Origin of the sequence: Pseudomonas sp. C5pp (assembly GCF_000814065.1) — a bacterium.
Classification (GTDB): Bacteria; Pseudomonadota; Gammaproteobacteria; order Pseudomonadales; family Pseudomonadaceae; genus Aquipseudomonas; species Aquipseudomonas asiatica.
Genome location: NZ_JWLN01000005.1, coordinates 1 through 54,511, shown reverse-complemented (window position 1 = coordinate 54,511; position 54,511 = coordinate 1). Strand labels below are relative to the sequence as shown.

The following is a 54,511-nucleotide window of genomic DNA, read 5'->3' as shown; positions in this document are numbered from 1 at the left end:
CTTCGAGAGCCAGGCGAACGGATGGGTGGGTCTGTATGTTGGCCAGTTGCGCGATCACGTTCTCGCGCACCATGGAGGCGACTTTGCTGCGGTTATCCACGTGATGACGGGCCTCATTAACTACCTTGGCCGAGTCGGCGTACCGCAACCAGCCGGCCACAGCGGGCATGTGATCCAGACATTTGCAGGTGGCGATGGCGGTCATCGCGCCGCAGTCGGAGTGGCCGCAGATCACGATGTCTGCAACGTTGAGTCCGGCGACCGCGTATTCGACCGAAGCCGAAACGCCACCCGGCTCTGGCCCATAAGACGGCACGATATTGCCGGCGTTGCGGATTACAAACAGATCGCCTGGCTCGCGTTGGGTGACCAATTCAGGCACCAGCCGGCTATCAGAGCAGGAGATGAAGAGAGCCTTCGGCGCCTGCTGATTGGCAAGGTCCTTGAACAGTTTGACCCGCTCAGGAAAAGCGTTTTTTTGAAACTTCAGAAATCCGTCAATGATCGCTTTCATGGTTGCTGTCTCAATGTCGCTGGGTGTGAGACAAAGATTAAGCAGTGCATGACATAAGGTAAAAGTCTCATTTATTATAAGTAGGATTCGATTATCTTATGGGCTTAGACATGCTCGCTCGACATATCCAGTACTTTCTAGCCGTTGCGGAGCACCTCAGTTTCACGAAAGCTGCAGCGGCGCTGCATGTCTCTCAGCCGGCCCTTTCGCAGCAAGTAAGGCACTTGGAAGAGAGCCTGGGAGCCCAGTTGTTTGACCGATCAGGCCGCACGACGCGTTTGACTGACGCGGGGGATGTCTATCTTCTCTATGCGCGCCGTGCGCATCAGGAATTGCAGGAAGCCAAAAGGGCTATACATGATGTCAGCGACCTCAGCCGTGGCTCATTGCGTGTTGCCGTAACGCCGACGTTTACGAGCTATCTGGTGGGGCCACTCATCGAGGCATTTCACCTCAGATACCCCAAGATCACCGTCAACCTGAAAGAGATCTCCCAGGAACGGATCGAGGAGCTGCTGTTGGCGGGAGAGTTGGACGTAGGGATCGCATTCGATGAAATACATTCATCGGACATCGAAGCCATCCCCTTGCTGAACGAAACGCTCGCTTTGGTTATGAACCGCAGACACCGCCTGGCCGAGGAACGCTCCATTACCTCGCACGGCCTGAGTGCTGAGTCTTTAGTCTTGCTCAGCACAGAGTTTGCCACTCGCGAGCAAATCGACCGCTACTGCCGCAAATATGAGATTAACCCTAAGGTGCAGATGGAGGCCAATGCCCTAGGCGCAGTGATCGAGATCGTTCGCCGAACGAATCTTTCGACCTTATTGCCTGCCAGAATTGCGTTGGCCCATGACGACCTGGTGGCCATCACGTTGGAGCCGGAGCGCTTGGAGCGACGAGCCGTTCTAATGCGACGCAAAGACGCCTTTCTGAGCGCGGCGGTGCGCGTCTTCCTCGAGCTGGCTAAAGAAGTATCCAGCGATCTTGATCAGTGAGGTTTTGCGTGACCGCAGGATGCGCGTGTGCAACAGGGCCCAAGGTAGAGGAAAAGTGCAACGATGACGCTTTGCCTGACCGACGAAGCGGAGACTGGAAGGATAGGAAAGCCCTCTATTGGCTTTCTAGCCGCCGACGGCGCACTGATGTGTATCACAAACCGCAATAGGGATGACGAATCGCTTCTGAACGAAAAAAACCTGATCCTTTAAGACAAAAGGATCAGGTTGACGGTGACTTACAGGCCGAGCTCGGTCAGACCTGGGTGGTCATCCGGACGGCGACCCAGTGGCCAGTGAAACTTACGCTCGCTTTCCTTGATAGGCATGTCGTTTATGCAGGCGAAGCGACGATGCATCAGGCCATCAGCTTCAAATTCCCAGTTCTCGTTGCCGTAGGAGCGGAACCAGTTACCGGAATCATCATGCCATTCGTATGCGTAACGAACGGCGATACGGTTATCGGTAAAGGCCCAGAGCTCTTTGATCAGGCGATAATCCAGCTCTTTTTTCCACTTGCGGGTAAGGAACCCTTTAGCTTCTTCGCGGTTGGTAGCAAACTCAGCGCGGTTACGCCATTTGGTATCCAGCGTATAGGCGAGCGAAACTTTCTCCGCGTCGCGGCTGTTCCAACCATCTTCTGCCAGTCGGACTTTTTCAATCGCCGTTTCGCGAGTGAAAGGAGGAAGTGGTGGGCGAGTGTGGATATTGGACATGGTGGTGCCTCCAGATTAATTGGATAATTGAGTAAACCAGTGCCAGTGGATCGCGGGCCTATAGCAAGGCCGCTTGAATTATCAATTTGTGAAAGTTGAATCGCGTTGCTAACGACAGCATTAAATTAAACTCTATTGCCGCGCCTTGATGGAGGCGATTGCAATTAATAGAGATGCTATAGGTGCAGGCGCACGCATCCTCGAAACTATGTTTCCGTGGAATATCATAAGAACTATGCTTATGCTAAAAGCGTTCGTACTCTACCTGCAGTGTAGGCAATCGAATTTAAATTTCGTTCTGCCTAGCCGAGCACCCTGAGTTTGAAAGAACTTACAGTGGTGCCGGAGTTACAGCCCCAACTCAGTCAGCCCGGGATGATCATCTGGGCGGCGGCCCAGCGGCCAGTGGAACTTGCGCTCGCTTTCCTTGATAGGCATGTCGTTTATGCAGGCGAAGCGACGGTGCATCAGACCATCAGCTTCAAATTCCCAGTTCTCGTTACCGTAGGAGCGGAACCAGTTACCGGAATCATCATGCCACTCGTAAGCGTAACGGACAGCGATGCGATTATCGGTGAACGCCCAGAGCTCTTTGATCAGGCGATAATCCAGCTCTTTTTTCCACTTGCGGGTAAGGAACCCTTTAGCTTCTTCGCGGTTGGTAGCAAACTCAGCGCGGTTACGCCATTTGGTATCCAGCGTGTAGGCAAGTGAGACTTTTTCCGCGTCGCGGCTGTTCCAGCCATCTTCAGCAAGTCGAACTTTTTCAATCGCTGTTTCGCGAGTGAAAGGAGGAAGTGGCGGGCGAGTTTGGGCATTGGACATGGTAGTGACTCCAGCCTAGTTGGATAGATAAGTGTGAGTAGCGTCTCTGACGCTCAAGCTTTAGGATACAAGCTCTTTCAGCAACATCTGCGCAACTTCCTTTGCATTATCAGCAGCGTGATAATCACCCATAACACGAGCCGTGGTGATTGCGCCTTCCATCAAAATAAATAACTGCCTGGCTAAGACCAACGGTTGCTCGGTGTTCAATTGTTCAGTCAGTTCAAGCGTATAGTCCAAGAGCTTTTGCTTGTGCAGTTTTGCGATCTGGCGGATGGGGTCATCGGGATCCCCTACCTCGCCTGCCGTGTTAATGAACGCACAGCCGCGGAAACCATCCGTCTCGAACCAGCCCTTCAAAACAGTAAACATGCTCAGTATTCGATCGTACGGTGTAGCCGCTTTGTCGCATTCGGTCCTGAACCATTGCATCCAGCGTACGTCGCGAGCGCTCAAGGCCGCAGCTGCGACATCATCTTTGGTAGCGAAATGGTTGTAGATACCCTTCCTTGACACGCCAGAGGTCTTCACCAGTAGGTCCATGCCCGTGGCATGAATCCCGTTTTCGTAGATGAGTTTCTCGGCGGTGGCCAGGATTTGGGCTCTGTGATCTATCGTTGGTCTGCTCATGGATTCAATGTAGAACGATCGTTCTCTCCGGTCAAGCACCATCAGGTGAATTCTTCGATTAAAGGCGCGCGCCCCAGTGGTACCTGGAATGAGCGCGACCAGGCGGACAGCGAGAGCTCTCTGATGGCGCTACCAGGACAAAGCACGGCGCCCATCATTGGCTGTCGGAGCCTGCGGTTATCCGACGCTGATGCACTGACTCAATCGTGACCATAGCGGAAATATACTTTGCGCACTAACTATTATCGCGCAAAGTTAACCCCAAGTACGAAGCAACCGCTCACACCTACGAGACACCGGAGAACGATCATGACCATTACCAAAGCATTCGCCATCGTCACCCTTACGCTCGGCGCCAATGTTGGTGCTTTTGCGCAGACCGCAACTCCGTATCACTACGGAATGGATCTGGATATCGACAAAATCGTCTCTGTGGAGGCCACACCCAGCAACGGCGGCCCAAACAGCATTGCAACTCTGACCTACCGTGACAGCCACGGCGAGGAGCAGAAGGTGAGCTACATCCGTCCGGACTTTGCAGCCAACCAGAACTGAACACCTGCCCACACCTAGGAGCACAATCATGAAACTGCCCCGTACCCTCACCGCCGGCCTGCTGGCTCTGGCTGTCAACAGTGCCTTCGCCGCTGGTAGCCCGGGCGTGGAACACACCACCCAAGGCTTCCTTCAGGCTCTGGCTGCAGGCGGCGGCAAGCCGCTTGAGACCTTGTCGCCGAAAGACGCCCGGTCAGTGCTGACAGGCGCCCAGGCAAGCGTGAAGGTCGACTTGTCCGGTATTCAGGTCGAGCGCCGTACCATCCAGGCCGATGGCCAGCCGCTGGAAATCCGGGTAGTGCGGCCGGAGGGCGCTAAGGGTGACCTGCCGGTGTTCATGTTCTTCCATGGTGGTGGATGGGTGTTGGGCGATTATCCGACCCACGAGCGACTGATCCACGATCTGGTAGTGGGCTCTCGTGCGGCAGCGGTCTACGTCGATTACACGCCATCGCCCGAGGCCAAGTTCCCCACAGCGATCAATCAGGCTTACGCCGCCACCCGCTGGGTCGCCGAGCATGGCAAGGAGATTGGTGTCGACGGCAGCCGCCTCGCTGTGGCTGGCAACAGCGTCGGCGGCAACATGGCTGCCGTAGTAGCCATCAAAGCGAAGGAAGCCGGAACTCCGAAGCTGCGCTTCCAGGCACTGCTGTGGCCCGTGACTGATGCCAACTTCAACAACAGTTCCTACAACCAATTCGCCGAAGGGCACTTCCTGACACGCAACATGATGCAGTGGTTCTGGGACAACTACACCACTGATTCGAAGCAGCGCGACGACATTCACGCATCGCCGCTACGTGCCAGCCTGGATCAGCTGAAAGGTTTACCGCCGGCACTGGTACAAACTGCTGAAATGGACGTGCTGCGTGATGAAGGTGAAGCCTATGCCCGCAAGTTGAATGCCGCCGGTGTTCCGGTAACCGCCGTGCGCTACAACGGGATGATTCACGACTTCGGCCTACTAAATGTCCTCGGCGAAATCCCTGGCACCCGAAGTGCGATGGACCAGGCTGCACAGGCGATCAGGCTACACCTCCAGTAACAGCGGCAATCAGGACCGGGGCGTTGTCTCCCTGGTCCTGCTCGGATAAGACCCTCATGGTGGATGGAAATCTTGGCGATGCGGCTGCATTCGGGCCGCCTTTTCTCGATCAGGCTGGGTACGTCCTCGGGTGATGCCGCTCGAACTGTACCCTCTCGACTCAGCATGCACAGGAAACGCCGTTACCCTGTGCAGCGACGTCCGCACCAACCAACGAAAACCCCTCGTCAAGCCAGCCGGTAACCCCGCCAATCATTTCTTTCACCGGAAAACCCAGCTCAGCCAAACGAACCGCCGCCCGATGTACGCCATTGCAATGCGGCCCCGCGCAATAAACAACGAAAAGCGTCTGGCGCGCAAAGTCAGCCATGCGGTCTGCGCTGATGGTGCGGCCAGGAATATTGATCGCGCCCGGCACATGGCCCTGCGCAAACGCCTCGCTGCTCCTTACATCTACCAGCACATAGTCGACATCACCCGACCGCTGGCTACGTTCAACATCCGAACAATCCGTCTCGAACGCCAGATGGCGGCTGAAATGAAGCAGGGCATCGGATGGGCTTGCGGCAGGATATTCGCTGACCAGGCTTGGCATGGATTTCACTCCTCGGTTGAAAGTGCGCCCATTGTAGGAAGCCCGCCTGTATCGCTACAGTGGCGCACTCGACAGTCACCGGTAGTTTTCCGCCAATGCTCACGAACCCTGGTTTGGTCGCCGTGCTGGCCTATGACGGGCTGTGCACCTTCGAGTTCGGCATTGCCGTGGAGATCTTCGGGCTGCCACGCCCGGAGTTCGAATTCGCCTGGTACACGCATCGCATCGTCGCCGTCGATCCCGCACCAATGCACGCGGCAGGTGGCATGCAGGTCATTGCCGAGTTCGGCTTGGAGTCGCTCGTTGATGCCCATACCATTATCATTCCGGGCTGGCGTAGCCGCGATGAGCGCCCGCCGCAGGTGCTGCTGGACGCCTTGCGCGCCGCGTATCAACGCGGGGCGCGGCTGCTTTCCATCTGTTCGGGGGTGTTCGTGCTCGCGGCTGCGGGCCTTCTGGACGGCAAGCGTGCCACCACCCATTGGCGCTATACGGACGAACTCGCGGCACGCTATCCACTCATTGAAGTTGACCCTGGCGTGCTTTACGTAGACTGCGGCCAGCTGATTACCTCGGCAGGCAGCGCTGCCGGTATAGATGCCTGCCTGCACCTGGTGAGTCGAGACTTTGGTACCCAGGTTGCCAACACCGTTGCCCGCCGCCTGGTTATGGCACCCCAGCGTTCCGGAGGGCAAACACAGTTCTTCCCCGCACCCGTTGCCCAGAAGCCTCGCGATGATCTTGCCGCGGTGCTGGAGTGGGCGACCTTGCATGTGGGCAGGCCGCTTACGGTCAAGCAGCTGGCAGCGAAGGCACTGATGAGCGAACGTACCTTCCTGCGACGCTTCATCGAAGCGACAGGCATCACGCCGAAAACCTGGCTGCTTCAGGTGCGCATGAACGTGGCGCGTGAGTTGCTGGAAAGCAGCCCATTGAGCAATGAGCAAATCGCCGAACGCTGCGGGTTCGCCTCGGCGGAAAGTTTCCGGGCAGCATTTCGCAAGACCGTGGGGTTGGCGCCCATGAGGTATCGTGCGCAGTTTGGCAACCACTGACCGTTCAGCGGTACCTTCGATACATCGTTTTTGCCAAGGAAGCAGAAACACGTGCATGTCGATTCTGTCGCGCCCTGGTACGCGTCAGCTGCTATCCGGACTCAGGGCGACTGACCGTTGTGGCGTCAGAAGCGCTCATCCCCGATCGCGGGCAAGATCAACTCCCGTACGAATGAAGCCCCTGACAGGCGCAACAACGCATCGACCATGGTGACCACATCATGTACCGGTACCCAACGCCGCTCACCTCGCGCAGCAGCCTGCACCAATGGCGTGGACAGGGCGTCATCGGTATTCAGGTAACCCAGCTGAAGCACGGTCACCGCCAGGTTGTCATCCCTGAAGCCTTCGCGTAGCGCATCAGCCATGCCGTTGAGGGCGAACTTGGAGGCACCGAACGCTACCTCCGGGCGCCCGCTCTGGCGAAGAGCCGAAGTCGAACCGGTGAGGATCAACTGCGGCCGGGGAGCACCGAGCAATCTGGGTATCAGGCGTTTGAGAAGAAGCAGCGTGGCGGTGACGTTCACCTCGACCAGCCGGGTGATCGATTCATCGCTGTCTTCGGAGAATGCATAGTGCTCGCTGAAGGCATGCTCTTCCCAGATGCCGACGTTGTATATCAGTACGTCCAGATCGACAGGTGTTCGGTCCGCGATCCGTGCTACAGCCGCCACTGGCTCGGAAAGGTCGGCATCGATCCAGTACAGGTCGATGCCCGGCGCAAGGGCCAGATCTTTCGGCTGTTTGCGTGATACGCCAATCAGCGTGTCCCCGGGCTTGCCAAGGCCTTCGAGCAAAGCCCGCCCCAGCCCTCTGCTGGCGCCTATGATCATCGTCTTCACATGCTGTTCCTCTTTCCCTGATCTGCTCCAGGCCTCACTGGATCGGTCATCGCCTTCGACAGGCCCAAGGCGATGAAGCCGATAAACTGGAAAACCAGCTGTGAAGTCGGAGTGTCCATTTCTGGTGCTTGCGAGTTCGTTTGCGCAAGCAGCGAGTGTGCCGCCACGCCACTCTAAAACCTTGAGTCAACTCGAGGTCAATAGCGGTTCAGGGTTACAACGCTGGCATTTCACCTTTTCCGCCGTGGCCGCAGCAGCATTGGTCACCACACCGCCGAGCAGCGCCAGCCAGTATCCCTCAAGCCGTGGCGACCGTGCTTTTCACTGTATCGAGCAGCCCCAGGCGCGTGGCCCGGCAGACAGCACTCACCACAGCCTTGAGTGATGCCTGGAGTGTGCTGCCGTCCCTGCCCACGCCAAACAGCAACTGGTTCTTGACACGTATTTCGATATAGGCAATGGCTTCGGCCTCAGCACCATCACGCACGGCGTGCTCGTGGTAATCGGCAATATCGAAGACCAGCCCCTGCTGGGCGAACGCATGGACCAGTGCGGCCACTGGGCCATTACCCTTGCCAACGAACGCCAGGCGTTCACCCTCGACCAGCAGTTGAGCGTCAAGGTAAGTGCAGGCTTCGTCAGTGGTGACCATGGGGTGCAGCAAGGCGTAGGGATTACCCTGCTCCAGGTAGTTTCTGGTGAAGCACGACAAGATCATTTCGCTGGTGATCTCCCTCCCTTCACTATCGGCGACCTGCTGCACCAGGCCGCTGAACTCCATCTGTAACCGGCGCGGCAGGACGATACCCTGCTGCTCCAGGAGATAGGCCACACCACCCTTGCCCGACTGGCTGTTGACCCGGATGACTGCCTCATAGCTGCGCCCCATGTCGGCCGGGTCGATCGGCAGGTACGGCACCTCCCAGAAACCGTCGGGGTTTTTCCGCCGTTGGGCGAAGCCCTTCTTGATTGCGTCCTGGTGAGAGCCGGAAAATGCCGTGAACACCAGCTCTCCCGCATAGGGATGGCGAGGATGGGTCGGCAACTGGTTGCAGAACTCGACCTCACGCTGGACATGGATGATGTCAGAGAAATCCAGCTCCGGGCTGATGCCACTGGTGTAGAGGTTCATGGCCAAGGTCAGGATATCGACATTACCGGTGCGCTCACCATTGCCGAACAAGGTGCCCTCGACCCGCTCGGCGCCCGCCAGGCAGGCCTGCTCGGCGGTAGACACACCTGTGCCACGGTCATTGTGCGGGTGGATACTGATGATCACGCTGTCGCGCTTGCGTACGTGGCGGCAGAACCATTCGATCTGGTCGGCGAACACGTTGGCGGTCGAAACTTCCACGGTGGTAGGCAGGTTCAGGATCATCTTGTTGGTGGGAGACGGTTCGAATACGTCGATCACCGCTTCGCAAATTTCCAGGCCAAAATCGAGCTCGGTGAAGCAGAAGGTTTCTGGTGAATACTGGTAAGTCCACTGCGTCTGCGGATTGGCCTGCATCAGCGCCTTGATCTCCCGGGTAGCCTGCGTGGCGATGCCGATGCAACCTGCGCGATCCACGCCGAACACCACATCACGAAATACGGGAGCCGTTGCGTTGTACACATGAACGATGGCCCGTGGCGCCCCCTTGAGCGCTTCGAAGGTACGCTCGATCAAGTGTGTACGGGCCTGTGTCATGACCTGGATAGTCACATCTTCGGGGATCCGACCGCTCTCGATCAATTCACGCACATAGTCGAAATCGGTTTGCGATGCTGCCGGGAAGCCAACCTCGATCTGCTTGAAACCGACCTTCACCAAAAGGTCGAAGAATCGACGCTTGCGTTCGGCGTTCATCGGCTCGATCAGTGCCTGGTTACCGTCCCGCATGTCGACGCTGCACCAGGTGGGAGCGACCTTCTGGACCTGATTGGGCCACTGGCGGTCTGGCAGGTCGACTGTGGCGAAGTGGCGATATTTGATTGATGGATCCTTGAGCATCATGGCGGCTTTCTCCTGGGCCTGTGTAACACCTTGTACTTGCCCGTGATGGACAAGCCAAAATATTGGATCCAATTTACACAGAACCTGGCTTACCTCGATTGCGTTATTGAGCACCAATTCGGCAACTGGCGAACATTTATTGCTATAAATAATGAAAAAATGGAATTTTATATCGATAAATTAAAATAGTCAGCCACATCCAAAATCTGGCAAAGACAAATGCGGCTCCAGGACAAAGGGCTTATTGGCTTGCCTCCACCACCTGCTCCTGCTTGAAAATACGGAACCCTCGCGCCTGATAATTTAGAAGCGCGGCAGGATGGTCGAAGGTGCAGGTATGTACCCACACCCGCTCTGTACCGCTCCACTCCCACGCTGCTCGAACAGCGTGACTCAGAAGCGCTCCGCCGAAGCCACACCCCAGGAATTGAGGTGCCAGCCCGAAGTAGCGTATCTCTGCGTTACTGCCATCGGGGCGATAGAGCTCGTAATAGCCGGCTATCGCACCACGGTAATAGGCAACCCAGGTACGGTGGCAATCCTGTTCGACGAGTGCCTGCCAGTCAGAAATCCCCCAGGTGTCAAGATCGCCCCACTCCCAAGGTGTGCCTACCAGCTTGTACAGAAACCGATTGAATTCCGCCTGAGGCACTTCACATTCAATGATCTGGAGTTCGTGAGGCTGTGGTTTTTCCTTCAGCTCGGATGCCGAGACCATTTCCAGATAATAAGTGGTGCAAGACCGTTCCATCGTAGACTCCCTACCCTACAGGCCAGCTATTGGTGTGAAACATGACAATGACCACCGGGGCCGACATCGAGCCCGGTGGTTTTTCACTACCTTACCAATTGTGCGTGTAACTGGCAGTCAATACCGTGCCGGGGGCCGGCAAGTGGCTGGTGTTGTTGTTATTGCGCAGCAACTGGCTGTAGAGCGGGTAGTAGTCGCGGTTGAACAGGTTCTGGATGCCGACGCTCACCTTGTCGTCTGCGGAGATCTGGTACTGGCTGACCAGGTCGACTGTCGTATAACTGCTAACCTGATGTCGACCAAAGCTGTCCACCCCATCGAGCCTGTAGTCCTTGGCATCGAAGAACGTGGCTTGCAAGCGGTTGCTCCAATCCAGGGTCGGCTTGTATTGCACGTAGGCGGTCAGCTTCAGCGGCGGAACGCGATAGCCGGTCATGTCTTGCCAGTCTTTACCGTCCGGTTTTTCTCGTCCGCGCATCCAGGTTGCACTCCCCCCTGCGCCCCACACAGCATCGTCCGACAGCCAATCGGCACTGGCTTCAGCACCGTAGATACGCTCCTTGGTGCGGGTCAGAATCAGGCCATTGTTGAAACTTTGCACATCCCCCAGTTTGGAGGTGGTGTAGAACAGCGCCAGGGTGCCGAGGGTGTTGCTGCCCAGGTCTCCTCGCCAGCCAAGCTCATAGTTGTTGGTCTTGACCGGCTCCAGGTTCGATGCGCCGATATCGAAGCCACGGCGCGCATTGCGCAGCTGGATGCCCACGTCGGGCAACTGGAAGCCCTGGCTGAAGGAGGCGTAGATTTCCTGGCCGAGTACCGGCGAGTAGACGATGCCCAGGTTCGACAGCACCGCATCGTAATGAATGTCGCCACCCTTCACCGCCACCGGGGAGGCAGACGTGGATTCGGACAACGGAACGAAGTCATCGAATTCGGCGGTGGAGTATTCGTAGCGCAGGCCGCCGTCGACCGACCAATGCTCATCGAAGCGATGCTGCAACTGGGCGAAGGCACCGGCGCTTCGCGTCCTCAGCGGGGGCATGTAGGTGAGCTTGCCAGTCTTGTCGAAAACCAGGCCGCCACTGGCGTCATAAGCCGCCGGGTCGAAGACATCGAGCGGCATGTCGCTGCGCTCCTGGTTATAGTCACCACCCCACACCAGTTCGGTACTGCCGCTGTCGCCAATCGGCGTGCGCAGGGTCAGGCGGCTTCCGAAGACTTCGCTGTTTTGCATGATCTGGTCAACATTGCCGCCGCGGGTAGCAACGGCACGGGCATCGAACGGGGTGAAGCGTGTGAAGTAGTCCCGGTAGTACATCTGGGCAGAAAGCCGGCTCCCGAGGATGTCGAGATTTTCATACTCCAGGTTCACCAGCGTGTTGCGAATGCGGTTCTGCTCGTCAAGATCCAGGCCCTTGATCGCATTGGCCGGCACAGAGCCTGCAGGGAGTTTCGCGACGCTTGGGTCGGTAGCGTAATCGGTGTCCTGGCGGGCATCGTAGTGGCTGACTGCAAGCTGCACTCGCTGGTTCTCGTCAATGTGCAGCCCCAGCTTGCCGCCAATGTTGTAGATGTTCGAATCGAACAGGTCGCCTTGGCTTGGCTCCGGGGCGATCCGGTCACCGTGCGCATCATACGAGGCACCGATATGGCGGGTTCCGAAGTCGAACGAGTAGTCCACCGCACCCTGAGAGCCCGCGAAATATTGCTGGAACTGCCCCCCCAGGCCATCGCTGCCAAGGCGGGTCAGCGGCGAGGTCGCGCTCAGGCTGGTTTCGGCGCGGTTTTCACCACCCGCGGGCCGTGTGGTAATGGAGATGATGCCCCCCGTGGCGCCGCTGCCGTAGATGGCGCTGCTGCCACGAATGACTTCGACCCGTTCGATCAGTGCCGGGTCGATGTTGGCCAGGTTGCGCGAGGAGTCGCGGTTGGTATTGAGCGGCACCCCGTCGACCATGACCAGCATGCTGCGCCCGCGCAGGGTCTGGCCATACTCGGTGACGGTGCGGCTGGAGTCGGACATGCCGGGAACCGCCTTGGCCAGTACCGTAGCCAGGCTCTCTGACCCCTGGCGCAGCTCCTGCAGTTGTTCATGCTCGAGAATGGTGGATTGCCGCGTCGCGGAAACCAGGCTGCTGCTGGTGCGCGAGGCGGTGATTTCCGTCTGGGCCATTTCCACGGGTCCGCTCTGGATTCCAGCACTTGATGCAGGGGCACCCTGCGCGACGATGACGAACGTGCGCTCATCCTTGGCCTGTACTTGCAAGCCACTGTCCTTTAGCAGTGTTTGAAGTGCTTCCTCGGGTGTGAACCGCCCCTTCACCGCAGGCGCGTTTCGGCCTGCACCAAGGTCGCTGGCGAAGATGATCTGTACCGAAGACTGCTGTGCGAGCGCGTTGATGGCATCGCCCAGCGGTGCGGCGGGGAGATCCACGTTCACCTTTTCCCGGCCCTGGGCCGACATTGCGATGAGCAGGCTACTGGCAAGCAATGACAGGCGTAGCTGGCGACTGCGGAGGGGAAAATGCACTTCTCGAGTTCCTTTTTGTGGTTGGGCTTTTTCAGTAGCCGCCATGGGGATCGAGAAACCCTACCTGCGCCTGAGAATTATTTTCTTGTCGGTTTGCGTTGAATCCGGACGCTGCCGTCCCCTACCTGCAGCACGGCGACAGGCAGGATGCTGGGCAGCAGATCCAGTAGCAGGTCGACATTGCGCGCTTCGAACACCCCCGTCACCTTGAGTGCGGCCAGGCTTGGGTCGCTCAGCTCGATGGGGGCCTTGCGATAGTGGCGCAACAACGACACCGCTTCATCCAGCGGCGTCTGCTCGAATACGATGCGATCATCTTTCCATGCCATCGCCTTGGCGGCGTCAGCCTTTGCAACCGGCATCAGTTGCCCGCCAATCGAGTCGACCTGTTGCCCTGGCCTCAGGGTGACAGGCGCCTGTGCTGCAGCAGCAGCGGTGACGTCCACGCGCCCACGGGCCAGGGTCACACGCACCGCGTCGTTATCCAGCCGGCGGACATTGAACAGCGTACCGAGCACCTCGACTTTCGCCATGCCAGCGGACACTACGAAGGGGCGGTACACGGCCGAGGACACATCGAAAAGCGCCTGCCCTGCGCGCAGGTCGACTTCGCGGCTGAGCAGACGCCAACTGATATCGACATGCGTGCCACTGTCGAGCAGCAGCTTGCTTCCATCGCTCAGCAGCACAGCGCGCCGCTCACCAATGGCGGTAGCGAAACGCTCGCTCTTGTAGGCTGGGTTCAGCCACGCCAGGGCCGCAAAGGCGATCGCAACCGCTAACGTGATACCGGCCGACTTCACCGCTTTGGAGGGCGCTGGCCTGGACGGCGGCATGGGGAACAGCTGCTTGAGCTCTTCACGATGTCGCCCCAGTGCCTCGTCCAATAGCGCCTGTTCGGGCTGCTTGGTCATGGATGCACCTCATCGCGCCCAAGCCGTTGCCTGCACGCCGCCAACCCCAGGCGCAGATGCTTTTCCACAGTCTTGAGGGAAATACCGAGGCGCGCAGCGACTTCTGCCTGGGGGATTTCGTGAATCTTGTGCATGACGAAAACAGCCTGGCAGCGTGGTGGGAGGTCTGCGATAGCGTCGACGAGCAGTTGAAACTCGCGCGCGCTGTCATACCTGGTCACCGGGGTGGCTGCCGGGCAGGCCACCTCTGGCAGCTCGGAAATTGCCTCTAGCCAGGCGCCTCGGCGGCGATCGCTACGATAGCGGCTCACGGCGGTGTCGTGGGAGATTTTTCGTAGCAGGGCCAGTGGGGTTCTGACGTCTTCTTTCTCACCGCGCTCAAGCAACTGCACACACACGTCATGCACTACATCGCGCGCCATGCTTCTGTCGCCGAAGCGTCGGCGAATGTGGTCCACCAGCTCGTCATAGTGACGGACCAATGTAGACAGCAGCGACGGTTTGGCGGGATCGAACGACACGATGCATCCTGGATAAGAGGTAGGCCTCGAAAACAAGACACAAGTGTAAATGAGAAATAATTGCGAATAAACAAGCTACAGCATCGAGCCATGCTAAACCGAGAGAGGGCGAGGAATGGTCAGACCGTTGGCAATGGCACTGGCTTCCAGCTTTGCACGCTCCGCATCCAGAAAGACATAGGCGGCTTGCAGCGTGTTGATCTTCGCTTGAATTTCAGCCATCTTGCCGGCTACCAACATCGCGCCTTGGGCGCAATCGATCGTGTTACCGCGCTTGGCCGCAAGGATGTCGCCAATCTCGGCGAGCGAAAAACCGCCGCTCTGGGCACTTTGAATAAAGGCCAGGTCAACAACGGTCTGGTCGCTGTAGCTGCGGTAATTGTTGGCTTGGCGATGGGCCACGATAAGCCCGAGTTGCTCGTAATAACGCAATGTATGGCGGCCCACCCCACTCCGGCGCTCCAACTCTCCGACATTCACGATAAAAATTCCTTGACTGTAGAGTAGGCTCTACACCTTAGCCTGCGCCGATCATCCAGACAAGGATTCAGATATGAGCGTGGAATGCTTCGTCACTGGCGGCAGTGGGTTTGTGGGTCAACATCTGCTGGCCCATCTTACCGCGACAGGGCACAAGACCTGGGTGCTCATGCGCAACCCTGCAAACATCGAACGCCTCAAAGAGCAGGTAGGCCAACTGGGAGGTAATCCCGCGTATTTAAGCGCAGTTGAAGGAGACATCAGCAGGGATGGGCTTGGACTCAGCGAAGCAGACAGGCAATGCGTAACTTCGGCCGCCGTGGTCTTTCACCTCGCGGCGCAGTTTACCTGGGGCCTTACAATGGAACAGGCCCGCGCAGTCAACGTACAAGGGGCGCTGAGGGTCGCCAGGCTTGCGGCGAGCCAGCGTATCCGCTTGCTGATGGCTGGCGGTTATATGCTGCAGAACGTTACCCATCTTGCAAGTATCGGGGTTGATAACGCGCACCCTGAAAACACCAATTGGCCTGCAGTATACGGCCGTGTCGGGGGCTACGAAGGCAGCAAGCTGGAGTCCCATTTCGCAGTCATCCGTTACATGCAGGAGGTAGGCGCAGATTACTCGATCGTTCATCCTGCTACCGTATGTGGTCACAGCGAGAGTGGGCATATCCCTGAAGGTCAACCTCTGGTGGACCTCATCAGAAACCTGGCACTGGGCCGGTTCAAGGCTGTCCCCGGTTCCGCCAGGCACTGGTTGCCGCTGGTCAGCGTTGATTACCTGGTAAAGATGATGACCTGCGTGGCGTTCGACCCATCAATGGTCAACCGGCAGGTCCTGGCGCTGTATGAGCACACGCCGAACCTGCAGGGTATGCTTGAGCAAATGGCACAAACGCTGGATATAGAGCCCCCCCGCCGCCATGTACCCATAGGGTTGCTGAAGTGGCTGTTGGCGATTCCAGGACTGACCACCCGATTATCGATCAGCGCGGAGTCACTGAACTTCATCCAGACGCAGCGGTTCGACATGAGTGACAGCCAGCAACTGGAACGAAAGTATCAGTTGGCCCATCCCGACATGACGCGAACTTTGGAAAAGACGGTGCGCTACGTTGAGGGTTACTTGCCCAATCGTCATGTTCATACTTCTGCATACCCTGCCGGAAGATAACAAACGGGTTCTGATAGAACGCGTAATTCTGTCGAACATTCCAGCAACTTCGGTGTTATATTGTTGCACATGAACCGGATGGTTACTTCCTGACCGTCTGGTTAGTTAAAGCGTGTCGACGCTCAACTTGGTCTTTAGGGAAAAAGGCGTGTGAATTGACGTGAAGCGTGACATCCACCTCGTTGTGCTACTGCTATCGGTCATCGGTTGTTCTCTCGCCTCGCTAACGCTGTGGAAGGTCATGGCTTCTCGCGAGCGTGCCCTGGAAGACGTCAATGTCCATGGCCTTAACCTGACCCAGGCATTGTCCACCTATTCGGAAGGTATTGTCCGTCAGAGCTCAATGCTGCTGCTCGGGCTGGTCGAGCGCCTGGAAACCGAGGGCTCCGGACCTGCGCAGATCGAGCGGCTGGATCAACTGGTCAAGCGCCAGCAACCATTGATGCCGCCAATGAGCGGCATCATGATCTACGCCAGGGACGGACGCTGGCTGATGTCGTCCAACCAGCCGACCCCCGTCGGTGCCAACAGCAGCGACCGCGCCTTTTTCATACACCATCGTGACGACCCGTCCCGCGACCCTTTCATCGGCCTGCCAATCCGTAGCCGCGTCAACCAGGAATGGGTGATCACCATCAGCCGACGGTTCAACGATGACCATGGCGAATTCGCCGGCGTTGTCGCCATGACGCTTGGCGTGGAGAACTTCCTGCAGCTATTCGGCAAACTCGATGTCGGCCATGAGGGTGCCATCGGGCTGGCCTATACCGACGGTTCCATGCTGGTGCGCTACCCGTTTCGGGAACAGGACATGGGTCGCAACTTTTCGAAGTCGCCCATATTTACCAAGTATCTCGTTGACCAGTCAGCAGGCACTGCATCGTTCACCTCCAGCCTGGACGGCGTGGAGCGCCTCTATGCGTTTCGCAAGAGCGACAAGCTACCTTTGGTGACAACGGTCGCGCTGGGCAAGCAGGAGGCACTCTCGGCCTGGCGGCTCGAGGCGCTGCTGTCAACGCTGGTGGTCGCTGTGCTGCTGGCACTGACCGGGGCCATTGGCTGGCTGTTGATTCGCGCCATGAGCCGGCGAAATGCGGTCGAAAGCGAGCTTCGACTGACCCAGCAACGGCTACTCGACAGCAACCAGCAGCTCGAGAGCCTGGCGATGCACGATGCGCTCACGGGGCTTGCCAACCGGCGCTGCTTTGACGAAGCGCTGACTCAGGAAATCCGCACGGCCCATCGCAATGGCACCACGCTGGCTTTGCTGATGATCGACATCGATCATTTCAAACCCTACAACGACACCTACGGGCATCCGGCGGGCGATGCCTGCCTGCAGCAGATAGCCTCCCTGCTCTCCTCCTGCATTCGCCGCCCTCGCGACCTGCTGGCACGCTACGGGGGTGAGGAAATGGCGGTAATCCTGCCCGATACCGACAACGATGGAGCGGCCGTCGTCGCCAGGCTGATGCTCGAGCGCCTGGCCTTGCAAGCCATCCCTCACAAAGGCAGCCCATTCGGACACATAACCGCCAGTATCGGCATCGCCTGCTCCGATGGTACGGCCCTGGACAGCGCGCCATCACTGATTGAGCGCGCCGACCGGGCGCTCTATATCGCCAAGCAGGCCGGCCGCAATCGCCTGCATGTCGACCGGGCGAAGACATAAAGCCAAATAACAAGGAATGTATAAATGCAATCTCATTTCAGCAAAGGCTTGCTCTTTGCACTCTGCGCCGCTGCACTGAATGCAACGATCGGTGTACTCAGCAAGGTATTGATGAACAGTGGATTCAGCTCCAGCAGCATCGCCCTGATAAAAACAGTCCTCGGCTGCCTGTTGCTGTCAGCACTGCTACTGTTCCTCAAGCGGCCACTGCATACAGCCAAATGGTTCCATGCCGCCGTTTGCGCCTTTCTCGGCATTTTTGTGCTGTTCCACTTTGAGACTTCGGCCTATAGCCATTACGCCGCGGCAGGCGTCGTGGTGATCCTGATGGCAAGCGCCTCCATTTCTTCGATATTACTGGGACGGATAGTCCTCAAGGATCCAATCACCGCCAATGCGACAGTAGGCGCCGGTTTGACCATAGCTGGTATTGCCGTGATTTTTGGAGCCGATCTGGAACAAGGCTTCACGCTGCAAGGCGCAATGCTCGCTGCGACTGGGGGCTGCGGCTACGGTGCATTTTCAGTTGCCATGAAGCGCATGGGCGTTTCCGGGGGGCTGCATTTCACTCGGCAACTCTTGTTTTTCGGCAGCCTCTACCTGCTGATGCCGGCTGCAACCGATGGGTTCATCATTGGTGAACTGTCGCTGGGAGCGGTCCTGGCATTGCTGGCGCTGGCTGCGTTGCCGACTATCCTCGGCTTCTTCTGTACCACCAAGGCCATCGAGTACCTGAAACCCTCGCAAGTCCAGGCGCTGGAGCTGACCGAGCCGCTGTTTGCCGCACTGCTGGCGTTCGTGGTGCTCAATGAAGTACCGCGGGACACGTTGTACCTGGGGGCCGGGCTGATTCTCTTCGGCCTGTGCTTCTCCAATGAGCTGATCCGACTGGGCAGGAAAGCGCCACAGCCGTCCAAAGCATGAAACGCGTGCGAGCAAGCACCTCGAGGCATGCATGCTCGCACGGCCGCATTACCAGATCGCAATATCGTAGGTCAGGTAGATCCGGTTGCTGTCGCGCCCTCGGGAAAAGTCAGAGCGGTAGACGTAGTTGCGAAGCTTCACACCCAGACCTTTCACAGGCCCGGATTGCACCACGTAGGCAAGCTCCACATCACGCTCCCACTCGCTGAGCCCGGCATCACCGGAACGACCGTTGTCCCCGCTCAGGTAACGCGCCATGAAGGTCAGCCCGGGCACACCGGCCGCTGCAAAGTTGTAGGCGTAGCTCGCCATCCAGGTTTTCTCTTCCTCCTCGATGAACTTGCCTATGCCAACGTTACTGAACGAGTAAACCGTCGCGCCGCTGATGTACGGCAGCCCTGCCTCGCCGTCGAGCACCTGGTAACCGGCACCGACAGTGTGCCCCGAGTGGGTATAGGACAGCTGCCCACTGAACATGTCATTGTCTATCTGACCACCATGAGCGGCCCCGCTGTCGCGGCTCTTGAAATAGCGCAAGTCGGTGGTCAATACACCGCCGGCCAATGGCAGGTCGTGGACCAGGCCTAGGTAGTCCTGACGATAGAAGTGTTCGAGCTGGCCGTGGAAATAGCTCAAGCGCAGCTGCTTGCTGACGGCATAGTCGGCACCGGCAAAGTTGAAATCGCCAGACTCGCCGCCACCATAACCATCCAGGAACAGACCGGTGCTGTCCGAGGAGTCCCGCTGCTTGAAGCGGTCCAGGTGGCCGGCGGTCAGGGTCAGGCCATCGACATCGGTACTGGTCAGCTGCGTACCCTGGTAAGTCTGAGGCAACAATCGTGCATCGTTGTACACCAGCACCGGAGTCTTGGGCAGCAAGGTGCCATGCTTGACGATGGTCTGCCCCAGTCGCGCCTTGGCGGTTACCCCGGCACTGGCGAACTCGTCCGCGGCACGGCCATCGTCATGCACCGGCAGCAAGCCGGTACCGCTGCGGCCGCGGCCCGAATCGAGACGGACGCCTACAAGCCCCAGGGCATCGAGCCCCAGGCCCAGCGGGCCTTGGGTGAACCCTGATTGGTAGTCGAGCAGAAAACCCTGCGCCCATTCCACCCGCTCGCTCTTTGCAGTTGCAGCAGCGCGGGCGCTCATGCCTTGTTCGTCGCGGAAGTTTTCGTTGAAGTAAACGTTGCGCAGCTGCAGCTTGAGCTTGCCGTCGTCGATGAATCCGGCAGCGCCGGCCACAGGCAGCCAGCCGCAGAGCAGGCCACAGGTGGCCCCACGGAAAACAGTTCGGGACATTTTCGATACTCTGTTGTTGTTCTTGGATGAGGTGGGCGCCAGCAGCGCCCGAGGCAGGTCAGACGAAGAAGGACAAGGCACCCGTGACCAAAGCCAGTGCGGTGATGACCAGTGATGTCAGCACCGCCCATTTCACGGTGGCCTTCTGGAAGTCGCCGATGTCGCGATCGACCATGCCCACCAGCAGCAAGGTCGAGGCCACCAGCGGGCTCATCAGGTGCACTGGCTGCCCCAGCACCGAGGCGCGGGCGATTTCAACCGGGTCGATGCCGTAGGCGGCCGCAGCGTTGGCAAGGATCGGCACCACGCCAAAGTAGTAAGCGTCGTTGGACAGTACGAAGGTCAGCGGCATGCTGGTCAGCGCCACCACCAGCGGGAACCAGTGGCTCCACGCCTCGGGAATCCAGTCGACCAGGGTCTGCGCCAGCGCATCGACCATCTTGGTGCCCGAGAAGATCCCCGCGAAGATGCCTGCGGCGAATACCAGCAGTACCACTGTCATGGCATTGCCAGAATGGGCGAGGATGCGCTCTTTCTGCAGATCCAGCTGCGGGTAGTTGATCATCAGCGCCGCGACGAAACCGATCATGAACAACAGTGCGGAATGCATCACGCCCATCACCAGCGCTGTCATGACGGCAATCACCAGCACCAGGTTCACATACGCCAGGCGTGGGCGCTTATGTGGGCTCTCGCCGAGGATTTCCTTGATGTAGCAGTTGCCGCCACCCGACTCCAGGGCGATGTTGCCGATGCGTCGGCGCTCGGCGCGGCCCAGCAGGAACGCGGTGAACACCACCCAGGCCGCACCGCCGATCACGGTGGGCAGCATCGGGATGAAATACTCGGTCGCATCCAGCCCGAGCGCGGCAATGGCCCGGGTGGCCGGCCCACCCCAAGGGCTCATGCCACTCATGATGCTCAGCGACAGCATGGATACCGTGGCCAGGATCATCGGGTTCATGCCGATGCGCTTGTACAGCGGCAGCATGGCCGCACAGGTAATCATGTAGGTGGTGGTGCCATCACCGTCGAGCGCCACCAGCAGCGAGAGCAGCGCGGTACCGATGGCGATCTTGACCGGGTCGCCATTGACGCGCTTGAGGATCTTGCGGATCAGCGGGTCGAACAGGCCGGCATCGATCATCAGGCCGAAGAACAGGATGGCGAACAACAACAGGGCCGCCGAGGGCGCCACCATTTTCAAGCCATCGAGCATCATCTTGCCCAGCTCGGGGGCGAAGCCTCCGATCACTGCAAAGACAATGGGTACCACGGTGAGCGCAACGATTGGCGACAGGCGTTTGCTCATGATCAGGTAGGTGAAGGTCACCACCATGATCAGGCCCAGGAGTGCGAGCATGGTCTTTTCTCTTGTTTTTATTCTATTGCGGCCATCGGCAAGGCAGACGGCCCCCTACCCCACTCGGCATCGCAGGGATGCTGAGTGGGATTCTAAGTCAACTATGGAAGGTGAAGAGGCTTTTCAGCCGTGATGCCGAGGCTCGGCAGACCAGTCGGCCTGCGCAATATCCGCCTCGTCCGGTGCAGCCGGAATGCCGTTCAGGCGGCGCAGCAAGGTTTCCCGTTCACAGGCATTCTCCGACAGCGAGATGACCACCGTGGCCACGGCATTGCTGGCCAGGCTGGTCAGGGCACGCGCCTCGGACATGAAGCGATCGATGCCGATCAGCAAGGCAAGCCCTGCCAACGGGATGTCGTGAATGACGGTCAAGGTCGAAGCCAGCGCAACGAAACCACTACCGGTCACACCCGCCGCGCCTTTTGACGACAACAGCATGATCGCCAGCATCGTCACCGTCTGGCCAAGGCTCAGGTCGATGTTGCAAGCTTGAGCGATGAAGACCGCCGCCAACGACAGGTAGATGGCAGTACCGTCGAGGTTGAAGGAGTAACCGGTCGGCAGTACCAGCCCGACCACGCCTTTCTTGCAGCCCAGTTTCTCCAGCTTTTCCAGCATGCGCGGCAGTACAGGCTCGGTGGACGAGGTGCCGAGCACCACCAGAAACTCCTCGCGGAAATAGCGCAGCAGCTTCCACAAGCTGAAGCCATGGGCACGGCAGATGCCGCCAAGCACCACCAGCACGAAAAACGCACAGGCGATGTAGAGCGTACCTACCAGCTTGGCCAGTGCACCCAGGGACGTCACGCCATACTGCCCGACGGTAAAGGCCAGGGCACCGAAGGCGCCGACCGGTGCGAAACGCATCAGGTAGCCAAAGATGCGAAACACCATGGTCGAGGCAGACTCCAGCACATCGAGTACCGGCTTGCCCTTTTCGCCCATCGAAGACAAGGCGAAGCCGCTGAGCACCGCGATGAACAGCACCGGCAACACTTCACCCTTGTTGAACGCCCCGATGAACGTATCGGGAATGATATGCATGAAGAAGTCGACCACGCTGAGCTTCGCCGCAGATGCGGCGTACTGGCCGAGCCCCGCAGTGCTTAGCGTGGCAGGGTCGATGTTCATGCCGACACCAGGGCGGAACAGGTATACCGCTGCCAGGCCGATCATCAGGCTGATGACAGTCAATACCAGGAACAGCAGCAAGGTCTTGCTCATCAAACGCCCGAGGGAGCGCTTGTCGGTCATCCCGGCGATACCGGTGACGATGGTGCAGAAGACCACCGGCGCGATCATCATCTTGATCAGCTTGATGAACGCATCACCCAGGGGCTTGAGCGCAACGGCCTGTTGCGCCCAGAAGTGACCGACCACCACGCCCAGCAGGACGGCGCAGAGGATCTGGAAGTACAGCGATTTGGCGAGTCTCATGAGGCATCACCCATTGTTGAAATTGTGCGGATGCGCTTGTTGCGAATGTACAGGTCTGGACTACCGCCTGGGCCTACCCCGCCAACCTGCGGAATGTAGGCGCGTAAACGAAGCCTGAGAACAACCGCCGGGCAGTTCGCACCACAGAGGCCTGAATCGTCTTGCCATCTGCACCACTGCGCGACAGCGCGACATCGATACCGCCGCTTGGATGTTCCAGACGCACTTCGGTCAACTGCACGGCGCCCTCGCCCAGCAGATCGCCGATCACCGTACCTGGGCTGACGCAGGCAGTCGCCAGCCCTATCGCTCCGGTGATGGCCAAGGCGCGGTGGCAGTTGTGCGGCATGAAGTAGCGAACCTGCAACGTGCCGTCATAACGGGGCTTGGACACCAGAACAGGCTTGGGGATGACCATGCCGCTGACATCACCCAGGCCCATGGCCTTGCCGGCCTTCAGGCGCAACGCCTCGAGGCGCTCGAGCAGTTCGCCGTTGGCGTCGAGTTCGGCCGGGGATTCCGAGCCGGTGACGCCCAGCTGGCTGGCCTCCACCACCATCATCGGCATGGCCATGTCGATGCAGGTGACCGCAACGCCGTCGATCACATCCTTGGCCTTGCCAGTCGGGAACAGTTTGCCGGTCTTGCTGCCGACCGCATCGAGGAAGGTCAGGTGTACCGGGGCGGCAGTGCCCGGTACGCCATCGATCGCCGTGCGGCCTTCATAGCGCACGATGCCGCCGGGGGTTTCCACCAGCGAATTGACGAAAGTGCCGGTGTTCAGGTTGCGAATACGCACCAGCGTCTTGCCGTCCTGGCCTTTGACAAGACCTTGCTCGATGGCGAACGGGCCAACGGCGCACAGCATGTTGCCGCAGTTGGGCGCGGTATCGACCCGGCGCTGGGCGACCATGACCTGCACGAACAGGTAATCGACGTCGGCGTCGGCATGCAGCGAGGGGCTGACAATCGCTACCTTGCTGGTCTGCGGGCTACCGCCACCGATGCCGTCGATTTCCAGTTCATGCCCGGAACCCATCAGGTTGATCAGCAATTCGTCGCGTTCGACCACATTGGCAGGAAGGTCCCATGCATGGAAAAAGGGGCCCTTGGAGGTGCCACCGCGCATGAGTACGCAAGGAATTCGTTGCATGATTTCGCACTCTTGTTGATCAATGGACATCATTGATGCTGTGGACAAAAGATTGACAGGGATGGATAAATCAATCCAATGCAAATATCGTAGTTATTGTTCCGATTTGAGCATCAATACCGAACCCAATGCCAAGAGCGATCCGAGATGGAATATGAGCTGCAAGACATACGATCTTTCGTGAAAATCGCCGAACTCGGCAGCTTCCACGAAGCCGCAGAAGCGCTGCACCTGTCCCAGCCCGCCTTGAGCCGACGGATCAAGAAGCTCGAGGAAGGCTTGGGCACTTCGTTGCTGGAACGCACTACTCGTCGGGTCAGCCTGACCAGCGTCGGGCGTGACTTCCTGCCCAAGGCCAGGCGCCTGCTGGATGACTTCGAAGACTCGATCCTGAGCATTCGCGAACTCGCAGAACGACAGACCGGCCAGGTAACCCTCGCCTGTATTCCGACCGCAGCGTTTTATTTCCTGCCATCGGTGATCCGCGACTACAACGAGCAATACCCCAAGATCCGCATTCGTCTGCTGGACCTCAGTGCCAACGACGGGCTCGAAGCCGTGCTGCGGGGTGAAGCCGATTTCGGCATCAACATGATGAGCGGCCAGCACCCGGACATCGAGTTCGTCTCCCTGGTACAGGAGCACTTCGTGCTGGCCTGCCGCAGGGACCACAAGTTGGCGAACCGTGAAGCCGTCACCTGGACAGAACTGGCCGACTACCGCCTGATCGGCGTAGGCCGGCTTAGCGGTAACCGGATGCTGCTGGACCATGCCCTGTCCGGGCTCAACCTGAGGCCCAAGTGGTTCTATGAGGTTCAGCACCTGTCGACCTCGCTGGGCATGGTCGAGGCCGGGCTGGGCGTGTCGGCCATGCCCAGCCTGGCCATGCCCAGCGCCGACCACCCGACGCTGGTCAGCGTGCCGCTGATCGAGCCCCAGGTAACCCGCACCCTGGGATTGGTCTACCGCAGAGGGGCGTCGCTGTCGCCGGCAGCGGAGAAGTTCGTGTCGATCCTGCTGGACAAGTGGCCCAACCGTTGAACGAAATGCCTTGCTTCCGGCTCGGCACGGCGCAGGGGAAATACGGGCTGAGTTCATGGTTCACTCCCCGCCCAGGCCCAGCTTGTTGGGCCGGCGCTTCTCGATTGCAAACTTGAGCAGTGCCGCGCTGCGGAACAGGCCATGGGCAAACTTGCCATAGGGCAGCGTGATGAACAGCGCCATCACCGTCCCCAGGTGAAGCGCCAGCACGATCGCCATCGCGGCGGTATCACGCAGGCCCAGCAAGGCGAGGCCTGTGGCGCTGACCAACAGCAGAAGCAGAATGAAGGCCCGGTCCATGGGGCGCTGGGCCACATCGCCCTGCTCCGGCGCCCTGCGCAGGTTCAGCGCCAGCAACCCGGCCGGCCCGACAATCAAGCCAATTCCGCCCAGGGTTCCGAGCAACACCGGTGCACTCAGCAGCGGGTACGGCGCCTGCTGGCCCAGCAGGTAGTGATAACCGGTGGCGACCACCGTGGCGGCAAAGCACAGCATGAAGCCGTAGAAGGTGAAGTGATGGAAGCGACGGCGCCAGAGCGTGTAGCGATCATCGGCATTGTTGCAACCTTGGCCGTGCCCACCGTCGAGGTATTTCAGGGTCAACACCGCGCTTGATGCCTCAAGCACTGCCCCTTTGGCCGGTTGCGCCAGCGCCTCGGCAGGCGAGACCGAGCGCCAGAAGCGACGTACCGCCACCGCCAGGGCCAGCGCTGCAGCGGCAAAGACGCTACCGAACATCAGTGCCAGGGTGTTGTGCGGGAAGACCGCATAAAAATTCCCAGCCAACCGCCCGGGCAGCAGCGTGCCGTTGACGAACAAGGTCAGCAGCAGGAACAGCGACAAGGCTACGGCCAATGCACTGGCGACATAGGTACCGTTGTGCCTGTACAGCCGCCCGAAGAGGGCCGGCCAGGCGTACTCGGCGTATGTCTGCCCGCGCACCTTGGCCATCGCCTGGGGCACGTTCACCGCGAATTCGTGGGGCTGCGCGTACTGGCAGGCATGCAGGCAGGCGCCGCAGTTGTGGCACAGGTTGGCCAGGTAATGGATATCGGCCTTGCCGAACTCCAGCCTGCGGGTCATCGCCGGGAAAACCGCGCAAAAGCCCTCGCAGTAACGGCAGGCATTGCAGATCCGCATTTGCCGGTCCACTTCCTGCTCCTCAACGTTCAACACCGGGATCAGTTCGAGGGCCGGCCCGGCGGTGTCAGGCTGGCGTGGCTCAGGCAGTTGCGCAGTCATGGCTGTTCTCTTTTTCTGGATGTTCGTAACCCGCCGCCGCAGCAGCGCTGGTCCCGGCAATACGGCCGAAGGCGGTGCCGATGGACATGCCGACGCCTGCGGTGTAGCCCTTGCCCAGCACATTGCCCGCCATCATTTCACCGGCAACGAACAGGTTCGGGCTGGGACGCCCGTCGAAATGGACGGCGGCGGTTTCATCGGTGCGCAGCCCCAGGTAGGTGAAAGTCACGCCAGGGCGCAGCGGGTAGCCGTAATAAGGCGGCGTATCGATCGGGCGCGCCCAGTGGCTTTTCGCCGGTTCCAGGCCTGCGGTGTGGCAGTCGTCCAGCCGGGTGTGGTCGAAAGTGCCCACCTGGCAGGCTCGGTTGTAGGCATGCACGGTTTCGAGGAAGGCCTGCACAGGCAAACCGAGCAGGCCGGCCAACGCCTCCAGGCTATCGGCAGTGGCGCCTGGAAAAACCGGTGGCATGAAGCGCCCGAGGGCTTTCTGGTCGATGATAGAGAACCCCACCTGCCCAGGCTGATGCGCCACCAGGCGCCCCCAGATGGCATAGCGCTTGGGCCAGAAATCCTCGCCTTCATCGTAGAAGCGCTGGCCATCGCGGTTGACCACCACGCCCAGCGACACACAATCGATGCGCGTGCAGATGCCGCCGTCGTACAACGGCGCACGAGCATCGATCGCCACCATGTGCGCCTGAGTCGGGTCGCCAATCGTGTCGGCGCCCTGTTCGATCATGCGGCGCAACAGCACCCCGTCATTGAAGCGCGTGCCTCGGATCAGGAAATTGTCCGAAGGCCACTCCCCTCGCTCGTTCTGCCCCCACGCCTCGCGCAACCACTCACGGTTGGACTCGAAACCGCCGGCGGCAAGCACACAGGTACGCGCCTCGATGCGCTCGGCAGGCAGGTGTCGCCCCTGAACCTCACGCGCCGGCACATGGGCCGCGACGAAGCGTCCGCCCTGCAGTTCGATGTCGGCTACTGGCGTGTCGTAGCGTATCTGTACGCCAAGGTTTTCGGCGCTGCGAAAGTAGGCATTGACCAGTGCCTTGCCGCCGCCCATGAAGAAGGCGTTGGTCCTTGCTGTGTGCAGCGCACCCGACAACGAGGGCTGAAAATGCACGCCATGGCGGCGCATCCACCCGCGACAACTGGAAGACGCGCGAATCACCAGCCGCGCAAGCTTTTCATCGGTCTGGCCACCGGTAACCTTCAGCAGGTCCTGCCAGAATTCTTCTTCCGGGTACGCCTCGACCAGCACATCCTGCGGTCCATCATGCATGCACCTCAAGTTGCGCGTGTGTTGTGAGTTGCCACCACGCCAGGCGCGGGGTGCGGCCTCGAGCAGCAGCACGCTGGCTCCGGCCTCTCGCGCCATCAGCGCGGCACAGAGGGCGGCATTGCCCCCTCCGATGACTAGCACATCGATCATTTCGCCTCCAGATCACGAAGAGCCGAATGTTCGGCTGCTCCTCGTGACCGGGGACTTTAATGAGCGCCCGCAGACCGCGAAACGCGATGGTCGGGGGGAGGCATTCAGTTTTTCTAAAGGGTCGGAACAAGCGCCCCCGGCGCCTGGGTCAAAGCAGCCGTGCGCCTGGCCATCGGCCCTGCTCCACCAGCTCCCGGGCAACGTCCTGCAGTACGATCCGCGTAGCCAGCGCCGCCGGTGAGAGCTCGTCATCAGTCAGGCTGACAATCACATTGCGACGCTGCGCCAGGGCTTCGTCGACAGCAAACACGCGCAGGCCCGCCTGATGCGCCCGAGCCACTGTCGCGCCAGGTTGGATGGTGGCGGCATGGCCCGCACACACGCAATCCATCAACAGCGACAAGCCATCGACTTCCATGACGATGCTGGCCTCCAGCCCTGCCCGCTCGAAAATCGAGCGCAACGTCGTGCGCAATCCATGCTGGTTGCTGGGCATCACCAACGGCAACGTCGCGATCTGTTGCAACGTGAGCGACTCGCCCCAGCCATCCTTGACCAGCGGTGCGGGAACCAGCACGAACAGCCGCTCCGTCAGCAGCCCCCGCACCTCCAGGCGCGGCCCCGTCTCTGCCTGGAACAGCACCGCCAGGTCAAGGTGCCTGGCATTGAGCTGGTTCATCAGGTAACCAGACAGCATCTCCACCAGGTGCAGACGGATATCGGGATAGCGCTCTCGCATCCTGTCGATCAAGGCAAGGCCAAGAATCGAAGCCGTGGTCGGAGCCAGCCCCACGCTGGCATAGCCGCTCATGCGGCCACTTTGAGCTGCCAGCACAGCATGTTCCGCCTGACGAAGCGCAAGACGCGCATGGTATTCGAAGGCCAGTCCGGCCGCGGTCGGCGCTACGCCGGTGCTCGAACGCGTCAAAAGCCGGGTACTCACCTCGCTCTCCAGCTTCGACAGTTGCTGGCTCAGTGCGGAGGCGCCGACCCCGAGCTCGACCGCCGCCCGGCCAAGACTGCCGTACTCCAGAACACTCAGGAAATAGCGAAGCTGACGTAACTCCATACAGATCTCTTCAACGATGGGGGCAGGCCTGGAGCATGTTAAACGTATTTGCACAGCGTGGGCGGTCAAGCCTTGCTCGACAGGACGCTACGGTGGAACGGACTGGCCCGCCCTCATGGACTGCATATAGCTGGATGATTGAGCAGGGCCTCTGTGGGAGCGGGCGTGTCGAGGCGTCGAACCGCCGCGAACACCGGCGCAGCCGGTGCCAACCACCGCGTTGAATTCTTCGCGGGCACGCCCGCTCCCACAGAGGCCGCGTCGCGCTTGCGAATTGACTTCTGCGCGACAGCGCAGCCCAAAGGGCTGGGCGATCTCCTGCAAGGCCTTCTTTTCGTCTGCAGGAACCAATCTGGCAGGCCTTGCAATACATGCGAAAAATCGTATATTTGAAAAACCATATATATCAAGCATGAAAAGCAAACACCGAGAACTGCCATGACTGACTCGCTGACCCCGACCCAGGTCTTCAAATGCCTCGCCGACGAGAACCGCATTCGGATGATGCTGCTGATCGCTCGCGAGGAAGAGCTGTGCGTCTGTGAACTGATCTGCGCCCTGGAAGAAAGCCAACCCAAGGTTTCTCGCCACCTCGCACAACTGCGCACCTGCGGCCTGCTTGAAGACCGCAGGCAGGGCCAATGGGTTTACTACCGCCTGCATCCAGAGCTTCCCGCCTGGGTACGCGATGTCCTGGTAACCACGCTGGATGCCAATCGCGAATGGTTGAGCACCAGCGCCAAACGACTGGACACCATGGGTGACCGCCCTCAGCGCGTCGCTGCCTGCTGCTGACCACTGCCGAGAAAAAAAGGCATTTCTCGCATTGCCTTTCGAACAACTGGATGCCGCCCGGCTCAAGGCCGAGCTGGCGATCATCGGAACGCTCTGACGTTCAGGGAGATACACCATGAGCAAAAGCCGGCTTTCCTTCCTCGACCGCTACCTGACGGTCTGGACCTTCCTGGCCATGGGCCTGGGGATCGCTCTCGGAAGCCTGTTCCAGGGGTTGCCAGCGTGGCTGAACAGGCTGTCGGTGGGCTCGACGAACATCCCCATCGCAATCGGCCTGATCGTCATGATGTACCCGCCATTGGCGAAGGTGAAATACGAGGAGTTGCCACAGGTCTTCAAGGACAAGCACATCCTTGCACTGTCGCTGATCCAGAACTGGGTGATCGGCCCGGTGCTTATGTTCGGGCTGGCAGTAGTGTTCCTTTCCGACAAGCCCGAGTACATGACCGGCCTGATACTCATCGGCCTGGCGCGTTGCATCGCCATGGTGTTGGTATGGAACCAGATCGCCGGCGGCAATAACCAGTACGTGGCCGGCCTGGTCGCCTTCAACAGCATTTTCCAGATTCTGTTCTTCAGCGTGTACGCCTGGATCTTCCTGGGCCTGCTGCCGCCACTGTTCGGCCTGGAAGGTAGCGTCATCAAGACCAGCTTCCTCGATATAGCCCAATCGGTGTTGATCTACCTGGGTATCCCGTTCCTGGCCGGTTTCCTGACCCGCAAGACCCTGATCAGCCGTAAAGGCGCCACCTGGTACCAGGAGCACTTCATTCCGAAAATCAGCCCGCTGACCCTCGTGGCGTTGCTGCTGACCATCGTTGCCATGTTCAGCCTGAAAGGCGACATGGTGCTGCAACTGCCGCTGGACGTGCTGCGCATCGCCATCCCGCTGACCATCTATTTCGTGGTGATGTTCTTCTTCAGCTTCTGGATGGGCAAGCTACTGGAGGCCGACTACCCCCGCACCACTGCGCTGGCCTTCACCGCGGCAAGCAACAATTTCGAACTGGCCATTGCTGTGGCCATCGCCACCTTCGGCCTCGCCTCGCCGGTCGCGTTTGCCACCGTCATCGGGCCCTTGGTGGAAGTGCCGGTACTGATTTCGCTGGTTGGCGTGGCCTGGTGGCTCAAGCGTCGCTGGTTCGATCAGCCATCTGGCGCCTTGTCTCAGGAGTGAAACCATGACCGAACACCACATTCCCAACATCGACAACGACTTGGTCGATCTGCCGACAGCCGAGAAACTGGCGATCGCGCAGCAGTCCACCCACAAGCCTCGCATCCTGCTGCTGTACGGATCGACCCGCGAACGCTCGTTCAGCCGCCTGCTGACGGAAGAAGCGGCGCGCCTGCTGGAGCACTTCGGTGCCGAGACGCGCATCTTCAATCCGACCGGGCTGCCACTGGCGGATGACGTGCCCGATGACCACCCCATGGTCAAGGAACTGCGCGATCTGGTGTTGTGGTCCGAAGGCATGGTCTGGTGCTCGCCGGAACGCCACGGTGCAATGACCGGCGTGTTCAAGTCGCAGATCGACTGGATCCCCCTGAGCATGGGCGCCGTACGGCCGACCCAGGGAAAGACCCTTGCAGTCATGCAGGTATGCGGTGGTTCGCAGTCGTTCAACGTGGTCAACCAGTTGCGCGTGCTTGGCCGCTGGATGCGCATGTTCACCATCCCTAACCAGTCGTCCGTGCCCAAGGCCTACCTGGAATTCGACGAAGCGGGCCGCATGAAACCGTCCCCGTACTACGACCGTGTCGTCGACGTCATGGAAGAACTGGTGAAGTTCACCCTGCTGTTACGCGACCGCGCCGACTACCTCGTCGACCGCTACTCCGAGCGCAAGGAGTCGGCCGAGGAATTGTCCAGGCGTGTCAATCAACGATCCATCTGAAGTCACAACTCGAGAACGAGACCATGGCAATCAAAGTAGGCATCAATGGGTTTGGCCGTATCGGTCGCCTGGCGCTGCGCGCGTCCTGGGGCTGGCCGGAATTCGAATTCGTCCAGATCAATGACCCGGCCGGCGACGCCGAGACCCACGCCCACCTGATCAACTTCGATTCGGTCCACGGCCGCTGGCAGCGTGAAGCCGGAGCAGAAGGCGACTCGGTGGTGATCGAGGGCAAACGCATCAAGGTCACTGCGAACAAGGCGATCGCCGACACCGACTGGTCAGGCTGCGACCTGGTCATCGAAGCCAGCGGCAAGATGAAGTCGGTAGCCGTGCTCCAGGCCTACCTGGACCAGGGCGTCAAACGCGTGGTGGTCTGCGCGCCAGTGAAGGAGAAAGGCGCGCTGAACGTGGTGATGGGCGTCAACCAGCACCTGTTCGACCCGGCGCAGCACCGTATCGTCACCGCCGCTTCCTGCACCACCAACTGCCTGGCCCCGGTGGTCAAGGTGATTCACGAGAACCTGGGCATCCGCCACGGCTCGATCACCACCATCCACGACCTGACCAATACCCAGAGCATCCTCGATACACCGCACAAGGACCTGCGTCGCGCCCGCGCCTCGGGCATGAGCCTGATCCCGACCACCACGGGCTCGGCTACCGCAATCGCAGAGATCTTTCCTGAACTGCGCGGCAAGCTGAATGGGCACGCCGTACGTGTACCGCTGGCCAACGCCTCGCTGACCGACTGCGTGTTCGAAGTGGCACGCGAGACCACGGCCGAAGAGGTAAATGCGTTGTTGAAGGCGGCTGCCGAAGGCCCGTTGAAGGGTATCCTGGGCTACGAACAGCGACCGCTGGTGTCCATCGACTACCGCACCGATCCGCGGTCCTCCATCATCGATGCGCTATCGACCCTGGTGGTCAATGGTACCCAGGTGAAGATCTACGCCTGGTATGACAACGAGTGGGGCTACGCCAACCGCGCAGCGGAACTGGCCCGAATGGTCGGCACGGCGGAGTAACCGGCAATCATGAAGGCGTTGTCAGCCCTGCCTGCACACGTGCGTCAGTACCTGCTGGTTACCGGCAACTACTGGGCCTTCACCCTCACCGACGGTGCGTTGCGCATGTTGGTGGTACTGCATTTCCATACGCTGGGCTACACGCCGCTGCAGATCGCGGCGCTGTTCCTGTTCTATGAAGTGTTCGGCGTGATCACCAACCTGGTGGGCGGCTACCTCGGCGCCCGCCTGGGGCTCAACCGCACCATGAACATCGGCTTGGGCATGCAGGTGCTGGCCTTGCTGATGCTCACGGTACCAGCAGCCTGGCTGACAGTGCCCTGGGTGATGGCGGCACAGGCGCTGTCCGGCATCGCCAAGGACCTGAACAAGATGAGTGCCAAGAGCTCCATCAAGCTGCTGGTGCCAGGCAGCCAGCAAGGCACCCTGTACAAGTGGGTGGCCATCCTGACGGGCTCGAAAAACGCGCTCAAGGGCGTGGGTTTCTTCCTTGGTGGCGCCCTGCTCGCCCTGCTCGGCTTCACCCTGGCGGTGCTGGCCATGGCGACGGTACTGGCATTGATCTGGCTCGGCAGCCTGATCCTGCTGAAGAAGGACCTGGGCAAGGCCAAGGCCAAGCCGAAGTTCCGCGACATGCTGTCCAAGAGCCGGGCCATCAACATTCTTTCGGCCGCACGGCTGTTTCTCTTTGGCGCCCGTGACGTCTGGTTCGTCGTGGCATTGCCGGTGTACCTGACCACGGCCTTTGGCTGGGACTTCTGGCTGGTCGGCGGCTTCCTGGCTGCATGGATAATCGGCTACGGCATCGTCCAGTCGCTTGCCCCCCACATCACTGGCAAGAAACGCGGCCAGGTGCCCGACGGTCGCGCGGCTTTCATCTGGGCGATCGCCCTTGCCGGGCTGCCGGCGCTCATCGCCGTGGGCCTGTCGGCAGGCTGGTCGGCCCAGGTGATAGTGCTTGGCGGGCTGATGCTGTTCGGCGTGCTGTTCGCCGTTAATTCGTCACTGCATAGCTACCTGATCGTCAGCTATGCCAAGGAAGACGGGGTATCGCTGGATGTGGGCTTCTACTACATGTCCAACGCGCTAGGGCGGCTGGTCGGTACGCTGCTTTCCGGCTGGGTATTCCAGGCTTACGGGTTGGAGGCCTGCCTGTGGATCTCCACAGTATTTGTTCTGCTGGCAGCACTGATATCGAGTGCATTGCCAAGGCATGCCAGCGATTGCAATTGACCCACTCAGCGTGTGCCATAGAATCGCGTACCCCGAGATCTGCTCTCCAGCACGACAAAGTCAGGGGGCCGCTCGGTAAAGCGGCCCCCATCGGCGGATACCTTGGCGTTCAACGTTCTCGGTTCTATTCGCTCAACAACTGGATGATTGTCTTGCCCTTGGCGCGGCCTTCTGCGACCTGGCGGAAGGCGTCGTTTACCTCGTCCAGTGCGAACCGTTGCCGATCCACCCGGATCGTCAGTTGCCCCGCATCTGCCAGCTTGGCCGCCTCGCGCAGGATTGCGCCATGGTGTTCGCGGCCCTGGCCCGTGAGCAACGGGGCCAGGGTGAACACCCCCGAATAAGTGGCGCTTCTGAACGAGAGCGGCGCAAGACTGTGCTCGCCCCAACCAAGGCAGCTCACCACGTGACCGGTATAGGGCTTCACCGCCTTGAATGACGCATCCAGCGTGCTACCGCCCACAGTGTCATAAACAATGTCGAAACCTGCCCCTGCGGTATGTTGCTCGACGTAGGACTCTACGCTCTGCGCCTGGTAGTCGATCGCCGTAGCGCCCAGTGAACGTATGAAATCGAGGCTGCCGGCCGAACCGGTGGCACAGACTTTGGCCCCGCGAGCTTTCGCCAGCTGGATGGCCATCTGGCCTACCCCACCTGCACCACCGTGAACAAGCACGGTGTGGCCAGCCCGGACATTGGCTCGATCAACCAGACCTTCCCAGGCGGTGATGAACACCAAAGGCAAGGCTGCTGCCTCGTGCATGCCCAGAGTGTGCGGTTTTGCTGCGATCAGCCGGGCATCCACGGCGATGTATTCGGCCATGGTGCCCTGGGCCCCGCCGATTCCGCCGGCCATGCCGAAAACCTCCTGGCCGAGCGTGAAGCCCTCTACCGCCTCGCCCAGTTCGACGACCGTACCGGCCAGATCCAGACCAAGCACCGCTGGCAGCGCCTGACGGGCGTGCGCCCCTGCACCAGAGGCAATCTTGGTATCGAGCGGGTTTACTCCAGCGGCGTGAACGCTGACAAGGACCTGGCCTGGAGCGGGAACCGGGCGAGGAATGCGGCGAACGACCAGTGGGGCTTGGGCGGACTCGGCGATGGCGGCAAGCATGGTCTGACTCATGACGGATACCTCTGTTCAGTGGATGCATACAGGTTGCGCCCTCTCACCCATTCCGATAAGAAGCTGAATTTGCATATTACTCATTCCCAGTAGAGGCCAGGTGGCAATGGATCTGTTCGACAGCATGCGCATCTTCGTACGCGTCGTGGAGCGTGGGTCTTTCTCGGCAGTGGCCCGGGAGCTGAACATGGGGCAGCCGGCAATCAGCAAGCAGGTCCGTGCGCTGGAGCAATACCTGGGCGGGCCAGTATTCGCCCGCAGCACCCGCCACCTGGCGCTGACCGACCAAGGGCAACGTTTCTACCGCCACTGCCAGGAAATTCTCGGTCAACTGGAAAGTGCCACACGCAGCTTTGCCAGTGGCCAGGAACAGATAGCGGGCCCCCTGCGCGTCGCCGCACCGGTCAGCTACGGACGCTTGTGCATAGCGCCTCTGATCGGGACTTTTCTGCAGCGCTATCCCGATGTGCGGATTGACCTCCGGCTGAACGATCACAACGAAGACCTGCTCATGGAGAACCTAGATGTGGCGATCCGGATAGGCGTAGTGAAAAACGAGGGCCTGGTGGCGCTACCGCTCGGCAACACCCTGCGGCAGGTATACGCCTCGCCTGCCTATCTGGAACGCCACGGCCTGCCACTGGAGCCTGGCGAACTGGCAAACCACAACTGCATCGGCTTCACGTTGCTGGAGCATTACGATCGCTGGCGCTTCACACGGAGGTCGGACGCGTTCGATATCGCCATCACAGGCAACGTCACCAGCAACAGCAGCGAGGCCATTCGGGAAATGGTGCTGTGCGGTTTGGGCATCTCCCTCTCCCCACAATGGCTTTTCAAAGCAGACGTTGAACGCGGCAGCGTGCTAAGCGTGCTTGACGATTACAAAGCCACGGCACTGCCCGTCAGCGCGGTGTTCAGCCGCGAGCGGCGACATTCGGCACGGGCGATGGCCTTCATCGACTTTCTGCGCGAGCACCTGCACGGTCTTGCGCAAGAGCCGTAGGCCTGCGTCAGTCGGGTACACAGGCGTGGAGCAACGTCAACAAACAATCTGGCCCTGCTCATTTTGGACCGGCTTCGCAGTGATGAGAAACGCAGCCGTCTCAGCGCTTGAAATGTTCCCGGATAATGTCCGCGAGGCCAGAAACGGAACGACTGGCATCCTCGACCGTCTGCAACCGCACGGCGAACGCGGGCAGTGTCGGTAACCCACATTCGGGTGCAGCCAGGCTGATATCTTCAGGAACGAGACTTTGCAGCCATGGCGTAACCGCCAGCCCGTTGCGAACCATGGTCAACGTGGTATCGACCGACGCATTTTCAAATACCGCCTTTGCCTCGATACCTGCTTTGCCAAGACACCGGAAAACGGTGTCGCGAAAGGCGCAATTCGCCGTCAGGAAGCACAGAGCCAATGGGCGCCGTGCCGATGCGGTCTCGCTGCCCAGCCACACCAGCTGATCAACAGCCAGGCGTTCGCCCAACTCGACATCAACCGGGCCTTGGCTGAGCACCAGATCGAGTTCGCCCGTGGCGAACACCTGGTCGAGGTCCACGGACGAAGCACTGAAGATCTTTACCTCGGCCTTGGGGAAGGCATCACCGAACGCCTTCAGCACGGGAGCAAGCGGCGCGCCAGCCATATCGAACGGGAGCCCGAGACGCACCGGGGCGTCTGATTCCCTGGCCCCGACACTGGCGCAAAATGCATCATGCATCCGCAGCAGGCGACGAGCGTCGGGCAACAACGACCTCCCCTGCCAGGTCAGGCTACTGCCTTGAGTGTCACGCATCAGCAATGGGCAGCCGAGGAATGCCTCCAGTCGCTTGATTCGCTGGCTGACAGCCCCTTGTGTCAGGTGCAGCCCTACCGATGCAACACTCATGCTTCCGGTATCCGCCACTTCGACAAAGGCCCTGAGCAGCGCCAGATCAAGGGTGTGGTTCTTGTTCATGCCAGGCCATTAGCAGTGTTAATACCGGTATTGTAATTCGTCGATACGCAAAAGCCACGCGCCGCTCTAGATTGCAAGCCTCAGACTGACTTGCAGAAGGGAGTACGCGCATGATCAACACGGTGGACAGCATCAACCTGCAACATGAACTGGATACGCTGACCGGATACTGGAAGCCCAAGGTCATCGGCCGCGTCAACAACCATTTCATCAAGATTGCGAAATTGAAAGGCGCGTTCGTCTGGCATGCCCATGAACATGAAGACGAAATGTTTACGGTGGTCTCTGGCACGCTTCGCATCGAGCTCGAAAGCCGCACCATTGTCCTGAACGCAGGAGAATTCTGTGTGATTCCAAAGCAAATGCGACACCGGCCGATTGCCGAGGAAGAATGTGCGGTCATGCTGATCGAAACGGATACCACCCTCCACACCGGTGCAGAGACTTCATCACTCACGGTTTCGATAGAGGAGCAGTTATATCCGGCGTAATTCAGTCAACCGCGGTTCACGCCTTCAGGCGCACCGCGCAAATCGCCGGCGCAGGGAGAAAGCCGCACAGGGTGACTGTGCGGCGGGTTCAGTCACTTTTTGATGATGTTGTGTTCCGGACCGTACGGGAACTTGGTGATGTTTTCACTGCCGTGCTCATTGACGATCAGGATGTCGTGTTCACGGTAACCGCCAGCTCCCGGCAGGCCTTCGGGCAGCATGATCATCGGCTCGATCGACACCACCATACCCGGCTCGAGTACGGTGTCGATGTCCTCACGCAACTCCAGGCCTGCCTCGCGACCATAGTAATGGCTCAGCGTACCGAACGAGTGGCCGTAACCGAACGTACGGTATTGCAGCAGATCGTGCTCCAGAAAGATCTCGTTCAGCTGCAGCGCGATGTCGCTGCAGCGCATGCCGGGCTTGACCAGTTCAAGGCCAGCCTCATGCACCTTGACGTTGACCTCCCACAGGCGCAGGTGCTCATCGGAACAGTGGTCCAGGAAAAGCGTACGCTCCAGTGCGGTGTAGTAACCCGCGATCATCGGGAAGCAGTTGAGGCTGAGGATGTCGCCCTTGTTGACCTTGCGCGAGGTCACCGGGTTGTGGGCGCCGTCGGTATTGATGCCCGACTGGAACCAGGTCCAGGTATCCATCAGCTCGGAGTCCGGGTAGGTGCGGGCGATTTCCCGCACCATCGCCTGGGTAGCGTGCAATGCCACTTCGTACTCAGGTACCTGGTCACGCAGGGCCTCCACCACCGCAGCGCCACCGATGTCGGCTACCCGGGCGCCCTGGCGGATGATCGCGTGTTCTTCAGCCGACTTGATCATGCGCATGCGCATGCACGGCGCGGCGATGTCCACCAGCTGGGCCTGCGGGTAACGGCTGGCCAGTTTGTCCCGGTTCATCAGGTTCAGGTGGTCGAACTCGATGCCGATGCGCCCGGCCTTGGGCAGTGCCTGCTGAATCGCGACAAAATAGTTATCACGCTGCCAGTCGGTGTAGATGATGTTGTCGGTACCGACCGTACGGCGCCATGGCTGGCCACCATCGATGTTGGCACTGATCGACACGACGGCTTCCTGAGTGACAACCAGTGCATAGGGGCGGCCAAACGAGCAGTACAGGAAGTCGCTGTAGTAGTTGATATTGTGGTAGGAGGTAAAGACCGCAGCATCGATATTGTTTTGTGCCAGGTAAGTGCGCAATTTGGACTGACGGTTGGCATATTCCTGTTGCGAGAACGTCGGTTTGACTTTTTCGCCGTTCTTGATCTGAATGGTTTTTGGCATTTGCATGTTTTTTATTCCTTGTAGTTAACAGCGGAGAAACTTGTTTATCGGTGCCACTGGTGACTATTCGACCAGATAAGCCGAATGTTTTTTTGCGCGAACCCGACCCGTAAATGACCAGATCCGTCGCCATGTAAACGAGGCCAAACACCGCAAAGGCGACGCAGAATTCGAGGCGCCAGCGCAATCAACCGATAGTGAGGATTCAGTGGGGTCGGTGCGCGAACAAGCGCTCGAGAAGATGCCGCGAAACGCCGATCAGCGTTGCCAGTTCGCTGACTCCAAGCAGGTGGGATGTAGACGGCGGGAACAAAGCCAGGGTCTTCTTGACCTGGTCCGAAACACTGGCCGGTGCATGCACACATTTGATCTGGCCGACAGGCAGGTCTGCGTGATCGTCAACGGTGGGCAACCACCACGTCATCTGTTTTGCCGCACAGCGCACCTTCGGCCCCGATACACGGTGGCGCAGGTGCGGGGTGCCTGTGCGTGAACGCATTTCATCACCCGGGCAGAGAATGAGTATATCCAGCGGTTTTGCCTGGCTCAGTTCCACGGTGGCCGTGGAAATGCCGTTGCTGGCCTTCAACGGCCGGCCGCCAAGGCTGATGATCTGCCACTGGCACACTTCGCACCGGGCAGTTTCATTGGCGATGCGCAACGGCTCCAATGCGGCGGCCAACGCATAGAAATCAAACCCTTCATTCAACAGGAAACCAATGCGCACTGTGCTTGCCAATGGCTGGCCCACTTCGGTCAATTGCTGCATGTACTACCTCCAACTTTACCCACGCAGCGTCTACTGCGAACAGTAATATTGTCCCGGTAGTTGCTTGGCCAGATATGTCAGATTTCGACCCCTAATTGCCAGGCAGAATGGGCAAACAAATCAGTTCGTCCGACATGAACGTTTTCGCCGCCCCTGAACTCGTGCATCAACGCATGCCGTGACCGAAGGGATAGAGCCACGGCAGCTTTTGTCAATTCCAGGTCGGAAACTGACAATTCCAGCCGATGGCGATCTGATCAAATTGGGACATCTGCTACTGCTGCAAACCGGACGAGCTTTTGCAATTACAAGAACATAGAGAGACCACCCGATGAACGATAGCGTTGTAATTGGCGAACTCACCTGGCCCGAGTACGCCCGGCGTGTTGCATCCGGCAGCCCGATATTCTTGCCTGTAGGCGCCCTGGAGCAACACGGCCACCACATGTGCATGGAAGTGGATGTACTGCTACCGACCGCGCTGTGCAAGGCCGTAGCGCGCAATGTCGACGGCCTGGTGCTCCCCGCATTGGCCTACGGCTACAAGTCGCAGCAAAAATCGGGCGGCGGAAACCACTTTCCCGGCACCACCAGCCTGGATGGCGCAACACTGACACATACCATCCAGGACATCATCAGGGAGCTGGCCCGGCACGGCGCGCGTCAGCTGGTGATGATGAACGGGCACTACGAGAACTCCATGTTCATCGTGGAAGGCATCGACCTGGCGCTGCGCGAACTCCGTTATGCCGGCATCACCGATTTCAAGGTCGTGGTCCTGTCCTACTGGGACTTCGTCAATGCACCTGAGGTCATCCAGGAACTCTACCCTGACGGATTCCTCGGCTGGGACATTGAACACGGTGGCGTCTTCGAGACTTCGTTGATGCTGGCCCTGCACCCCGAGAAAGTCGACCTGGCCCGTGCCATCGATCATCCGCCAGCCACCTTCCCCCCCTACGATGTGTTCCCGATCATTGCCGAGCGCACGCCGGCGTGTGGAACCTTGTCATCGCCAAAAGGCGCCAGCCGCGAGAAAGGCGAACTGATTCTGCGTGTCTGCACCGAAGGCATCAGCAACGCTGTCCGCGAGGCATTCAGTTAAGCGCCGCAACACCGCATTGATCTACCAGAGCACGATTCGCATTAGCTGTTAACCCGCCATCTATAACAACAAGGGTAATGATAATGTCCAGCCATTCAACTCTGGCCCCCGGCCTCAAGCAGCGCCACGTCACCATGCTCTCGATAGCCGGCGCTATCGGTGCCGGCCTTTTCATCGGATCGGGGCATGCAATTGCAGCGGCCGGCCCAGCGGCCATCCTGGCCTACATCATGTCCGGCACACTGGTTGTGCTGGTCATGCGCATGCTCGGTGAAATGGCAGTTGCTTCCCCTGATACCGGTTCGTTTTCCACCTATGCCGAACGCGCAATGGGTCGTTCGGCCGGTTTTACCATTGGATGGTTGTACTGGTGGTTCTGGGTGCTGGTCATTCCCATCGAGGCAATTGCCGCAGCGGCAATCCTGCATGCCTGGTTCCCCGCGATCGAAACCTGGGAATTCGCACTGGCCGTTACTGCCCTGCTGACCTTGACCAACTTGTTCAGCGTTGCGCGCTACGGGGAGTTCGAGTTCTGGTTCGCCATGCTCAAGGTCATCGCCGTACTGGCCTTCATCGCCCTGGGTGCGCTGGCCCTGACCGGCGTGGTGCCAAACCTCAGCGTCAGTGGCGTGGCCAAGCTGAGCAACGACTTCGGCGGTTTCATGCCCAACGGCATGGCAGCGGTGATTGGCGCCATGCTGACCACGGTGTTCAGTTTCATGGGCACCGAAATCGTCACCATCGCCGCCGCAGAATCCAAGAACCCCTCCAGACAGATCACCCGCGCTACCAACTCGGTCGTGTGGCGCATGGGCATCTTCTACATCGTCTCGGTGTTCCTGATCGTCTCGATCGTGCCCTGGAACGACCCCATGCTGGTGCAGGTCGGCTCCTATCAGAGGGCCCTTGAGCTGATGAACATCCCTCACGCCAAGATGATCGTGGATGTCGTCGTGCTGATTGCCGTGGCCAGCTGCCTCAACTCGGCAATCTACACCGCATCGCGCATGGTCTACTCGCTGAGCAGACGTGGCGACGGCCCTGCCGTTCTCCAGCGCACCTCATCGGCCGGTGTGCCATTCGTCGCGGTCATGGCCAGCACCGCTGTAGGCTTCCTTACCACCGCGTTGAACTACTTTGCACCGGACGAGGTGTTCTCCTTCCTGCTGGCGAGTTCCGGTGCCGTGGCACTGCTGGTCTACCTGGCCATCGCGGTATCGCAACTGATCCTGCGCAAGCAGATGGCTCGTCGAGGTGAGGTCATGGCCTTCAAGATGTGGTTGTTCCCCTGGCTGAGCTACTTGGTCGTCGCCTCCATCATCGGGATTCTGGCAATGATGCTGATCATGCCCGGCCACCGCATGGAAGTAATGACAACCGGCGCGCTGGCAATTGCCATCGTGTGCATGAGTTCGATCTTCTCGCCCAGGAAGCGCCCACTACCCCGTGTCGCAACCAAATCGGCCTGAGGCTGGCTCAGCCGCTTCGCCCTGCGAAGGCTATGCGTTCGCAGGGTGTCGCCTTTTTGCGTCAAACCGAAAACAGGGGGCGAATATCGGCCAGTGCGCATCCTGTAGCCTGATTGCTGCGTGTAGTATGCCGCCGCAGGCTTGGAGCCCTTTTACACAAAAAAATGCCTGTATCGGGAGACAGGCGCTGAACACGTCATCTTGCATTGTAGGAGTCGTATTGATGGCTACGCCGAGATCCTCCCCGCTGGCCACGGGTTACCCTGTCGATGCCCCCACACCCAAGATCGTCGGGTTTCTGGTGATCCCCAATTTCACCACCATCGGGTTCGCCTCTGCGGTGGAGACCTTGCGCATGGCTAACCTTGCTGCGCGCAGGGCCATGTTCCAGACACTGATCATCGCCGCCGACATGGAGCCGGTGAGCGCCAGCAACGGCATGCGCATCCTGCCTGAATACACCATCAAAGATGCGCCCAAGCTGGACATGCTGTTTGTGGTAGGGCCAAACCCCATCGTCTCCGACCACAATACCCGCCCCATCGTGAACTGGCTGCGCAAGCTCGCCCATGACCAAGTGGCATTGGGTGGCATTTGCACGGGTAGCCATTTGTTGGCGCGTGCCAATCTGCTCACGGGTTACCGTTGCACCATCCACTGGGAAGATATCGAAGCGCTGAAAGAGCGCTTTCCCGGGATCATCATTTCAAGCCAGTTGTTTGAACTTGACCGTGACCGGTACACCAGCTCGGGTGGGGTGGCATCAATGGACATGTGCCTGCAACTGATCGCACGCGAACCCGGCGGGCGAGAGATTGCCGAACATGCGGCCGAATTGCTGTTGTGCGACCGCGTTCGCAGTTCGCAAGAGCGCCAGCGCGTGCCCCTGCGACAGCGGCTAGGGACGTCCCAACCCAAGCTCAGCCAGGTAGTCAGCATCATGGAGGCCAATCTCGAAGACCCTGTGACTCTGGAAGAACTGGCGCAGTTGAACGACATCTCAGTTCGGCAGTTGGAGCGCCTGTTCCACAAGCACCTGCAAAGTACCCCTAGCCAGTACTACCTTGAATTACGCCTGTCGCGCGCCCGGCAACTGTTACTGCACAGCGAATCGCAAGTACGGGATATCGCCCTTGCCTGTGGTTTCGTTTCGCCGGCGCATTTCTCCAAATGCTACAGCCGTTTCTTCGGCGTCTCTCCCATGGGTGAACGCAAGCAGGTTGCCGCGGCTCAGTGCTGATCATCGACGAATGCAACGAAGCGTCGGTGAAACAGGGATCGCAAGTGACCGCTTTGAACCGTTAGCTGCCCTTGCCAAGGGCGGCTAACGGCCAAAGGCAAATATCGCTGAATCAGCCCTTCAGGCACTGAGCAATGCTTCGAGCTCGCCCTTTTGATCGAGGCATTTCAGATCATCAAAACCTCCCACATGGACACTCCCCACAAAGACCTGCGGCACGGTCCTGCGCCTGGATCGCAGCAGCATCTCGGCCAGATGGTTCGGCGAAGCCTCGATATCGATTTCCACGGCACTGACCCCTTTGTGCGCCAGCAGTCGCTTGGCGCTCACGCAGTAAGGGCAGTGTTGGGTGGTATAGATTGTCACTTGGCTCATGTCGGTTGCCCTCCTAGTGTGCCGACGGCGGGAAGTCGATATCGGTGGTGGCGATGTTGTTCAGGTAGTTGGTCAGGGTCAACAGCGTGACCTGTGCCACCACCTCCACGATCTTGCCATCGCTCAGACCGGCCTCGCGTGCTGCGGCGACCTGATCGTCATTCAATTGGCCGCGGCTTTCGGTGATCTGATGCGCCAGCGCGGCGACCGCGCTGAGCGTGCCACTACGCGCCTGGCTAATGGCCTCATCGCTCAAGCCGGCTTTGGCACCAAAAAAGCTGTGTGCGGCCAGGCAATAGTCGCAACCATTGATTTCCGAGGTGGCAAGCGCAACCACTTCACGCTCCGCGGCGCTCAGTGAGCTCTTGCCCAGAGCTTGGGCGAGGCCCAGGTATCCATTGAGAGCGGCTGGGGAGTGAGCCAGGGTCTTGAAGGCGTTGGGTATGAAACCAAGGCCTTTCTGAATGCCTTCCAGCGCAGTGCGCGAGCCAGCAGGGGCCTGGTCCAGCGAGAGAGCAGCGATACGAGTCATGGTAGTTTCTCCAGTAGGGTGATTAACCAGCTTGTCGATCAAGCCTGGAGTCAATACTAGGGAAGACGACTATCCTTTCGGCTTCAGATCGTCGAATCTATGCAACCGATCGTCCAAACCTGAGCGCCCAATGGACCGACTATCGACACTGCTCAAGCACTTCAACCTGCATGCGTCCACCTTCCACCACGGTGGTTTTTGTGGAACGACCCGCTTTGATGGACAGCAAAGTTCCGGCCACGCGCACCTGCTTCGTTCGGGTCGCCTGACCTTCAGTGACAAACGTGGTCAGCTCATGGAGCTGGCGGAGCCAAGCCTGATACTTGCGGTACGTCCGCAGGAGCATCAGTTGCTGGCGATCGAAGCAGACGAAGCGGAGTTGGTGTGCGCCACCTTGCAGTTCGATGGTGGCGCCAACAATCCGCTGACCCAGGCCTTGCCGGACTTCATCATCAAGCCGTTGGGCGAATTGCAGGGCCTCGATGGCACCCTCGAATGGCTGTTCGAAGAAGCCTTCGGCGACGAGTGTGGACGGGATGTCATTCTCAATCGGCTGTTCGAGTTGATGGTGATTCAGCTGCTTCGCCATCTGATCGCCAGCCGCAGCATTGCTTCGGGGATGATGGCCGGGCTGGCCAATGCACAGCTGTCCCGTGCGCTCGTGGGTATCCATAACGAGCCACAGCACAATTGGACCGTGGCAGAGTTGGCTGACCGCTCAGGCATGTCGCGCGCGAGCTTTGCTGCGCACTTTCGCGAGACCGTGGGTATCACTCCTGCCGATTACCTGGCGAACTGGCGAATCAGCCTTGCCCAGAAACGGCTGCGCGAAGGCCGCCCCATCGCCCTGATTGCCGATGAGGTCGGCTACGAAAGCCCGTCTGCGTTGGCCCGCACCTTTCGCCGCAAGGTGGGTTCAAGCCCGAGGGAGTGGCTACAGCAGAGCACGCATGATGCCTAGCCGAGAGACAGCTGCGGCCAGCCCGGCGATGGGCCAGTAACGCGGGGATCAGTCGTCGTAGCGGTGATTGTTGCGCCAGCCATAATGATGGCCACGGTCGTGGCGGTGACGGCGCCAGCCCCGGTCGTCGTCATCGTCATCATAATCACGGTAGCGATGCCCGCTCTCGTCATCGTATTCCCGGCCCATGTGGTTGCCCAAGGCACCACCCACACCGCCACCGGCTGCTGCGCCGATCATGCTGCCAGTGGTGCCGCCCATCTTGCGACCCACCACGTTGCCGCCAGCTGCACCCAGTGCGCCGCCAATGGCCGCCTCGCCACGGCTGTGCTTGTCGGCACCCACCGCACCACCGGCCGCGCCACCCAGGCCGGCGCCGATTGCCGAGCCGGTGCTGCCGCCGATCGACTGGCCGACTACCGAGCCCAATACTCCACCCAATGCGCCACCTATACCTGCTCCGGTATTGCCGCCTGCCGACGCAACGCCGCTCAGCAGGCCAAGTGACAACAACAGAATCGAGGAGTACTTCATTTGTGAAAGCCTCAGAGGGATACGGAGGCGATCCTGAGGCTCTGGACAGGGGCTTACAATGGAAATCCGACGAGTGACACGACTTGGAAAAATTCTCCAAGTTATTGTTTTCCCGATGGAAACTTAAGGAATTTTCAATGGTCACAGGCTGATTGCAAAAAGCCTTTCCAGTGGTGGAGAAGCCTTTTATTTCTACCCGTTACCCGTGCTCCCCCTCCAAACTCACTACCCTTCTGCCCCAGACCTTGCTTGCCCCAACCCGCTGGATCAACAAGGTGACAAGTGCACCAAGCAAAGCCAGGGCCATGTCCTTTTGTGCATCCCAAGGGTCTTGCTGGGTCGCGACAAAGGCTTGTGCCTGGTCATCACCCAGGTATTGGCCACCTATCCACTCCAGCAGCTCGTAAAGCGCCGATGTGGCGACGACGAAGGAAACAGTACACAACGCCAACCAGCCGCCTCGCAACCGGGCCTGGCGCTGGAGCAGCTCCCTGATCGGCAGGACGAACAAAAGGCCGTAACTCAGATGCACCAGACGATCGAACTGGTTGCGCTGCCAGCCCATCCAGGCATTCAGAGAGTGGTCGGTAAGCGCACGCAGCCAAGCGTCATAGGGGACTTTGGCATAGGTAAAATGCGCTCCTAGCTCGTGAATCGCCAGCATCACCACGATTGCCAGGTAAGCATGCCGAGAAAAGCGCCAATAACGGCTGGTCGCAGCCAAGGTGAGCAGAAGCGCCAGCGGCAAAACGTTTTCGAGCCACCAATCCGCACGATCAAGCGGCGCAACCCCCGAGGCAAGCATCAGCAACATGGCCGATGTCAGCAAGCCCGCGGCTTGGCGTGGCGTGGCCGAAGGGGCAAAGCTTGTTTGCAATGCGGGATTCCTGTTCATGGTTTTACGCTCGGCTTGAGCACGGTTGAGCCTCGCAGGGCAGCTAAAGTTTCCTCCGGGCGCCGGCTTCACCTGATGCCATGCCACCTCAACGACAGTTCTTCATGATGTTGGTGGGGCCAGTAGCACTGAAAATTACCGATGGATGATTCCACCTGAACTTTACCTCCCTCCTTGGCTTCCCCTGCATAGACCACCCGGACCCGCCTCTGCAGGAGATGAACCAATGAGAGCACTGACATACCACGGAACCCAGGACGTCAGGGTCGACAATGTCCCCGACCCACTCATCCAGGACGAGGACGATATAATCCTCCGGGTCACCGCTACCGCCATCTGCGGCTCCGACCTGCACCTCTACCATGGCAAGATTCCACAGACCGAGCCGGGAGATATCTTCGGCCACGAGTTCATGGGTATCGTCGAGGATACCGGCCGCGGGGTGACCAACCTGCAGGTCGGTGACCGCGTGGTGATTCCCTTCGTGATCGCCTGCGGCACCTGTTTCTTCTGCCAACTCGACCAGTTCGCCGCTTGCGAAACGACCAACACCGGCCGTGGTGCAATCATCAACAAGAAGGGCATCCCGCCAGGGGCCGCGCTATTCGGCTATAGCCATCTGTATGGCGGCGTGCCCGGTGGCCAAGCGGATTTCGTGCGGGTGCCCAAGGCCAACGTCGGCCCGTTCAAGGTGCCTACCGCCCTGCCGGACGACAAGGTGCTGTTCCTCTCGGATATCCTGCCCACAGCCTGGCAGGCCGTCACCAATGCGCAGGTCGGCTCAGGCTCGACAGTTGCGATTTATGGCGCCGGGCCGGTCGGCCTGCTGAGCGCAGCCTGCGCGCGCATGCTGGGCGCCCAGACGATCTTCATGGTCGACGACAATGACTACCGCCTGGCGTTTGCCCGCGATGCCTACGGCGTGGTGCCGATCAACTTCGAGCAGGATGACGACCCGGCCGACACCATCATCCGCTTGACCCGCGGCATGCGCGGCGTGGACGCCGTCATCGATGCGGTCGGTTTCGAGGCCAAGGGCAGTACCACCGAAACGGTACTGACCACTCTGAAGATCGAGAGCAGCAGCGGCAAGGCGCTGCGCCAGAGTATCGCCGCGGTGCGCCGGGGCGGCGTGGTCAGCGTGCCTGGGGTCTATGCGGGTTTTATCCACGCCTTCATGTTTGGTGATGCCTTCGACAAGGGCCTGACGTTCAAGATGGGCCAGACCCACGTGCAGAAGTTCCTTCCTGAACTGCTCGAACATATCGAGGCCGGACGTCTGGAACCGGAACTCATCGTCACCCACCGCCTGGCCCTGGAAGAAGCGGCTTTGGGTTACAAGTTGTTCGACCAGAAACAGGACGACTGCCGCAAGGTCATCCTCGTGCCGGGCGCTGCTGCCGGTACATTGGGACCTGACCATGCATTCGGGGGGATACAGCGATGATCGAACTGCCCATAACTCATTGAATTAGCAGGGACCCTGTGGGAGCGGCTTTAGCCGCGAACACCGGCGCAGCCGGTGCCATGCACCGCGGTGAATTCTTCGCGGCTAAAGCCGCTCCCACAGGTTACGCGGACCGCTTGCGTTGCGTTTCATCACGAGCTGTTTTCTGCGCAGTGGAATCATGGGACGTGCCAGTTGACCCATCAGGACGCTGCGCATCATTGTCCCGTTCCTCTTCACCTAGGGTTCCGCTGCGAGGTGCCTCCGATCCTTTCTTCATCTCCCCTCCTACCCCTTGCTATGTTCAGGCGACGACGGCCCGGTACCGCGTTTGATCCCACGCGGCCCAAGCACGCCCCAGATGGCCAGGCCGACAATGGGCAACGCCAACAGCAACAGTGCCCACATCGCCTTCGTCACGTCGCTCTTGTCACTGCGGAAAACACTGACGATGGCCCACAGATCGAGCAACACGATGATCGCTGCAACAGCGATCCAGAAATATGTCACAGGCTCGGTCATGATCGCTTCTCCTCTGTTAGTCCGGCCGCAGCGCGAGGCCCGCACCGCCGCCCTCCTACCTAGAGGAAGCCGGCAAACGGAACAAAGTTCAGGAAGCTTTCCCCACCATTGATGGGTGGCACACAAGCAATGAACCAATCCCGCAGGAAACACGTCCACCAAAAAACAACGCACGAGTGACCGGCCATGACGACCGACCCCGTACTCGAGGCCCTTGATTACCTCAAGGCCCACAAGCTGGTACTGACCACCGCAGAATCCTGCACGGCCGGTGCCATGGTTGCGCTGTTGGCAGCAGTGCCGGGGACCGGCGAGGTTCTGGAAAGCGGCTACGTGGTGTACTCGCCAAGCGCCAAGAAACGCCTGCTCGGCGTCAGCCCACAGACTATCGAACGCTACGGCCTGACCAGCGAGGCGGTAGCCTGGGAGATGGCCCTCGGCGCATTGAAAGACAGCGACGCCACCGTCGCCATCGCCAGCACGGGTGTCGCCGGGCCACAGCCGCAGGATGGCATCGCCCCGGGCACTGTGTGCTTTGCCTGGGCATTTGCCGGCGAGCCTTTGGCGGTATTCACACGCAGCCAGCGCTTTTTTGGCGAGCGCGCGGATGTAATCCGCCAGGGCGCGCTGTACGGGTTGTCGCACCTGGCCCATTACCACCAACGCTGGCTGCGCGGTGAGCGCGCCTGAGGGGCTACGTAAGGGGCTACGTGAGAGGCTGCAAGCATGGACGAAGACGAGTTGGCTTCAAGGCATCACCCCGTCGAGGAAGACATGCGCATGCAGCAGCGGGTCTGGCGATTCGAACGGGTCGGATGGTACGCGCTGGTGCTGGTCGTGCTGCTGGGCCTGGCCGGGCTGTTCGGCAACGGTCCGCTCAGTGACGCCCAGGTCATGAGCGACGACGGCCGGGTGCATGTGGAGTATCAGCGCCTCAGCCGCAGCGGCACCACCGACAACCTGCGCATCACGGTTCGCGGCAATGCCGGGGAGCCTGTGATGTTGCTGCTCGGGGGGACCTTGCTACGCGAAGCCAGCATCGAAACGCTGCAGCCAGAGCCGCAAGTATCGCTTTCCCATGGCAGGTCGCTCCTGCTCCAGCTTGGCACCAGCAAAGAGGGTATCGCCACCCTCTACCTGACCCTGCGCAGCGAACATGTCGGCACTCTCGAAGGTGTTGTCAGCGCCGGCCCAGGCAGCGCAGTGCGTTTCTCCACCTTTCTCTACCCGTAGGAGCGCGACATGGACTCCATTCTTCGTGCGACCGGCATGTACATCGCGCTGATGCTGCTGTTTCGCGTGGCTGGCAGGCGCTCGCTGGCAGACCTCACCACCTTCGACTTCGTCCTGCTGCTGATCATCGGCGAAGCAACCCAGCAGGCACTGCTCGGCGAAGACTTCTCGTTCACCAACGCCATGCTGGTGATCGCCACGCTGATCGTCCTGGATGTCGGCCTGTCGCTGGCCAAGCTCAACTCCAAGCGCCTGGCCCGGCTGGTCGACGGCCACGCGACACTGGTCGTGGATCACGGGCGCTTTCTCCACCACCGAATGCGGCGGGCACGGCTGACCGAAGACGACATTCTCGAGTCCGCCCGGGACAGCCAGGGAATCGAAAGCGTCGGGCAGATCAAGTTCGCCATCGTCGAGCGCAACGGCAAGATCTCGATCATTCCGCAGGAGTGACCCTGCCTGGCCGGCGCAACCTGCACGGATTCCGGTGAGAGCCGCCTTTGGCGACAGCAGTACGCTGATCATCCGCTTTGAACCTTGGCGCGCGGCCCCTACTCCATCGAAGGCAATCGTGATTTTTTCAGCCCCGAAGAGGTGTCGCATGAACGCTATCGATTTGTTGATCCAGGACCATGAGCTGGTGAAGAAGCTGCTGGAGGAACTCTCCTCCACCACTGAGCGCGCGGTGAAAAAGCGCACCGAGTTGCTCGAACGCATCAAGCAGGAGGTAAGCATCCATACCGCCCTGGAAGAAGAAATCCTGTACCCGGCCATCAAGCAGGCCGGCGGCAAGGAAGAAGCGAAGATGTATTACGAAGCCAAGGAAGAGCACCGCACCGTCGACTCCCTGGTGCTGCCGGACCTGCTGCAAACCGAGACCGGCACCGTCGAGTTCGCCGGGCGGGTCAAAGTGATGAAGGAACTGCTGGAACACCATATCGAGGAAGAAGAAAGCGAGCTGTTTCCGAACGCCCGCAAGTTGCTGGGCAAGCAGCAACTGGATGAGCTCGGCCAGGCCATGGAAGCGCAGAAAAAACTGCTCAAGGGCGAACAGCGTGCTGCGTGATGGAAGCCTGGATCGACTTTCTTGAATGGCCTGCCATGGCCCTGACGGTACTTGCCGCCTGGTGCATCGGCTCACGGCGCCCAGGCCGGCGCAAGCTGGGTTTCTGCTGCTTCATTGCCAGCAACGTGCTGTGGGCCGCCTGGGGGTGGCAGGCGCAAGCCTGGGCGCTGATCATCCTGCAGGGTTGCCTGTGCGCCATGAACCTGCGGGGCTGGAAGAAAAACACTGCCGTGGAGCCGGGCTGAACGCCCGGACACATGCCTGAAAGCCCAACGGCGAGGAGCCAGACCATGATCGACCCCAACCAACCCGACCCGTACGTGGACGAAGTACCGCACAACCCGGGCGAGCCTGTGCCTGAACAGGAACAGGAACAGGAGAAGGAAGCACCCGACTGGCCCGAAGGCCAGGTGCCGCCAGAGGAGCAGTCCGACGGCTGAGGCTCACCTGGCGAGCGGCATTGCCTGCTTCGCCGGCAATGCCGCTCCACCAGTCACCCAATCCTATGGAAGGAGGCAAGTGTCTCATGAGTGATCGCATCATCGCCTTGTTCACCGATACCACACTGTTCGGAGTTTCCGTTCTCAATTTGTTGCTGGCACTGACGGTAGCGCTGCTGACATTCGTCGTGGCGCGGGCGGCCATCAGTTTCATGCTGCATCGGGTCAGGCGCTGGTCCGAGCATGACGGCGCGTTCAGCCAGGTGCTGGCCAAGGTGCTCGCCGGGACCAGCAATTTTCTGCTGTTCCTTGCCTCGCTGCTGGTGGGCCTGAGCATGCTCGACCTGCCCGAGCGCTGGCTGACCCGGGTCGGTAGCCTGTGGTTCGTGGTCGCGGCATTGCAGATCGGGCTGTGGGCCAACCGCGCCATCGGCCTGGGCCTGAGTCGCTACTTCGCCCGGCATCGCACCGACGGCTTGAACCAGGGCAGCGCGCTGGCCACGCTGTCGGCATGGGGTGCGCGGGTACTGTTGTGGTCAGTGGTGCTGCTGGCGATGCTGTCCAACCTGGGCGTGAACATCACCGCCTTCGTCGCCAGCCTGGGGGTAGGCGGTATCGCTGTTGCACTGGCCGTGCAGAACATCCTCGGCGACCTGTTCGCCTCGTTGTCCATCGCCGTCGACAAGCCGTTCGAGGTGGGCGACTTCATCGTCATCGGCCCGCTGGCCGGCACGGTGGAGCACGTAGGGCTGAAGACCACACGCATCCGCAGCCTGGGCGGCGAGCAGATCGTCATGGCCAATGCCAGCATGATCAGCAGCACCATCCAGAACTACAAGCGCCTGCAGGAACGACGGATCGTGTTCGAGTTCGGCCTGTCGTACGACACGCCAACCGAGGCCGTGAAAAAGGCACCCGCCATCGTCGAGGAAGCGATCAAGGCACAACAGCAGGTGCGCTTCGACCGTGCCCACCTGCGCGGCTTCGGCAAGGAGGCGCTGGAATTCGAGTGCGTGTATATCGTCAAGGACCCGGGCTACAACCTGTACATGGACATCCAGCAAGCCATCAATTTCCACCTGCTCGAACGCTTCTCGAAGGTAGGTGCAAAATTCGCCGTACCGGTACGCGCGATCAAGGTCACGGCCTTGCCAGAGGAATCGAAGCGCGGGCCTCAAAGTATTCACGTGGGGTAACTCGCCCCCGTGCATGTCAGCGCGCCATGCATTCCGTCGATTTCACGGCACGCCCGTGGGTAATGCAGGCCGAACAGAGGTGACCAACCCGCAACGGAGTATCGCCATGAAGATCGTGAAGCCTCATTCGTTACTGCTCGCGCTGTGCCTGGGGCTCAGCGCACCTGTGGTGCTGGCAGCCACCGACCTGAACGATCAGCGTGCTCCTGGCACGCAGCCGCATGACAGCGGGCACATGAACAACCAAGGCGGAGCGACCGGCTCCGGCACGCCTGCGGATGCCATGGGGACAGGTTCCGGCGGAACCGATGGCAATGACACTGACAATACCGGTGGCGATGGCACCACCGACCGATCCGGTAGTGACCGCAGTGGATCGGAACGCGGCACCGGGACGGGTAGCGGGACCGGAGGCTCTGGTGGTTCGGGCTCCAGCGGTGGTTCCGGTAGTTGAAGGTTCGCTCGAACTGCCCTATGGCCGGCGACGCGTGCCCAGCTCGATCCAGACGGGCGCATGGTCGCTGGCCTTGGGTTCGTTACGCACCCAGGCATCGACACCAGCCCGCTTCAGGTAAGGCGCGAGCTCGGGGTTGAGCAGCAGGTGGTCGATACGCAACCCGGCGTTGCGTGCCCAGTGGTTGCGGAAATAATCCCAGAAGGTGTAAATGCGCTCGTCCGGATACAGATGGCGAATGGCGTCGAGCCAGCCTTGCTGGAGCAGTTTCTGGTAGCACGCGCGTGATTCGGGCTGCAGCAGCGCGTCCTTCATCCAGGAGCGCGTGTTGTAGATATCCATGTCGGTAGGCACCACATTGAAATCACCCGCCAGCACCGCGGGATGGCCACTGTCATGCAGCCCTTTCACATGGGCGATCAGGCTTTCGAACCAGCGGAGCTTGTAATCGAATTTCGGCCCCGGTTGCGGGTTGCCGTTCGGCAGATACAGGCAAGCCACCAGCACTCCCTGTACCGCTGCCTCGAGGTAGCGGCTCTGGTTGTCGTCCTCCATGCCAGGCAGGCCACGACGTACTTCCAGCGGTTCGCTGCCCCGTGCCAGAATGGCCACGCCATTCCACGAAGGCTGCCCTTGGTAGAGGCAACCATAACCCGCCGTTTCTAGCGCCTGGCGAGGAAACTGCTGATCCGCCGCCTTGAGTTCCTGCAGGCAGGCGATGTCGGGCTTTTCCCGCTCCAGCCAAGCCAGCAGTGCCGGCAGCCGGCTACGAATGCCGTTGATGTTGAACGTGGCAATCTTCAGCGCTTTCATGCGTCGGGGTCGCTGACATGGGCCTGCACGGCATCTTCCAGGGCGCGCACATGGGCGTCATCGGCCAATGCCTTGAGTGCCAGCCAGTCGTCCCAATCGATGGCGCCATCGTCACGCAGCGCCTCGGCGGTGCGCAGCAGTTCATGGTGGTAGGCATCCGGCGACTCACGGCGGTAACTGATGTCGTCGTATTGGGCGTACCAGGCTTCGAGCTCAGGGATGCTGCGTTCAATGCTCATAAGGGAGCCCTCACGGTGTCCTTTGCATTAAGAACCTCAACCATGCAGCGACGTTCAAATCCAACGCTGATCGCTACGTTCAATGATCAAGCGGATCGATATCCTGGATCACTGAGCATCGTTTTTCATTGAATCACCGCGCCGTCACCATTAGCTCCACAAGCAACATCTGGAGCGGGTACATGGCCTCCCCCATTTTCAACTCAATGAGACAAGGCGCTGATGTAGCGGACCTTGGCGATAGCGTTTCCATCGTTTCGTGCGCAGCCATCGACGCCCTGGGGCTTGCACCATGAACTGCGGCCCATTCTGGGTGATCGTTTTCTTCGTGCTCATCAACAACGGCTGCTCGCTGCTGGGCTTCGGTGAAGGCTCGGTGGGAGGTGTGGCGCGGAGTATCGAGTCGCGAACGGAAATCACCATCGCCACCACGCTGCAACGAGCGCAAAAAACCAATGCAGGCGGCCTGCCGCCTGACGATGGGCAGCTGCTACCGGCGATATTTCTATTGGTTCGCGCCTGACCCGTCAGCGGATGGGGCTGGTTCGCAATCTTGGTAGAAGTGAAAGTCCTGAAATTTCTCGACTGCCTGTTCCGGCCCTTTCGCGGGCACGC

General features: G+C 59.9%; 59 protein-coding genes (1 of these 59 cut by a window edge). 29 read left to right on the top strand and 30 right to left on the bottom strand.

Translation table 11 applies throughout. From position 1 onward, the window contains the following. A protein-coding gene (locus RR51_RS05590; RefSeq protein ID WP_039612857.1) for a carbonic anhydrase crosses the window boundary here: on the bottom strand, positions 1-514 show its 5' portion. 146 nt of this gene lie to the left of the window's left edge; 514 of the gene's 660 nt are visible here — the first part of the coding sequence; its start codon is at positions 512-514; its stop codon lies beyond the left edge, outside the window. A 110-nt stretch (positions 515-624) separates the two neighbouring features. On the opposite strand from RR51_RS05590, the gene cynR reads away from it, so the two are divergent. Next, positions 625-1,512, top strand: coding sequence for a transcriptional regulator CynR (gene cynR, locus RR51_RS05585; protein WP_031324220.1), 888 nt, complete (start codon positions 625-627; stop codon positions 1,510-1,512). Positions 1,513-1,751: 239 nt separating this feature from the next. Here the strand turns inward: cynR and RR51_RS05580 are convergent, their stop codons facing one another. The 3 genes from RR51_RS05580 to RR51_RS05570 all read right to left on the bottom strand — a co-directional run bounded on the left by RR51_RS05580 (position 1,752) and on the right by RR51_RS05570 (position 3,683). Continuing rightward, on the bottom strand, positions 1,752-2,228 hold the full coding sequence (locus tag RR51_RS05580) for a nuclear transport factor 2 family protein (protein WP_039612856.1): 477 nt from the start codon (positions 2,226-2,228) through the stop codon (positions 1,752-1,754). A 348-nt stretch (positions 2,229-2,576) separates the two neighbouring features. Next, positions 2,577-3,053 carry a nuclear transport factor 2 family protein gene (locus RR51_RS05575; RefSeq protein WP_023660567.1) on the bottom strand — a complete coding sequence of 159 codons (477 nt, stop codon included), beginning with the start codon at positions 3,051-3,053 and terminating at the stop codon, positions 2,577-2,579. Positions 3,054-3,113: 60 nt separating this feature from the next. Beyond that, entirely contained in the window at positions 3,114-3,683 is a 570-nt protein-coding gene (locus tag RR51_RS05570) for a TetR/AcrR family transcriptional regulator (protein ID WP_039612967.1), read from the bottom strand. 309 nt (positions 3,684-3,992) lie between these two features. On the opposite strand from RR51_RS05570, the gene RR51_RS05565 reads away from it, so the two are divergent. After that, the gene (locus RR51_RS05565; protein ID WP_003256777.1) at positions 3,993-4,238 is read left to right on the top strand and encodes a DUF2790 domain-containing protein; all 246 of its coding nucleotides are present in this window, start codon (positions 3,993-3,995) and stop codon (positions 4,236-4,238) included. Positions 4,239-4,266: 28 nt separating this feature from the next. Continuing rightward, positions 4,267-5,283, top strand: a complete 1,017-nt coding sequence (locus tag RR51_RS05560) for an alpha/beta hydrolase (protein WP_039612855.1) — start codon at positions 4,267-4,269, stop codon at positions 5,281-5,283. Positions 5,284-5,443: 160 nt separating this feature from the next. Here the strand turns inward: RR51_RS05560 and RR51_RS05555 are convergent, their stop codons facing one another. Further along, on the bottom strand, positions 5,444-5,878 hold the full coding sequence (locus tag RR51_RS05555) for a rhodanese-like domain-containing protein (protein ID WP_039612854.1): 435 nt from the start codon (positions 5,876-5,878) through the stop codon (positions 5,444-5,446). A 95-nt stretch (positions 5,879-5,973) separates the two neighbouring features. Between RR51_RS05555 and ftrA the strand changes: the two genes are divergently transcribed. Then, entirely contained in the window at positions 5,974-6,933 is a 960-nt protein-coding gene (ftrA, locus tag RR51_RS05550) for a transcriptional regulator FtrA (protein ID WP_039612853.1), read from the top strand. Between the two features lie 125 nt (positions 6,934-7,058). Here the strand turns inward: ftrA and RR51_RS05545 are convergent, their stop codons facing one another. The 7 genes from RR51_RS05545 to RR51_RS05515 all read right to left on the bottom strand — a co-directional run bounded on the left by RR51_RS05545 (position 7,059) and on the right by RR51_RS05515 (position 14,967). Next, positions 7,059-7,775: an SDR family NAD(P)-dependent oxidoreductase gene (locus RR51_RS05545; RefSeq protein WP_039612852.1), complete on the bottom strand. Its 717-nt coding sequence runs from the start codon at positions 7,773-7,775 to the stop codon at positions 7,059-7,061. 298 nt (positions 7,776-8,073) lie between these two features. Continuing rightward, entirely contained in the window at positions 8,074-9,771 is a 1,698-nt protein-coding gene (leuA, locus tag RR51_RS05540) for a 2-isopropylmalate synthase (protein ID WP_039612851.1), read from the bottom strand. A 241-nt stretch (positions 9,772-10,012) separates the two neighbouring features. Beyond that, positions 10,013-10,522 (bottom strand): GNAT family N-acetyltransferase, encoded by a 510-nt coding sequence (locus tag RR51_RS05535; RefSeq protein ID WP_023660559.1) that lies wholly within the window; start codon positions 10,520-10,522, stop codon positions 10,013-10,015. Between the two features lie 91 nt (positions 10,523-10,613). Further along, positions 10,614-13,052: a TonB-dependent siderophore receptor gene (locus tag RR51_RS05530; RefSeq protein WP_039612850.1), complete on the bottom strand. Its 2,439-nt coding sequence runs from the start codon at positions 13,050-13,052 to the stop codon at positions 10,614-10,616. A 77-nt stretch (positions 13,053-13,129) separates the two neighbouring features. After that, positions 13,130-13,966 (bottom strand): FecR family protein, encoded by an 837-nt coding sequence (locus RR51_RS05525; protein WP_039612849.1) that lies wholly within the window; start codon positions 13,964-13,966, stop codon positions 13,130-13,132. Then, the gene (locus RR51_RS05520; protein WP_039612848.1) at positions 13,963-14,487 is read right to left on the bottom strand and encodes an RNA polymerase sigma factor; all 525 of its coding nucleotides are present in this window, start codon (positions 14,485-14,487) and stop codon (positions 13,963-13,965) included. The genes RR51_RS05525 and RR51_RS05520 overlap by 4 nt, the downstream gene beginning before the upstream one ends. Before the next feature lie 93 nt (positions 14,488-14,580). Beyond that, complete coding sequence (locus RR51_RS05515; protein ID WP_023660557.1) at positions 14,581-14,967, bottom strand: MerR family transcriptional regulator; 387 nt, start codon at positions 14,965-14,967, stop codon at positions 14,581-14,583. 73 nt (positions 14,968-15,040) lie between these two features. Between RR51_RS05515 and RR51_RS05510 the strand changes: the two genes are divergently transcribed. The 3 genes from RR51_RS05510 to RR51_RS05500 all read left to right on the top strand — a co-directional run bounded on the left by RR51_RS05510 (position 15,041) and on the right by RR51_RS05500 (position 18,737). After that, the gene (locus tag RR51_RS05510) at positions 15,041-16,141 is read left to right on the top strand and encodes an SDR family oxidoreductase (RefSeq protein ID WP_039612847.1); all 1,101 of its coding nucleotides are present in this window, start codon (positions 15,041-15,043) and stop codon (positions 16,139-16,141) included. A 160-nt stretch (positions 16,142-16,301) separates the two neighbouring features. Next, positions 16,302-17,813 carry a sensor domain-containing diguanylate cyclase gene (locus RR51_RS05505; RefSeq protein ID WP_082044652.1) on the top strand — a complete coding sequence of 504 codons (1,512 nt, stop codon included), beginning with the start codon at positions 16,302-16,304 and terminating at the stop codon, positions 17,811-17,813. A 24-nt stretch (positions 17,814-17,837) separates the two neighbouring features. After that, on the top strand, positions 17,838-18,737 hold the full coding sequence (locus RR51_RS05500; protein ID WP_039612845.1) for a DMT family transporter: 900 nt from the start codon (positions 17,838-17,840) through the stop codon (positions 18,735-18,737). Positions 18,738-18,785: 48 nt separating this feature from the next. Here RR51_RS05500 and RR51_RS05495 read toward each other — a convergent pair whose 3' ends face one another. The 4 genes from RR51_RS05495 to RR51_RS05480 form a co-directional block, all read right to left on the bottom strand. After that, positions 18,786-20,039, bottom strand: coding sequence for an OprD family porin (locus tag RR51_RS05495; RefSeq protein ID WP_039612844.1), 1,254 nt, complete (start codon positions 20,037-20,039; stop codon positions 18,786-18,788). A gap of 58 nt (positions 20,040-20,097) precedes the next feature. Beyond that, on the bottom strand, positions 20,098-21,402 hold the full coding sequence (locus RR51_RS05490; protein ID WP_039612843.1) for a CitMHS family transporter: 1,305 nt from the start codon (positions 21,400-21,402) through the stop codon (positions 20,098-20,100). Positions 21,403-21,525: 123 nt separating this feature from the next. Beyond that, positions 21,526-22,839, bottom strand: coding sequence for a C4-dicarboxylate transporter DctA (dctA, locus tag RR51_RS05485; protein ID WP_003256769.1), 1,314 nt, complete (start codon positions 22,837-22,839; stop codon positions 21,526-21,528). A gap of 73 nt (positions 22,840-22,912) precedes the next feature. Then, entirely contained in the window at positions 22,913-23,992 is a 1,080-nt protein-coding gene (locus RR51_RS05480; RefSeq protein WP_015270082.1) for a 4-oxalomesaconate tautomerase, read from the bottom strand. Between the two features lie 147 nt (positions 23,993-24,139). Here RR51_RS05480 and RR51_RS05475 point away from each other — a divergent pair, with 147 nt between their 5' ends. Continuing rightward, complete coding sequence (locus RR51_RS05475) at positions 24,140-25,033, top strand: LysR family transcriptional regulator (protein WP_013972231.1); 894 nt, start codon at positions 24,140-24,142, stop codon at positions 25,031-25,033. A gap of 60 nt (positions 25,034-25,093) precedes the next feature. On the opposite strand, the gene tcuB is transcribed toward RR51_RS05475, so the two are convergent. The 3 genes from tcuB to RR51_RS05460 form a co-directional block, all read right to left on the bottom strand. Then, entirely contained in the window at positions 25,094-26,275 is a 1,182-nt protein-coding gene (gene tcuB, locus RR51_RS05470) for a tricarballylate utilization 4Fe-4S protein TcuB (RefSeq protein ID WP_023660553.1), read from the bottom strand. Then, positions 26,256-27,710, bottom strand: a complete 1,455-nt coding sequence (tcuA, locus tag RR51_RS05465) for an FAD-dependent tricarballylate dehydrogenase TcuA (protein WP_039612842.1) — start codon at positions 27,708-27,710, stop codon at positions 26,256-26,258. Before tcuA ends, tcuB begins: the two co-directional genes overlap by 20 nt. Positions 27,711-27,858: 148 nt before the next feature. Then, positions 27,859-28,779 carry a LysR family transcriptional regulator gene (locus RR51_RS05460; RefSeq protein WP_013972228.1) on the bottom strand — a complete coding sequence of 307 codons (921 nt, stop codon included), beginning with the start codon at positions 28,777-28,779 and terminating at the stop codon, positions 27,859-27,861. A gap of 438 nt (positions 28,780-29,217) precedes the next feature. Between RR51_RS05460 and RR51_RS05455 the strand changes: the two genes are divergently transcribed. The 5 genes from RR51_RS05455 to arsJ all read left to right on the top strand — a co-directional run bounded on the left by RR51_RS05455 (position 29,218) and on the right by arsJ (position 33,733). After that, entirely contained in the window at positions 29,218-29,574 is a 357-nt protein-coding gene (locus tag RR51_RS05455; protein WP_039612841.1) for a metalloregulator ArsR/SmtB family transcription factor, read from the top strand. A 115-nt stretch (positions 29,575-29,689) separates the two neighbouring features. Beyond that, entirely contained in the window at positions 29,690-30,751 is a 1,062-nt protein-coding gene (gene arsB, locus RR51_RS05450) for an ACR3 family arsenite efflux transporter (protein WP_039612840.1), read from the top strand. 4 nt (positions 30,752-30,755) lie between these two features. Further along, entirely contained in the window at positions 30,756-31,472 is a 717-nt protein-coding gene (gene arsH / locus RR51_RS05445; RefSeq protein WP_039612839.1) for an arsenical resistance protein ArsH, read from the top strand. Positions 31,473-31,495: 23 nt separating this feature from the next. Continuing rightward, positions 31,496-32,500, top strand: a complete 1,005-nt coding sequence (locus RR51_RS05440) for an ArsJ-associated glyceraldehyde-3-phosphate dehydrogenase (RefSeq protein WP_039612838.1) — start codon at positions 31,496-31,498, stop codon at positions 32,498-32,500. 9 nt (positions 32,501-32,509) lie between these two features. After that, the gene (arsJ, locus tag RR51_RS05435) at positions 32,510-33,733 is read left to right on the top strand and encodes an organoarsenical effux MFS transporter ArsJ (protein ID WP_039612837.1); all 1,224 of its coding nucleotides are present in this window, start codon (positions 32,510-32,512) and stop codon (positions 33,731-33,733) included. Between the two features lie 124 nt (positions 33,734-33,857). Here arsJ and RR51_RS05430 read toward each other — a convergent pair whose 3' ends face one another. Next, positions 33,858-34,859, bottom strand: coding sequence for a zinc-dependent alcohol dehydrogenase family protein (locus RR51_RS05430; RefSeq protein ID WP_039612836.1), 1,002 nt, complete (start codon positions 34,857-34,859; stop codon positions 33,858-33,860). A 106-nt stretch (positions 34,860-34,965) separates the two neighbouring features. On the opposite strand from RR51_RS05430, the gene RR51_RS05425 reads away from it, so the two are divergent. Beyond that, the gene (locus tag RR51_RS05425) at positions 34,966-35,865 is read left to right on the top strand and encodes a LysR family transcriptional regulator (RefSeq protein WP_039612835.1); all 900 of its coding nucleotides are present in this window, start codon (positions 34,966-34,968) and stop codon (positions 35,863-35,865) included. Between the two features lie 100 nt (positions 35,866-35,965). On the opposite strand, the gene RR51_RS05420 is transcribed toward RR51_RS05425, so the two are convergent. Next, positions 35,966-36,817: a LysR family transcriptional regulator gene (locus RR51_RS05420; RefSeq protein ID WP_039612834.1), complete on the bottom strand. Its 852-nt coding sequence runs from the start codon at positions 36,815-36,817 to the stop codon at positions 35,966-35,968. A gap of 110 nt (positions 36,818-36,927) precedes the next feature. Between RR51_RS05420 and RR51_RS05415 the strand changes: the two genes are divergently transcribed. Next, the gene (locus RR51_RS05415; protein WP_003256754.1) at positions 36,928-37,308 is read left to right on the top strand and encodes a cupin domain-containing protein; all 381 of its coding nucleotides are present in this window, start codon (positions 36,928-36,930) and stop codon (positions 37,306-37,308) included. Between the two features lie 92 nt (positions 37,309-37,400). Here the strand turns inward: RR51_RS05415 and RR51_RS05410 are convergent, their stop codons facing one another. Both RR51_RS05410 and RR51_RS05405 read right to left on the bottom strand, forming a co-directional pair. Continuing rightward, positions 37,401-38,612 carry a M24 family metallopeptidase gene (locus tag RR51_RS05410; RefSeq protein WP_039612833.1) on the bottom strand — a complete coding sequence of 404 codons (1,212 nt, stop codon included), beginning with the start codon at positions 38,610-38,612 and terminating at the stop codon, positions 37,401-37,403. 199 nt (positions 38,613-38,811) lie between these two features. Then, entirely contained in the window at positions 38,812-39,375 is a 564-nt protein-coding gene (locus RR51_RS05405) for a hypothetical protein (RefSeq protein WP_039612832.1), read from the bottom strand. A gap of 331 nt (positions 39,376-39,706) precedes the next feature. On the opposite strand from RR51_RS05405, the gene RR51_RS05400 reads away from it, so the two are divergent. The 3 genes from RR51_RS05400 (at position 39,707) to RR51_RS05390 (ending at position 43,189) form a co-directional block, all read left to right on the top strand. Next, positions 39,707-40,480 (top strand): creatininase, encoded by a 774-nt coding sequence (locus RR51_RS05400; RefSeq protein ID WP_023660546.1) that lies wholly within the window; start codon positions 39,707-39,709, stop codon positions 40,478-40,480. 83 nt (positions 40,481-40,563) lie between these two features. Beyond that, positions 40,564-41,949: a GABA permease gene (gene gabP / locus RR51_RS05395; protein WP_039612831.1), complete on the top strand. Its 1,386-nt coding sequence runs from the start codon at positions 40,564-40,566 to the stop codon at positions 41,947-41,949. A 223-nt stretch (positions 41,950-42,172) separates the two neighbouring features. Beyond that, the gene (locus RR51_RS05390; RefSeq protein WP_039612830.1) at positions 42,173-43,189 is read left to right on the top strand and encodes a GlxA family transcriptional regulator; all 1,017 of its coding nucleotides are present in this window, start codon (positions 42,173-42,175) and stop codon (positions 43,187-43,189) included. A 120-nt stretch (positions 43,190-43,309) separates the two neighbouring features. Here RR51_RS05390 and grxC read toward each other — a convergent pair whose 3' ends face one another. Beyond that, positions 43,310-43,564 carry a glutaredoxin 3 gene (gene grxC, locus RR51_RS05385; RefSeq protein WP_039612829.1) on the bottom strand — a complete coding sequence of 85 codons (255 nt, stop codon included), beginning with the start codon at positions 43,562-43,564 and terminating at the stop codon, positions 43,310-43,312. A 13-nt stretch (positions 43,565-43,577) separates the two neighbouring features. Beyond that, complete coding sequence (locus RR51_RS05380; RefSeq protein WP_003256746.1) at positions 43,578-44,096, bottom strand: carboxymuconolactone decarboxylase family protein; 519 nt, start codon at positions 44,094-44,096, stop codon at positions 43,578-43,580. A 130-nt stretch (positions 44,097-44,226) separates the two neighbouring features. Here RR51_RS05380 and RR51_RS05375 point away from each other — a divergent pair, with 130 nt between their 5' ends. Continuing rightward, positions 44,227-45,057: an AraC family transcriptional regulator gene (locus RR51_RS05375; RefSeq protein ID WP_039612828.1), complete on the top strand. Its 831-nt coding sequence runs from the start codon at positions 44,227-44,229 to the stop codon at positions 45,055-45,057. A gap of 48 nt (positions 45,058-45,105) precedes the next feature. On the opposite strand, the gene RR51_RS05370 is transcribed toward RR51_RS05375, so the two are convergent. Further along, the gene (locus RR51_RS05370) at positions 45,106-45,591 is read right to left on the bottom strand and encodes a glycine zipper domain-containing protein (protein WP_013972210.1); all 486 of its coding nucleotides are present in this window, start codon (positions 45,589-45,591) and stop codon (positions 45,106-45,108) included. A gap of 199 nt (positions 45,592-45,790) precedes the next feature. Beyond that, complete coding sequence (locus tag RR51_RS05365; RefSeq protein WP_039612827.1) at positions 45,791-46,486, bottom strand: DUF2238 domain-containing protein; 696 nt, start codon at positions 46,484-46,486, stop codon at positions 45,791-45,793. Between the two features lie 226 nt (positions 46,487-46,712). On the opposite strand from RR51_RS05365, the gene RR51_RS05360 reads away from it, so the two are divergent. Next, complete coding sequence (locus RR51_RS05360; RefSeq protein WP_039612826.1) at positions 46,713-47,933, top strand: zinc-dependent alcohol dehydrogenase; 1,221 nt, start codon at positions 46,713-46,715, stop codon at positions 47,931-47,933. A 288-nt stretch (positions 47,934-48,221) separates the two neighbouring features. Here RR51_RS05360 and RR51_RS05355 read toward each other — a convergent pair whose 3' ends face one another. Next, positions 48,222-48,455, bottom strand: coding sequence for a PLDc N-terminal domain-containing protein (locus RR51_RS05355; protein WP_004376302.1), 234 nt, complete (start codon positions 48,453-48,455; stop codon positions 48,222-48,224). Between the two features lie 186 nt (positions 48,456-48,641). Here RR51_RS05355 and RR51_RS05350 point away from each other — a divergent pair, with 186 nt between their 5' ends. From RR51_RS05350 to RR51_RS05320, 8 genes are all read left to right on the top strand, one after another. Beyond that, the gene (locus tag RR51_RS05350; protein WP_013972207.1) at positions 48,642-49,145 is read left to right on the top strand and encodes a CinA family protein; all 504 of its coding nucleotides are present in this window, start codon (positions 48,642-48,644) and stop codon (positions 49,143-49,145) included. A gap of 36 nt (positions 49,146-49,181) precedes the next feature. Then, complete coding sequence (locus RR51_RS05345) at positions 49,182-49,688, top strand: hypothetical protein (protein ID WP_039612825.1); 507 nt, start codon at positions 49,182-49,184, stop codon at positions 49,686-49,688. 9 nt (positions 49,689-49,697) lie between these two features. After that, positions 49,698-50,141 carry a DUF421 domain-containing protein gene (locus tag RR51_RS05340; RefSeq protein WP_004376294.1) on the top strand — a complete coding sequence of 148 codons (444 nt, stop codon included), beginning with the start codon at positions 49,698-49,700 and terminating at the stop codon, positions 50,139-50,141. 148 nt (positions 50,142-50,289) lie between these two features. Further along, positions 50,290-50,754, top strand: coding sequence for a hemerythrin domain-containing protein (locus RR51_RS05335; protein WP_039612824.1), 465 nt, complete (start codon positions 50,290-50,292; stop codon positions 50,752-50,754). Next, the gene (locus tag RR51_RS05330) at positions 50,754-50,999 is read left to right on the top strand and encodes a hypothetical protein (RefSeq protein WP_023661906.1); all 246 of its coding nucleotides are present in this window, start codon (positions 50,754-50,756) and stop codon (positions 50,997-50,999) included. Before RR51_RS05335 ends, RR51_RS05330 begins: the two co-directional genes overlap by 1 nt. A 45-nt stretch (positions 51,000-51,044) precedes the next feature. Beyond that, positions 51,045-51,194 (top strand): hypothetical protein, encoded by a 150-nt coding sequence (locus RR51_RS31030; RefSeq protein WP_161795735.1) that lies wholly within the window; start codon positions 51,045-51,047, stop codon positions 51,192-51,194. An 86-nt stretch (positions 51,195-51,280) separates the two neighbouring features. Further along, positions 51,281-52,390, top strand: coding sequence for a mechanosensitive ion channel family protein (locus RR51_RS05325; RefSeq protein WP_039612823.1), 1,110 nt, complete (start codon positions 51,281-51,283; stop codon positions 52,388-52,390). Positions 52,391-52,496: 106 nt separating this feature from the next. Further along, positions 52,497-52,844 carry a hypothetical protein gene (locus RR51_RS05320; protein ID WP_039612822.1) on the top strand — a complete coding sequence of 116 codons (348 nt, stop codon included), beginning with the start codon at positions 52,497-52,499 and terminating at the stop codon, positions 52,842-52,844. Positions 52,845-52,862: 18 nt separating this feature from the next. On the opposite strand, the gene xth is transcribed toward RR51_RS05320, so the two are convergent. Both xth and RR51_RS05310 read right to left on the bottom strand, forming a co-directional pair. Further along, the gene (gene xth / locus RR51_RS05315) at positions 52,863-53,657 is read right to left on the bottom strand and encodes an exodeoxyribonuclease III (RefSeq protein WP_013972201.1); all 795 of its coding nucleotides are present in this window, start codon (positions 53,655-53,657) and stop codon (positions 52,863-52,865) included. After that, a complete protein-coding gene (locus RR51_RS05310; protein WP_003257678.1) occupies positions 53,654-53,896 on the bottom strand; it encodes a hypothetical protein in 243 nt (80 codons plus the stop codon). Before RR51_RS05310 ends, xth begins: the two co-directional genes overlap by 4 nt. 292 nt (positions 53,897-54,188) lie before the next feature. Between RR51_RS05310 and RR51_RS05305 the strand changes: the two genes are divergently transcribed. Then, a complete protein-coding gene (locus RR51_RS05305) occupies positions 54,189-54,419 on the top strand; it encodes a hypothetical protein (RefSeq protein ID WP_003257675.1) in 231 nt (76 codons plus the stop codon). The last annotated feature ends 92 nt before the right edge of the window (positions 54,420-54,511 follow it).

What these genes read in the sequence shown, in the direction of transcription:
- cynR (WP_031324220.1), top strand. Translation starts at nt 625, where the DNA reads ATGCTCGCTCGACATATCCAGTACTTTCTAGCCGTTGCGGAGCACCTC.
- RR51_RS05390 (WP_039612830.1), top strand. Translation starts at nt 42,173, where the DNA reads ATGGCTACGCCGAGATCCTCCCCGCTGGCCACGGGTTACCCTGTCGAT.
- RR51_RS05440 (WP_039612838.1), top strand. Translation starts at nt 31,496, where the DNA reads ATGGCAATCAAAGTAGGCATCAATGGGTTTGGCCGTATCGGTCGCCTG.
- RR51_RS05480 (WP_015270082.1), bottom strand. Translation starts at nt 23,992, where the DNA reads ATGCAACGAATTCCTTGCGTACTCATGCGCGGTGGCACCTCCAAGGGC.
- RR51_RS05335 (WP_039612824.1), top strand. Translation starts at nt 50,290, where the DNA reads ATGAACGCTATCGATTTGTTGATCCAGGACCATGAGCTGGTGAAGAAG.
- RR51_RS05510 (WP_039612847.1), top strand. Translation starts at nt 15,041, where the DNA reads ATGAGCGTGGAATGCTTCGTCACTGGCGGCAGTGGGTTTGTGGGTCAA.
- leuA (WP_039612851.1), bottom strand. Translation starts at nt 9,771, where the DNA reads ATGATGCTCAAGGATCCATCAATCAAATATCGCCACTTCGCCACAGTC.
- RR51_RS05310 (WP_003257678.1), bottom strand. Translation starts at nt 53,896, where the DNA reads ATGAGCATTGAACGCAGCATCCCTGAGCTCGAAGCCTGGTACGCCCAA.
- RR51_RS05340 (WP_004376294.1), top strand. Translation starts at nt 49,698, where the DNA reads ATGGACTCCATTCTTCGTGCGACCGGCATGTACATCGCGCTGATGCTG.
- RR51_RS05380 (WP_003256746.1), bottom strand. Translation starts at nt 44,096, where the DNA reads ATGACTCGTATCGCTGCTCTCTCGCTGGACCAGGCCCCTGCTGGCTCG.
- ftrA (WP_039612853.1), top strand. Translation starts at nt 5,974, where the DNA reads ATGCTCACGAACCCTGGTTTGGTCGCCGTGCTGGCCTATGACGGGCTG.
- RR51_RS05575 (WP_023660567.1), bottom strand. Translation starts at nt 3,053, where the DNA reads ATGTCCAATGCCCAAACTCGCCCGCCACTTCCTCCTTTCACTCGCGAA.
- RR51_RS05560 (WP_039612855.1), top strand. Translation starts at nt 4,267, where the DNA reads ATGAAACTGCCCCGTACCCTCACCGCCGGCCTGCTGGCTCTGGCTGTC.
- RR51_RS05355 (WP_004376302.1), bottom strand. Translation starts at nt 48,455, where the DNA reads ATGACCGAGCCTGTGACATATTTCTGGATCGCTGTTGCAGCGATCATC.
- RR51_RS05320 (WP_039612822.1), top strand. Translation starts at nt 52,497, where the DNA reads ATGAAGATCGTGAAGCCTCATTCGTTACTGCTCGCGCTGTGCCTGGGG.
- RR51_RS05350 (WP_013972207.1), top strand. Translation starts at nt 48,642, where the DNA reads ATGACGACCGACCCCGTACTCGAGGCCCTTGATTACCTCAAGGCCCAC.
- xth (WP_013972201.1), bottom strand. Translation starts at nt 53,657, where the DNA reads ATGAAAGCGCTGAAGATTGCCACGTTCAACATCAACGGCATTCGTAGC.
- RR51_RS05580 (WP_039612856.1), bottom strand. Translation starts at nt 2,228, where the DNA reads ATGTCCAATATCCACACTCGCCCACCACTTCCTCCTTTCACTCGCGAA.
- RR51_RS05525 (WP_039612849.1), bottom strand. Translation starts at nt 13,966, where the DNA reads ATGACCAAGCAGCCCGAACAGGCGCTATTGGACGAGGCACTGGGGCGA.
- arsH (WP_039612839.1), top strand. Translation starts at nt 30,756, where the DNA reads ATGACCGAACACCACATTCCCAACATCGACAACGACTTGGTCGATCTG.
- RR51_RS05425 (WP_039612835.1), top strand. Translation starts at nt 34,966, where the DNA reads ATGGATCTGTTCGACAGCATGCGCATCTTCGTACGCGTCGTGGAGCGT.
- RR51_RS05495 (WP_039612844.1), bottom strand. Translation starts at nt 20,039, where the DNA reads ATGTCCCGAACTGTTTTCCGTGGGGCCACCTGTGGCCTGCTCTGCGGC.
- RR51_RS05420 (WP_039612834.1), bottom strand. Translation starts at nt 36,817, where the DNA reads ATGAACAAGAACCACACCCTTGATCTGGCGCTGCTCAGGGCCTTTGTC.
- RR51_RS05570 (WP_039612967.1), bottom strand. Translation starts at nt 3,683, where the DNA reads ATGAGCAGACCAACGATAGATCACAGAGCCCAAATCCTGGCCACCGCC.
- arsJ (WP_039612837.1), top strand. Translation starts at nt 32,510, where the DNA reads ATGAAGGCGTTGTCAGCCCTGCCTGCACACGTGCGTCAGTACCTGCTG.
- RR51_RS31030 (WP_161795735.1), top strand. Translation starts at nt 51,045, where the DNA reads ATGATCGACCCCAACCAACCCGACCCGTACGTGGACGAAGTACCGCAC.
- RR51_RS05475 (WP_013972231.1), top strand. Translation starts at nt 24,140, where the DNA reads ATGGAATATGAGCTGCAAGACATACGATCTTTCGTGAAAATCGCCGAA.
- RR51_RS05490 (WP_039612843.1), bottom strand. Translation starts at nt 21,402, where the DNA reads ATGCTCGCACTCCTGGGCCTGATCATGGTGGTGACCTTCACCTACCTG.
- RR51_RS05555 (WP_039612854.1), bottom strand. Translation starts at nt 5,878, where the DNA reads ATGCCAAGCCTGGTCAGCGAATATCCTGCCGCAAGCCCATCCGATGCC.
- RR51_RS05565 (WP_003256777.1), top strand. Translation starts at nt 3,993, where the DNA reads ATGACCATTACCAAAGCATTCGCCATCGTCACCCTTACGCTCGGCGCC.
- gabP (WP_039612831.1), top strand. Translation starts at nt 40,564, where the DNA reads ATGTCCAGCCATTCAACTCTGGCCCCCGGCCTCAAGCAGCGCCACGTC.
- RR51_RS05415 (WP_003256754.1), top strand. Translation starts at nt 36,928, where the DNA reads ATGATCAACACGGTGGACAGCATCAACCTGCAACATGAACTGGATACG.
- RR51_RS05305 (WP_003257675.1), top strand. Translation starts at nt 54,189, where the DNA reads ATGAACTGCGGCCCATTCTGGGTGATCGTTTTCTTCGTGCTCATCAAC.
- RR51_RS05330 (WP_023661906.1), top strand. Translation starts at nt 50,754, where the DNA reads ATGGAAGCCTGGATCGACTTTCTTGAATGGCCTGCCATGGCCCTGACG.
- dctA (WP_003256769.1), bottom strand. Translation starts at nt 22,839, where the DNA reads ATGAGACTCGCCAAATCGCTGTACTTCCAGATCCTCTGCGCCGTCCTG.
- RR51_RS05345 (WP_039612825.1), top strand. Translation starts at nt 49,182, where the DNA reads ATGGACGAAGACGAGTTGGCTTCAAGGCATCACCCCGTCGAGGAAGAC.
- tcuA (WP_039612842.1), bottom strand. Translation starts at nt 27,710, where the DNA reads ATGATCGATGTGCTAGTCATCGGAGGGGGCAATGCCGCCCTCTGTGCC.
- RR51_RS05460 (WP_013972228.1), bottom strand. Translation starts at nt 28,779, where the DNA reads ATGGAGTTACGTCAGCTTCGCTATTTCCTGAGTGTTCTGGAGTACGGC.
- RR51_RS05405 (WP_039612832.1), bottom strand. Translation starts at nt 39,375, where the DNA reads ATGCAGCAATTGACCGAAGTGGGCCAGCCATTGGCAAGCACAGTGCGC.
- arsB (WP_039612840.1), top strand. Translation starts at nt 29,690, where the DNA reads ATGAGCAAAAGCCGGCTTTCCTTCCTCGACCGCTACCTGACGGTCTGG.
- RR51_RS05430 (WP_039612836.1), bottom strand. Translation starts at nt 34,859, where the DNA reads ATGAGTCAGACCATGCTTGCCGCCATCGCCGAGTCCGCCCAAGCCCCA.
- tcuB (WP_023660553.1), bottom strand. Translation starts at nt 26,275, where the DNA reads ATGACTGCGCAACTGCCTGAGCCACGCCAGCCTGACACCGCCGGGCCG.
- RR51_RS05375 (WP_039612828.1), top strand. Translation starts at nt 44,227, where the DNA reads ATGGACCGACTATCGACACTGCTCAAGCACTTCAACCTGCATGCGTCC.
- RR51_RS05455 (WP_039612841.1), top strand. Translation starts at nt 29,218, where the DNA reads ATGACTGACTCGCTGACCCCGACCCAGGTCTTCAAATGCCTCGCCGAC.
- RR51_RS05400 (WP_023660546.1), top strand. Translation starts at nt 39,707, where the DNA reads ATGAACGATAGCGTTGTAATTGGCGAACTCACCTGGCCCGAGTACGCC.
- RR51_RS05370 (WP_013972210.1), bottom strand. Translation starts at nt 45,591, where the DNA reads ATGAAGTACTCCTCGATTCTGTTGTTGTCACTTGGCCTGCTGAGCGGC.
- RR51_RS05500 (WP_039612845.1), top strand. Translation starts at nt 17,838, where the DNA reads ATGCAATCTCATTTCAGCAAAGGCTTGCTCTTTGCACTCTGCGCCGCT.
- RR51_RS05365 (WP_039612827.1), bottom strand. Translation starts at nt 46,486, where the DNA reads ATGAACAGGAATCCCGCATTGCAAACAAGCTTTGCCCCTTCGGCCACG.
- RR51_RS05325 (WP_039612823.1), top strand. Translation starts at nt 51,281, where the DNA reads ATGAGTGATCGCATCATCGCCTTGTTCACCGATACCACACTGTTCGGA.
- grxC (WP_039612829.1), bottom strand. Translation starts at nt 43,564, where the DNA reads ATGAGCCAAGTGACAATCTATACCACCCAACACTGCCCTTACTGCGTG.
- RR51_RS05410 (WP_039612833.1), bottom strand. Translation starts at nt 38,612, where the DNA reads ATGCAAATGCCAAAAACCATTCAGATCAAGAACGGCGAAAAAGTCAAA.
- RR51_RS05360 (WP_039612826.1), top strand. Translation starts at nt 46,713, where the DNA reads ATGAGAGCACTGACATACCACGGAACCCAGGACGTCAGGGTCGACAAT.
- RR51_RS05535 (WP_023660559.1), bottom strand. Translation starts at nt 10,522, where the DNA reads ATGGAACGGTCTTGCACCACTTATTATCTGGAAATGGTCTCGGCATCC.